Annotated in this window: 57 protein-coding genes (2 of these 57 only partly in view); 34 read left to right on the top strand and 23 right to left on the bottom strand. The window is 60.5% G+C overall.

Going from position 1 to position 55,516, the window contains the following annotated elements:
- The 3 genes from Q0792_RS09455 to Q0792_RS09445 form a co-directional block, all read left to right on the top strand.
- Nucleotides 1-144 carry the 3' portion of an FAD-linked oxidase C-terminal domain-containing protein gene (locus Q0792_RS09455; RefSeq protein WP_298839402.1) on the top strand. Its footprint begins 1,266 nt before the window's first position, so only the last 144 of its 1,410 coding nucleotides appear in the window; its start codon lies beyond the left edge, outside the window; the stop codon is at nt 142-144.
- Nucleotides 128-802 (top strand): spondin domain-containing protein, encoded by a 675-nt coding sequence (locus Q0792_RS09450; RefSeq protein WP_298839399.1) that lies wholly within the window; start codon nt 128-130, stop codon nt 800-802. The genes Q0792_RS09455 and Q0792_RS09450 overlap by 17 nt, the downstream gene beginning before the upstream one ends.
- A gap of 130 nt (nt 803-932) precedes the next feature.
- Nucleotides 933-3,434 (top strand): FAD-dependent oxidoreductase, encoded by a 2,502-nt coding sequence (locus Q0792_RS09445; protein ID WP_298839397.1) that lies wholly within the window; start codon nt 933-935, stop codon nt 3,432-3,434.
- Here the strand turns inward: Q0792_RS09445 and Q0792_RS09440 are convergent.
- Genes Q0792_RS09440 through Q0792_RS09430 form a run of 3 tightly spaced genes read right to left on the bottom strand, consistent with a single transcriptional unit; the run spans nt 3,431 to nt 6,089 of the window.
- Entirely contained in the window at nt 3,431-4,081 is a 651-nt protein-coding gene (locus Q0792_RS09440; protein ID WP_298839394.1) for a DUF938 domain-containing protein, read from the bottom strand. The genes Q0792_RS09445 and Q0792_RS09440 overlap by 4 nt on opposite strands.
- A complete protein-coding gene (locus Q0792_RS09435) occupies nt 4,078-5,154 on the bottom strand; it encodes an FAD-binding oxidoreductase (protein ID WP_298839391.1) in 1,077 nt (358 codons plus the stop codon). The genes Q0792_RS09440 and Q0792_RS09435 overlap by 4 nt, the downstream gene beginning before the upstream one ends.
- Nucleotides 5,151-6,089 carry an aldo/keto reductase gene (locus tag Q0792_RS09430; protein ID WP_298839389.1) on the bottom strand — a complete coding sequence of 313 codons (939 nt, stop codon included), beginning with the start codon at nt 6,087-6,089 and terminating at the stop codon, nt 5,151-5,153. Before Q0792_RS09430 ends, Q0792_RS09435 begins: the two co-directional genes overlap by 4 nt.
- 70 nt (nt 6,090-6,159) lie before the next feature.
- Here Q0792_RS09430 and Q0792_RS09425 point away from each other — a divergent pair, with 70 nt between their 5' ends.
- Entirely contained in the window at nt 6,160-6,549 is a 390-nt protein-coding gene (locus Q0792_RS09425) for an ectoine synthase (RefSeq protein ID WP_298839386.1), read from the top strand.
- Here Q0792_RS09425 and Q0792_RS09420 read toward each other — a convergent pair.
- The 5 genes from Q0792_RS09420 to Q0792_RS09400 all read right to left on the bottom strand — a co-directional run bounded on the left by Q0792_RS09420 (nt 6,531) and on the right by Q0792_RS09400 (nt 10,318).
- On the bottom strand, nt 6,531-6,812 hold the full coding sequence (locus Q0792_RS09420; RefSeq protein WP_298839383.1) for a hypothetical protein: 282 nt from the start codon (nt 6,810-6,812) through the stop codon (nt 6,531-6,533). The genes Q0792_RS09425 and Q0792_RS09420 overlap by 19 nt on opposite strands.
- On the bottom strand, nt 6,812-7,420 hold the full coding sequence (gene plsY / locus Q0792_RS09415) for a glycerol-3-phosphate 1-O-acyltransferase PlsY (RefSeq protein ID WP_298841818.1): 609 nt from the start codon (nt 7,418-7,420) through the stop codon (nt 6,812-6,814). The genes Q0792_RS09420 and plsY overlap by 1 nt, the downstream gene beginning before the upstream one ends.
- Entirely contained in the window at nt 7,420-8,703 is a 1,284-nt protein-coding gene (gene pyrC, locus Q0792_RS09410) for a dihydroorotase (protein WP_298839380.1), read from the bottom strand. The genes plsY and pyrC overlap by 1 nt, the downstream gene beginning before the upstream one ends.
- 125 nt (nt 8,704-8,828) lie before the next feature.
- Nucleotides 8,829-9,374, bottom strand: coding sequence for a hypothetical protein (locus Q0792_RS09405; RefSeq protein WP_298839378.1), 546 nt, complete (start codon nt 9,372-9,374; stop codon nt 8,829-8,831).
- A complete protein-coding gene (locus Q0792_RS09400; protein WP_298839375.1) occupies nt 9,371-10,318 on the bottom strand; it encodes an aspartate carbamoyltransferase catalytic subunit in 948 nt (315 codons plus the stop codon). Before Q0792_RS09400 ends, Q0792_RS09405 begins: the two co-directional genes overlap by 4 nt.
- A gap of 115 nt (nt 10,319-10,433) precedes the next feature.
- On the opposite strand from Q0792_RS09400, the gene Q0792_RS09395 reads away from it, so the two are divergent.
- From Q0792_RS09395 to Q0792_RS09380, 4 genes are all read left to right on the top strand, one after another.
- Nucleotides 10,434-11,228 carry a uracil-DNA glycosylase gene (locus Q0792_RS09395; protein ID WP_298839370.1) on the top strand — a complete coding sequence of 265 codons (795 nt, stop codon included), beginning with the start codon at nt 10,434-10,436 and terminating at the stop codon, nt 11,226-11,228.
- Nucleotides 11,229-11,258: 30 nt separating this feature from the next.
- The gene (gene moaB, locus Q0792_RS09390) at nt 11,259-11,801 is read left to right on the top strand and encodes a molybdenum cofactor biosynthesis protein B (protein WP_298839367.1); all 543 of its coding nucleotides are present in this window, start codon (nt 11,259-11,261) and stop codon (nt 11,799-11,801) included.
- A gap of 93 nt (nt 11,802-11,894) precedes the next feature.
- Nucleotides 11,895-13,361 (top strand): efflux RND transporter periplasmic adaptor subunit, encoded by a 1,467-nt coding sequence (locus Q0792_RS09385; RefSeq protein ID WP_298841816.1) that lies wholly within the window; start codon nt 11,895-11,897, stop codon nt 13,359-13,361.
- A gap of 2 nt (nt 13,362-13,363) precedes the next feature.
- Nucleotides 13,364-16,777 (top strand): efflux RND transporter permease subunit, encoded by a 3,414-nt coding sequence (locus Q0792_RS09380; RefSeq protein WP_298839364.1) that lies wholly within the window; start codon nt 13,364-13,366, stop codon nt 16,775-16,777.
- Here the strand turns inward: Q0792_RS09380 and Q0792_RS09375 are convergent.
- A complete protein-coding gene (locus tag Q0792_RS09375; RefSeq protein ID WP_298839361.1) occupies nt 16,756-17,562 on the bottom strand; it encodes a protein-disulfide reductase DsbD domain-containing protein in 807 nt (268 codons plus the stop codon). The genes Q0792_RS09380 and Q0792_RS09375 overlap by 22 nt on opposite strands.
- A gap of 118 nt (nt 17,563-17,680) precedes the next feature.
- Here Q0792_RS09375 and Q0792_RS09370 point away from each other — a divergent pair, with 118 nt between their 5' ends.
- A complete protein-coding gene (locus Q0792_RS09370) occupies nt 17,681-18,265 on the top strand; it encodes a YqgE/AlgH family protein (protein ID WP_298841814.1) in 585 nt (194 codons plus the stop codon).
- Between the two features lie 5 nt (nt 18,266-18,270).
- Here Q0792_RS09370 and Q0792_RS09365 read toward each other — a convergent pair whose 3' ends face one another.
- Nucleotides 18,271-19,212 (bottom strand): L-threonylcarbamoyladenylate synthase, encoded by a 942-nt coding sequence (locus tag Q0792_RS09365; RefSeq protein ID WP_298841812.1) that lies wholly within the window; start codon nt 19,210-19,212, stop codon nt 18,271-18,273.
- A 124-nt stretch (nt 19,213-19,336) separates the two neighbouring features.
- On the opposite strand from Q0792_RS09365, the gene Q0792_RS09360 reads away from it, so the two are divergent.
- The 5 genes from Q0792_RS09360 (at nt 19,337) to Q0792_RS09340 (ending at nt 23,482) form a co-directional block, all read left to right on the top strand.
- Complete coding sequence (locus tag Q0792_RS09360) at nt 19,337-21,052, top strand: acyl-CoA dehydrogenase (RefSeq protein WP_298839358.1); 1,716 nt, start codon at nt 19,337-19,339, stop codon at nt 21,050-21,052.
- Nucleotides 21,052-22,098, top strand: a complete 1,047-nt coding sequence (locus Q0792_RS09355) for an MBL fold metallo-hydrolase (protein WP_298839355.1) — start codon at nt 21,052-21,054, stop codon at nt 22,096-22,098. Before Q0792_RS09360 ends, Q0792_RS09355 begins: the two co-directional genes overlap by 1 nt.
- 3 nt (nt 22,099-22,101) lie before the next feature.
- A complete protein-coding gene (locus Q0792_RS09350) occupies nt 22,102-22,587 on the top strand; it encodes a hypothetical protein (protein WP_298839350.1) in 486 nt (161 codons plus the stop codon).
- Nucleotides 22,588-22,700: 113 nt separating this feature from the next.
- On the top strand, nt 22,701-22,835 hold the full coding sequence (locus tag Q0792_RS09345) for an aa3-type cytochrome c oxidase subunit IV (protein WP_298839347.1): 135 nt from the start codon (nt 22,701-22,703) through the stop codon (nt 22,833-22,835).
- Nucleotides 22,836-22,861: 26 nt separating this feature from the next.
- Complete coding sequence (locus Q0792_RS09340; protein WP_298841810.1) at nt 22,862-23,482, top strand: hypothetical protein; 621 nt, start codon at nt 22,862-22,864, stop codon at nt 23,480-23,482.
- Here the strand turns inward: Q0792_RS09340 and Q0792_RS09335 are convergent.
- Together Q0792_RS09335 and Q0792_RS09330 are read right to left on the bottom strand one after the other, a co-directional pair.
- Entirely contained in the window at nt 23,468-23,794 is a 327-nt protein-coding gene (locus tag Q0792_RS09335; protein ID WP_298839344.1) for an AzlD domain-containing protein, read from the bottom strand. The genes Q0792_RS09340 and Q0792_RS09335 overlap by 15 nt on opposite strands.
- Nucleotides 23,791-24,522 carry an AzlC family ABC transporter permease gene (locus Q0792_RS09330; protein WP_298839341.1) on the bottom strand — a complete coding sequence of 244 codons (732 nt, stop codon included), beginning with the start codon at nt 24,520-24,522 and terminating at the stop codon, nt 23,791-23,793. The genes Q0792_RS09335 and Q0792_RS09330 overlap by 4 nt, the downstream gene beginning before the upstream one ends.
- Before the next feature lie 49 nt (nt 24,523-24,571).
- Here Q0792_RS09330 and Q0792_RS09325 point away from each other — a divergent pair, with 49 nt between their 5' ends.
- Genes Q0792_RS09325 through glp form a run of 4 tightly spaced genes read left to right on the top strand, consistent with a single transcriptional unit; the run spans nt 24,572 to nt 28,621 of the window.
- On the top strand, nt 24,572-25,459 hold the full coding sequence (locus Q0792_RS09325) for a formate dehydrogenase accessory sulfurtransferase FdhD (RefSeq protein WP_298839339.1): 888 nt from the start codon (nt 24,572-24,574) through the stop codon (nt 25,457-25,459).
- On the top strand, nt 25,456-26,064 hold the full coding sequence (gene mobA, locus Q0792_RS09320; protein ID WP_298839338.1) for a molybdenum cofactor guanylyltransferase MobA: 609 nt from the start codon (nt 25,456-25,458) through the stop codon (nt 26,062-26,064). Before Q0792_RS09325 ends, mobA begins: the two co-directional genes overlap by 4 nt.
- Complete coding sequence (gene mobB / locus Q0792_RS09315; protein ID WP_298839337.1) at nt 26,061-26,552, top strand: molybdopterin-guanine dinucleotide biosynthesis protein B; 492 nt, start codon at nt 26,061-26,063, stop codon at nt 26,550-26,552. Before mobA ends, mobB begins: the two co-directional genes overlap by 4 nt.
- 20 nt (nt 26,553-26,572) lie before the next feature.
- Nucleotides 26,573-28,621, top strand: a complete 2,049-nt coding sequence (gene glp / locus Q0792_RS09310) for a gephyrin-like molybdotransferase Glp (RefSeq protein WP_298841808.1) — start codon at nt 26,573-26,575, stop codon at nt 28,619-28,621.
- Between the two features lie 7 nt (nt 28,622-28,628).
- On the opposite strand, the gene Q0792_RS09305 is transcribed toward glp, so the two are convergent.
- From Q0792_RS09305 to Q0792_RS09295, 3 genes are all read right to left on the bottom strand, one after another.
- Nucleotides 28,629-29,678, bottom strand: coding sequence for a hypothetical protein (locus tag Q0792_RS09305; protein WP_298839336.1), 1,050 nt, complete (start codon nt 29,676-29,678; stop codon nt 28,629-28,631).
- Between the two features lie 14 nt (nt 29,679-29,692).
- Nucleotides 29,693-30,163, bottom strand: a complete 471-nt coding sequence (greA, locus tag Q0792_RS09300) for a transcription elongation factor GreA (RefSeq protein ID WP_298839334.1) — start codon at nt 30,161-30,163, stop codon at nt 29,693-29,695.
- A 153-nt stretch (nt 30,164-30,316) separates the two neighbouring features.
- A complete protein-coding gene (locus tag Q0792_RS09295; RefSeq protein WP_298839332.1) occupies nt 30,317-30,697 on the bottom strand; it encodes a VOC family protein in 381 nt (126 codons plus the stop codon).
- Nucleotides 30,698-30,773: 76 nt separating this feature from the next.
- Here Q0792_RS09295 and soxR point away from each other — a divergent pair, with 76 nt between their 5' ends.
- From soxR to Q0792_RS09275, 4 genes are all read left to right on the top strand, one after another.
- A complete protein-coding gene (gene soxR / locus Q0792_RS09290; protein WP_298839331.1) occupies nt 30,774-31,226 on the top strand; it encodes a redox-sensitive transcriptional activator SoxR in 453 nt (150 codons plus the stop codon).
- A 166-nt stretch (nt 31,227-31,392) separates the two neighbouring features.
- A complete protein-coding gene (locus Q0792_RS09285) occupies nt 31,393-33,042 on the top strand; it encodes an electron transfer flavoprotein-ubiquinone oxidoreductase (protein ID WP_298839329.1) in 1,650 nt (549 codons plus the stop codon).
- 103 nt (nt 33,043-33,145) lie between these two features.
- Nucleotides 33,146-34,855, top strand: a complete 1,710-nt coding sequence (locus Q0792_RS09280) for a tetratricopeptide repeat protein (RefSeq protein ID WP_298839327.1) — start codon at nt 33,146-33,148, stop codon at nt 34,853-34,855.
- Nucleotides 34,852-35,766: a 4-(cytidine 5'-diphospho)-2-C-methyl-D-erythritol kinase gene (locus Q0792_RS09275; RefSeq protein WP_298839325.1), complete on the top strand. Its 915-nt coding sequence runs from the start codon at nt 34,852-34,854 to the stop codon at nt 35,764-35,766. The genes Q0792_RS09280 and Q0792_RS09275 overlap by 4 nt, the downstream gene beginning before the upstream one ends.
- On the opposite strand, the gene Q0792_RS09270 is transcribed toward Q0792_RS09275, so the two are convergent.
- Nucleotides 35,759-36,760 carry a polyprenyl synthetase family protein gene (locus Q0792_RS09270; protein ID WP_298839323.1) on the bottom strand — a complete coding sequence of 334 codons (1,002 nt, stop codon included), beginning with the start codon at nt 36,758-36,760 and terminating at the stop codon, nt 35,759-35,761. The two genes, Q0792_RS09275 and Q0792_RS09270, sit on opposite strands and share 8 nt — an antisense overlap.
- Nucleotides 36,761-36,815: 55 nt before the next feature.
- Between Q0792_RS09270 and Q0792_RS09265 the strand changes: the two genes are divergently transcribed.
- From Q0792_RS09265 to Q0792_RS09255, 3 genes are all read left to right on the top strand, one after another.
- Entirely contained in the window at nt 36,816-37,031 is a 216-nt protein-coding gene (locus Q0792_RS09265) for a DUF2007 domain-containing protein (protein WP_298839321.1), read from the top strand.
- Nucleotides 37,028-37,768, top strand: a complete 741-nt coding sequence (locus Q0792_RS09260; protein WP_298839319.1) for a methyltransferase — start codon at nt 37,028-37,030, stop codon at nt 37,766-37,768. The genes Q0792_RS09265 and Q0792_RS09260 overlap by 4 nt, the downstream gene beginning before the upstream one ends.
- A 106-nt stretch (nt 37,769-37,874) precedes the next feature.
- Entirely contained in the window at nt 37,875-38,039 is a 165-nt protein-coding gene (locus Q0792_RS09255; protein ID WP_298839317.1) for a DUF465 domain-containing protein, read from the top strand.
- 37 nt (nt 38,040-38,076) lie between these two features.
- On the opposite strand, the gene Q0792_RS09250 is transcribed toward Q0792_RS09255, so the two are convergent.
- The 4 genes from Q0792_RS09250 to Q0792_RS09235 all read right to left on the bottom strand — a co-directional run bounded on the left by Q0792_RS09250 (nt 38,077) and on the right by Q0792_RS09235 (nt 42,347).
- Nucleotides 38,077-39,015, bottom strand: a complete 939-nt coding sequence (locus Q0792_RS09250; protein ID WP_298839315.1) for a transcriptional regulator GcvA — start codon at nt 39,013-39,015, stop codon at nt 38,077-38,079.
- 315 nt (nt 39,016-39,330) lie between these two features.
- Nucleotides 39,331-40,053 (bottom strand): acetoacetyl-CoA reductase, encoded by a 723-nt coding sequence (gene phbB / locus Q0792_RS09245; RefSeq protein ID WP_298839313.1) that lies wholly within the window; start codon nt 40,051-40,053, stop codon nt 39,331-39,333.
- Between the two features lie 96 nt (nt 40,054-40,149).
- A complete protein-coding gene (locus tag Q0792_RS09240; RefSeq protein ID WP_298839312.1) occupies nt 40,150-41,325 on the bottom strand; it encodes an acetyl-CoA C-acetyltransferase in 1,176 nt (391 codons plus the stop codon).
- Between the two features lie 179 nt (nt 41,326-41,504).
- Nucleotides 41,505-42,347, bottom strand: a complete 843-nt coding sequence (locus tag Q0792_RS09235) for an EAL domain-containing protein (protein ID WP_298839308.1) — start codon at nt 42,345-42,347, stop codon at nt 41,505-41,507.
- Nucleotides 42,348-42,479: 132 nt separating this feature from the next.
- Here Q0792_RS09235 and Q0792_RS09230 point away from each other — a divergent pair, with 132 nt between their 5' ends.
- From Q0792_RS09230 to Q0792_RS09205, 6 genes are all read left to right on the top strand, one after another.
- On the top strand, nt 42,480-43,052 hold the full coding sequence (locus Q0792_RS09230) for a DNA-3-methyladenine glycosylase I (RefSeq protein WP_298839305.1): 573 nt from the start codon (nt 42,480-42,482) through the stop codon (nt 43,050-43,052).
- A gap of 131 nt (nt 43,053-43,183) precedes the next feature.
- Entirely contained in the window at nt 43,184-43,804 is a 621-nt protein-coding gene (rpsD, locus tag Q0792_RS09225; protein ID WP_298839302.1) for a 30S ribosomal protein S4, read from the top strand.
- 106 nt (nt 43,805-43,910) lie between these two features.
- Nucleotides 43,911-44,813 (top strand): DMT family transporter, encoded by a 903-nt coding sequence (locus Q0792_RS09220; protein ID WP_298839300.1) that lies wholly within the window; start codon nt 43,911-43,913, stop codon nt 44,811-44,813.
- 98 nt (nt 44,814-44,911) lie between these two features.
- Nucleotides 44,912-45,997 (top strand): histidinol-phosphate transaminase, encoded by a 1,086-nt coding sequence (hisC, locus tag Q0792_RS09215; RefSeq protein ID WP_298839298.1) that lies wholly within the window; start codon nt 44,912-44,914, stop codon nt 45,995-45,997.
- On the top strand, nt 45,994-46,914 hold the full coding sequence (locus Q0792_RS09210) for a prephenate/arogenate dehydrogenase family protein (protein WP_298839295.1): 921 nt from the start codon (nt 45,994-45,996) through the stop codon (nt 46,912-46,914). The genes hisC and Q0792_RS09210 overlap by 4 nt, the downstream gene beginning before the upstream one ends.
- Entirely contained in the window at nt 46,911-47,663 is a 753-nt protein-coding gene (locus Q0792_RS09205) for an extensin family protein (RefSeq protein ID WP_367276770.1), read from the top strand. Before Q0792_RS09210 ends, Q0792_RS09205 begins: the two co-directional genes overlap by 4 nt.
- Here the strand turns inward: Q0792_RS09205 and Q0792_RS09200 are convergent, their stop codons facing one another.
- Nucleotides 47,664-48,668 (bottom strand): DUF2125 domain-containing protein, encoded by a 1,005-nt coding sequence (locus tag Q0792_RS09200; RefSeq protein ID WP_298839292.1) that lies wholly within the window; start codon nt 48,666-48,668, stop codon nt 47,664-47,666. It abuts the gene before it with no gap.
- 64 nt (nt 48,669-48,732) lie between these two features.
- Here Q0792_RS09200 and Q0792_RS09195 point away from each other — a divergent pair, with 64 nt between their 5' ends.
- From Q0792_RS09195 to Q0792_RS09185, 3 genes are all read left to right on the top strand, one after another.
- The gene (locus Q0792_RS09195) at nt 48,733-49,263 is read left to right on the top strand and encodes a gamma-glutamylcyclotransferase (RefSeq protein ID WP_298839290.1); all 531 of its coding nucleotides are present in this window, start codon (nt 48,733-48,735) and stop codon (nt 49,261-49,263) included.
- A 76-nt stretch (nt 49,264-49,339) separates the two neighbouring features.
- Complete coding sequence (locus Q0792_RS09190) at nt 49,340-50,530, top strand: biopolymer transporter ExbB (protein WP_298839287.1); 1,191 nt, start codon at nt 49,340-49,342, stop codon at nt 50,528-50,530.
- A gap of 2 nt (nt 50,531-50,532) precedes the next feature.
- Entirely contained in the window at nt 50,533-52,503 is a 1,971-nt protein-coding gene (locus Q0792_RS09185) for a peptidoglycan -binding protein (protein ID WP_298839284.1), read from the top strand.
- Nucleotides 52,504-52,724: 221 nt separating this feature from the next.
- Here the strand turns inward: Q0792_RS09185 and clpA are convergent, their stop codons facing one another.
- Both clpA and gloB read right to left on the bottom strand, forming a co-directional pair.
- Nucleotides 52,725-55,046, bottom strand: a complete 2,322-nt coding sequence (clpA, locus tag Q0792_RS09180) for an ATP-dependent Clp protease ATP-binding subunit ClpA (protein WP_298839281.1) — start codon at nt 55,044-55,046, stop codon at nt 52,725-52,727.
- A 174-nt stretch (nt 55,047-55,220) separates the two neighbouring features.
- A protein-coding gene (gene gloB / locus Q0792_RS09175; protein WP_298839278.1) for a hydroxyacylglutathione hydrolase crosses the window boundary here: on the bottom strand, nt 55,221-55,516 show its final stretch. Its footprint extends 472 nt past the window's final position; the window shows 296 of its 768 coding nt (coding positions 473-768); its start codon lies off the right edge, out of view; it ends in the stop codon at nt 55,221-55,223.

The raw sequence follows: 55,516 nt of genomic DNA, 5'->3' as shown, positions 1-55,516 counted from the left end.
GGTGAACACGGAATCGGGCAGGGCAAACAGAAATACCTTGAGGCAGAACTGGGTGATGCGACCCTCGTGATGAGCGCGATCAAGGCGGCCCTTGATCCGGCGAATATTATGAACCCGGGAAAGATCTTTGCCCCGCAGGAATAACCGCTTCAGGCAAGCGGCGCGGCATCTTCTGGCGGCCGCCGTACTTGCTGCGACCAGCGCCGTGCCGGGCGCTGCGCAGGATGCAGCATATTCCGTAACCGTCACGCTGAACTGGTCCACAGACACCGCAGCGACCCTGCCAGAGGGCGCTCACTGGTCGCGGCTGATCGCTTTTGCCCATTCGGATCGCTACCAGTTGTTCAAAGACGGTGACACCGCATCCAGCGGGCTGGCGCTGGTCGCGACGAACGGGCGAACAGGAGTGCTGGAGGCAGAACTGACCGAAGGTGCCAGGCGTGGGCGTGTTGGCGAGCACATCGTCGTTCCGGGATCAGAGGGGGGCGTTGCAACCTTTGGGTTCACTCTTCCGGTCACCGAAAAACACCATTTTGTCTCGCTTGCAACGATGCTGGCACCAAGCCCGGACTGGTTTTCGGGCGTCTCCGGGGTCAGACTGCGCTCAGAGGATGCGTGGCGCGAACAGGTCAGCGTACCTTTGTGGGTCTGGGATGCGGGTGCTGACAGCGGACCGGAGTTCTCCAGCTCAAATGCGCCAACGCAGCCCAGGCAGTCTGTGCGGCTTCTGACGCATCCTGCGTTTCTGCAGACCGATGGATTGCGTCCGGTTGGCACAGTTGTGTTTGATCTCCTCCGCTGAGGACCTGCTGCCAGGGAAATCCTGTGCCGGAAAGGTCGTTTTTGCGCGCCGTGCGGTCGGCTCAGCAGGGCGAAAGTGCGCCGCTCTTTTCTAGAAATAGCTCAGGATTGCAGGTCGAGGGAGTCGGGCCATGAAAACGCAGGTGAAAGCACTGGTTGTTGGCGGTGGTGCCGTGGGCACATCTATCGCATATCACCTCGCCAGAGCCGGCTGGGACGATGTAATGCTGCTGGAGCGGGATGAGCTGACGTCCGGGTCGACCTGGCATGCGGCGGGTCTTCTGCCCTATTTCAATATGTCCTATGCCACGACCCACATTCACGACTATTCGATCCGTTTTTACAAAACGCTGGAAGAAGAAACCGGTCTGAATGCGGGCTTTGCGGTCGTTGGCAATCTGCGTATGGCGCAGACACAGGAGCGGATGGACGAATATATGCTCTATGCATCCACCGCCGAAACCTGCGGTGTACCCTATCAGTGGATGACGCCTGACGAGATCAAAGCGAAATGGCCGCTTATCCGCACCGAGGACCTCAAAGGCGCGCTCTACCACCATACTGACGGCTACATAAATCCTGCGGATGTCACGATGGCGATGGCCAAGGGCGCGCGCCAGCGCGGCGTGATGATCGAGCGGAAATGGCAGGCAGATGCCTTTCACTGGAATGGCACGCACTGGGAAGTGACGGCCACAAAGATGGTAGAAAGGGGCGGTAACCTGGTGCCGTCTGACGAACAGATCGTTATCACGGCAGAACACGTGGTCACGGCCTCGGGCAACCATGCTCAGCGCACCGCGCAGATGCTGGGTATCAAAATTCCGGCGATCCCCGTCGAGCACCAGTTCATTGTGATGGATCAGGACCCGGAACTGGTGAAGTTCCGCGCAGAAGGCAATGTGGAACACCCCGTTGTGCGGGACGCCGACGCTCAGTCCTATGTGCGCGAAGAGCGGGGTGGCTGGATCCTCGGCGTGTATGAGAAAAACGCGCCGGCGCGGTTTGAATATGGCGTGCCGGACAGCTTCCGTGCGGATCTCTTCCAGCTTGATCTGGAGCGGATTGAAGAACAGTACCTCGCCATGATCCACCGCATCCCGTCATGCGAGGAAAGCGGCCTCAAGGACGATTTCAACGGCCCGATCTGCTATACACCGGATGGCAACCCGCTGGTTGGACCCGCCCCGGGTATGCGCAACATGTGGCTGGCTGAGGGGTTCTCCTTCGGGATAACTGCGGCGGGCGGCACCGGCTATTATCTTGCGCAGCTGATGGTTGATGGTGAGGCCGAGATCGACATGGCCTCGCTTGATCCGAAACGCTACGGCGACTGGATGACGACTGAATTCGCGGCGCGCAAGAACGAGGAGTGCTATGAGCACGTCTATATTCTGCACCACCCCGATGAAGAGCGTCCGGCCTGCCGCCCGCTGCGCACGTCACCAGCCTATGATCGTCAGGCCGCGCGCGGCGCGCAGTTCGGCTGGGTCAACGGGTGGGAGCGGCCGAACTATTTCGGGCCCCTCGATGCTCCGGATGACTTTGATCACAATGCCCGTTCCTTCCGTCGTGGTGGCTGGTGGCAATACGCCGTCGAAGAAGCGAAAGCGATCCGCGAGGGCGTCGGTCTCATTGATGCCACAGCCTTTACCAAACACGTCGTTCGGGGGCCGGGCGCTACTCAGTTTCTCGACTGGTTCACCTGTAACAGGCTCCCATCGGTCGGACGGATCAACCTGACCTATGCGCTGACAGGTCACGGCACAACGCGGACTGAATACACCATCGTGCGGCTGGCACAGGATGAATACTATCTCGTCTCAGCAGGGGCCTGGACGGCCTATGATGCCGACTACCTGCGCAAGGCCATCGAGGATAAGGCGCCGGAGTTTGGCTATATCGAATGTCACGACGTGACGACACAATGGGGTGTCTTTGCGATTGCCGGGCCGAAATCCCGCGATGTGCTGAACGAGATTGTCAAAGAAGCCGACCCCGCGACGGTATTGTCGAACAAACGGTTCCCCTGGCTGACCATGCGCAACATCGAACTGGGTATGTGCCCGGTGCGTGCGATCCGCGTAGCCTATACAGGCGAGCTGGGCTGGGAGCTGCATCACCCGATCGAAATGCAGAATTACCTTTTTGATCAGCTGGAAAAAGCCGGCGAAAAACATGGGATGAAACTGGTCGGTGCGCGTGCGCAAAACTGGCTGCGGCAGGAGAAATCCTATCGCGCTTTCGGCACCGAGCTTGGGCGGGATGCAACACCGATTGAGGCTGACCTGCCCCGGTTTGTTGACCTGACCAAAGACTTCCATGGCCGGGAAAAGCTTGAGGAAACCGGTGTGCGCGCAAGATGCTGTACGCTGCTTATTGACGGGCCGGATGATGCCGATCCGTGGGGACGCGAGGTGCTCTATCATGGCGAAACCCGGGTTGGTCGACTGACGTCCGGTGGCTATTCGGTGCACTTCGGCAAATCTATCGGCATGGGCTATGTAACGCCTGATCTGGCCAGGCCGGGCACAAAGCTGAAGGTCAAGATACTGGATCAGCTGTGGGACGCTGAAGTTGTCGAAGACAGCCCCTATGATCCGAAAAACGCCCGGATCCGGATCGACGGCTAGGCTCGTCTGGCGACAAAGGCGAGGTTGTTCGCAGGCATTTCCAGGCGGGTGATGTCTGCAAGACCGGCCTCTTTCAGCCAGCTGTCGATATCCGCATCGTTCTTGTAGCCAATCGCCGGATCGGCGCGGCGCAGGTCCGCATCAAACCGGCTGTCACCCTCGCTGGTCAGCGTGCCATCGCGGCGGAACGGGCCGTAGATCACAAACGTACCTCCAGGGGCCAGCGCCTGTGCGGTTTCGGCGATCACGGTGCAGGTCGCCGGGGTGCTGATCAGATGCAGCAGGTTGATGACCACTGTCAGGCTGAAACCATTTCTGGTTTCTGACCATCCGGGTTTGGTGGCGTCGAGCATCTGTGCCGCGCGGATATTCTCCAGGCCGCTTTCAACCGCATAGGCGTCAATACTGGCCATTCTGTCGCGGGCGATTTCAGTCGGGTGCCAGATCAGTCCTGGCATCTGTCGCGCAAAGGAAACGATGTGCTGCCCCGTACCGCTGGCCAGCTCCAGCGCCAGGCCCGTTTCCGGCGCGTGTTGCACCAGCATTCCGGTCAGCGCCGCCGCGTTCCGCATCGCCGCAGGGGCATGCATTTTGACCCCGGTGATTGGTGTGGCCACGCTGGCGCTGGGCGGCAGGCGGCCGGTCATCGCAGCCGCTCAGGCCGCAGTGCGGCGATACTGTTTGCGGCAAGTCGGGGGGGCCTGCCGAAGACCATATCCGCCACGAGCTGCGAGGCCGCCGGAGCGGTCTGCATACCGTAGCCACCCTGGCCTGCGCACCAGACAAACGAGGGGATATCCGGATCGGGGCCCAGCACGAGCGTGCGGTCGGGAGCAAAGCTGCGCAGGCCGGCCCAGTTGGACAGCATGCGCGATACCGGCTCGGTCACAACTTCTTCGTACAAAGCAATACCCTCAGCGAGTGTCATATCCTCGGCCCATGCATCGTGCGGGTCAACGGGATCTTCGTCTGCGGGTGACACCAGCAGTGCACCGGCGTCCGGTTTTGCGTACCAGCTTTCGCTGACGCCAAAAAACATCGGCCATCCGCTGACATCGTGACCTGCCGGGGCGGCGACCCGCGCCATAGACCGCCGGTAAGGTACGATGCCCATTGGTCTGATGCCTGCCAGTCCGGCCACTTCATCCGCCCAGGCCCCCGCGGCATTGACCAGGATATCTGTGGACCATTCGTCATCAGCGCTTTGCAGCGACCAAAGCGCATCTTCGTGCGAAATAGCAGTGATCCGCTGGCTTACAACGACCCTGCCGCCATTGGCGCGTAGCGTGCGGGCAAAGCCCTGAAGCAACCGGTCGGTATCAATATCATGCGCATCTGCATGCCACGCGGCCAGGGTTACATAGCCGGGATCAAGGACAGGCACTTTCGCACAGGCGTCAGCGACGGAAATCCGGTGAACGCCCATTGCGGCCACGTCAGCATCGAAAGCCTCTTTGTCCTTGTCGTTTGCAACGATCATCAGGCCGCGGGGCGTGAGGTATCCGCCGTCGTGACCGCGCAGATAGTCCACACTGGCACGGTTCAGCGCCTGAACCGATGGCGCACCATAGTTCTGTTCAATCAGCGCCGCCGACCGTCCCGAAGCATGATACCCAAGGGAATCCTCGGCCTCGATTACGGTCACCTCTGCGTCCGCAGACAACCGGGCGGCAACGGACAGGCCAGCGATACCGCCTCCGATGACCAGGATCCGCGTCATGACTGTTCTTCGAGGCGATCCGTTGCGGGTGGCGGTGTCGGGCTGAGGGCCGCGAGGCGGGCATACAGTTCCGCGTCCATCCTGAAACTGAGCGCGTCCAGAGACGGTCGCAGCTGTTCCGCGTTCCGGGCTGAAATGATCGGCGTTGGCCCGCTGTCGTGCGCGGCCGCCCAGGCGACTGCGAGCGTTGCGACGTGCGTGCCGGTCTCGGACGCAATTTCGCCAAGGCTTACCGCGGCCTCGTGCATCCAGCCCGGCCCGTAACGCCGTGCGTATCCGTCATCCTCTGTCAGGCGCCCGGACGCACCTGCAGCGTATTTGCCCGTCAGCAAGCCGCCGCCCAGCGGGGAATAGGGCGCGCAGGCAACCTTCTGGTCGGCGCACATCGGCAGGATTTCCACCTCTGCCTGCCGTTTCACAAGGTTATACATGGGTTGCAGAATATCGATGGTCTCTCCGAGTTTTTCGGCAATACTGATCGCCTTCATCACCTGCCAGGCAGCAAAATTGGACAGGCCGATGTATCTGATCCGACCGGATTGTTTCAGCCCGGCGAGCGCTTCGATACTCTCCTGCAGGTCCGTGTCCGGGTCAAAGCGGTGCATATACAGCACGTCGATCACATCCAGCCCGAGGCGTTTCTGAGAGACTCCGAAACTGTTCAGAATGTTCTGCCGGGACCCGCCGCCGTCATAGGCGGCTTTGGTTGCGATCAGCATGGTGTCGCGCCGGTTGCCGATCATCGATCCAAGCAGCTCTTCTGATGCACCGCCGTTGTACACATAGGCAGTGTCAAAATGGTTTATGCCTGCATCAAGGCTGGCCTCAAACATCTCGCGGGAAGCGGCTTGGTCTGCGCGTCCGCCAAACTGCATTGTGCCGAAAGCAAGCCTGCTTACGGGGGTTCCGTCGGGGGTGGTCAGTCGTTTTTCCATACACTCAGAAGTGGCATGTGGCCGGCGGCCATGCAATGCTGATCTCGGATATTCACGGCAGGAGCTACGGATGATTGTTGTCGACAGCAGATCTCTCAGAGACACTCCGCGCGATGCGTCGGGACCGGGCTGGACCAGCCTGCGGTTGCTCGTCCGTTCTGATGGCATGGGGTTTTCCATGACCGAAACGGAGGTGCTGCCGGGCGCGGAGCTCGAGCTGCACTACCGGCATCACATTGAGGCCTGCTATTGTGTCTCGGGCGAGGGGCACGTCACCGATCATGCCACCGGAAAGACCCATGTCATTACATCCGGTGTTCTCTATGCGCCTGATGCGCATGATCGTCACCGCGTGGAAAACCGCGGCGACGTGCCGTTTCGGCTGATCTGCGTTTTCTCGCCGGCCCTTCAGGGTGATGAAGTGCACAATGCCGACGGCAGCTATTCTGCGTCGGACTGATCCGGCATCAGCGCACCCACGAAATCCGTCACTTTCTCGATGCTCATCTCGCAGGGATACAGTTGGTCACCGCTGGTCAGTCTGTAGAAATTGAGGCTGATATAGTCGTTTCCGCCCAGCTCTTCCGCGACCAGTTTTACAGAGCGGCCATTGCTGAACAGTGATTTCGTGACCACATAGCGGCGATCTGCGGCGACCCCGGTAAATGTGCCTTCAGGAAGGGCATGAAGTGCGCCGGCAAAACCTTTGCCTGGCGAGGGCATCAGGATTTCTGTCCGATCCGCGGCTCTTCACCGGCGATGATCCGGGCAATGTTGGCCCGGTGCCGCCAGAAAATAAGTAATGCCAGCAACAGCCCCAGCAATATGGCGGAAGACATGCCCAGAAACAGCATCAGCACCGGTGCTGATGCGGCGGATACCAGTGCACCGACCGAGGATATCCGCACCGCGAAAGCACCGATCAGCCAGGCAATACAACAGCCAGCGCCCACCGGAAAACTGAGCGCCAGAACAATGCCAAGAAAGGTCGCGACACCCTTGCCGCCCGAAAAACGCAGCCAGACCGGATAGCAGTGACCCAGCATGGCGGCCAGTGCTGCGATCTGCGCGGTATCCTCGCCACCTGCTGCACGCGCGAGCAGGACAGCAGCCAGCCCTTTGCCGCCATCCAGCAACAGTGTCAGTGCAGCGGCAGTTTTATTGCCAGTGCGCAGCACATTCGTGGCACCGATATTGCCAGAACCGATCTCACGCAGATTGCCCAGGTTCATCACACGCGCCAGCACCATGCCAAAGGGCACGGACCCGAGCAGATAGCCTGCAACGGCCCAGAAGGTCAGCAGGCCTGTGGTGCTTTCAATTGCGGGGATCATGGCTTTTCGTACACGCAGGTACCTCCGACCCAGGTGGACAGAACCCGGCCCTGCATCCGTGCGCCGTCAAAGGGGGTATTGCGGGATTTGGAACGCAGTGTCGCGCGGTCCATCAGGAAAGGTGCATCGGGATCAAATACCACCAGATCGGCAGGCGCGCCTTTTGCCAGACGGCCCGTGTCGAGGCCAAGCCTGCGCGCCGGGTTGAGCGACATGGCGCGCCACAGTGCCGGCAGGCTGACCAGCCCGCTGTGCCACAGCCGCATCGCCGCGGGCAGCAGTGTTTCGAGGGCAACGGCGCCAGAGGCGGCTTCTTCAAAAGGCAGACGTTTGCTTTCCTCGTCCTGGGGTGTGTGCATTGACGAGATCACATCAATCAGCCCGCTGTTCACCGCATCAGCAATCGCAAGCCGGTCCTGTTCGTCGCGCAGCGGTGGTTTGATCTTGAAAAAGGTCCGGTAGTCGGCCACGTCCAGAGCATTGAGGGTCAGGTGGTGGATCGATGTGCCCGCGGTTACATCGAGCCCGTTGGCCTTGGCCCGTTCAAGTGCGGGCAATGCCCGTGCGCAGGTAATCTGGTCGGCGTGATATTTTGCGCCGGTCATCTCCACCAGCGACAGATCACGGTCCAGCGCCATGCGTTCGGCCATCGGAGAGACCGCCGGCAGACCCCGCAGCGAGGCGAACTTTCCCGATGTGGCGGCAGCCCCGGCACTCAGACCGGGGTCCTGTGGGTGCGCAATGACAAGAGCCCCGAGGGACCGCGCGTATGTCAGCGCGCGCGAGAAAACCTTAGTGTCCGTGACAACACGGTCGCAGTCGGTGAAAGCGACCGCGCCGGCGTCCATCAGAAAACCGATTTCTGTCATTTCCCGGCCGGCACGTTCCTTGGTCAGGGCGGCCATCGGCAGAACATTGACTGGTGCCGCTTCGTTGGCACGACGCGTGACGAATTCAAGTGTTTCAGGGCTGTCGATAGCCGGTGTGGTATCCGGACGGGTGATCATTGTCGTGACACCGCCCGCAGCGGCGGCGAGGCCGGCGGACCGATAGCTCTCTTTGTGACGTTCTCCCGGTTCGCAGACCTTTACGCCGAGATCGACCAGACCCGGGGCCAGATACCGCAGACCGCAGTCAATGACCCGGCCTTCTGAGGGGGCAGGTATCTGGCCTGTCATAACATCCCCGATCGTTCCGTTTTCGACAAGTACAGCGCCAACGGAAACCTCGTCGCTTTCCGGATCGACGAGGCGTGCGTTCAAAAAGGCCAGTCTGCTCATGTTATCAGGCCCCGACCCACACCATCAGACCAACCAGCGCAAAGGCCACCAGCAGGGCGATCATCGCGATGCGACCTGACATCTTCGGGTCTTTGGGTTCGTTCATTATGCTGTCTTTCTCGTTGTCATGTCAGAAACCACCACAATGCCAGCAATAACAGAGCTGCCGCGATCGTCAGCACAACCATGCTCCCGACCCCGTTGCGCGACGATGTGGCAGGTACAACGCCCGGAACGCCGGTATAGGGCAGGGCACTGTCCGCCGTAAGCGATCCGGTTGCTGCGCCGGGACGGAACTCGGGATAGGTGCCGATCAGGGTCACATCCGATCCCGGTTCAAGCCGGTGTGGCTGACCTGCAAAGCTGTCGGAAAAGACCAGCAGAACGTAGCCCTCAAGAGCATCGAGCTTCGCCCTGTCCGGGCTCAGGGCCTCGTCGGTGACCGCGTACCCGTCACTGAGATATGCGGCAAGACCCACGCCCGCGAGGTCAGCCATCGGGAAAACCTCGGCGCCCGCGGTATTCAGATGCGGATCCGCGAGCAGTTCGCGCGCAACATCGGGCACCGGGGCGCTTTTCAGGAGTGTCTGCATGTCCGGGACCGGGCGATTGATGGCAAAAACCCGGATTTTGCTCGTTTCACCTGCCGGAATTTCGATGGCTTTGCTCATGCCGCACCTTCGCCGGTCATGCGCAGATTGCGGGCCAGCAGGTCCATCGCGGCCATACGCACGGCGACACCCATCTCCACCTGGTCCTGAATGACAGAGCGGTTGATGTCGTCTGCCAGTGTCCCGTCGATCTCGACCCCACGGTTCATCGGACCGGGGTGCATGACGATGGCATCAGGTGCCGCATGGGACAGCTTTTCTGCATCCAGCCCGAAGCGGTGGTAATATTCGCGCTCGGACGGGATAAAACCGCCGTCCATGCGCTCTTTCTGCAATCTGAGCATCATGACCACATCCACGTCCTGCAGACCTTCGGCCATGTTGTCATAGACTTCGACGCCGAACTCCGAAATACCTGCCGGCATAAGCGTGGGCGGACCAATCAGACGGATACGGTTCTCCATTTTCCCCAGCAGCATGATATTGGAGCGCGCCACGCGGCTGTGTGCAATATCGCCGCAAATTGCAATGGACAGCCGGTGCAGGCGGCCCTTTGCGCGTCGGATGGTCAGAGCATCCAGCAGTGCCTGCGTCGGATGCTCGTGACGTCCGTCGCCGGCGTTCAGCACCGCGCAGTTCACTTTCTGCGCCAGCAGATCGACCGCTCCCGAATGCGGATGGCGGACCACCAGAAGGTCAGGGTGCATGGCATTGAGCGTCAGCGCCGTGTCGATCAGTGTTTCGCCTTTTTTCAGAGAGCTGGCCTGCATTGCCATGTTCATAACGTCTGCGCCCAGACGTTTCCCCGCAATTTCAAAGCTGGCCTGTGTGCGGGTGGAGTTCTCGAAGAACATGTTGATCTGGGTCAGCCCGGCCAGCGCGTCTGCATGTTTGTCCGGCTGACGGTTGAGCGCGGCATACTGATCGGCGAGATCAAGAAGGGTGGTGATTTCCGCCGGGCGGAGGGCCTCGATACCAAGCAGATGTCGGTGCGGAAACGTCATGGCGGTAACCTCAGGCGATTTTCCACCTTATAGGGACGCAGGTCGGGACGGGCAAGCAGGCGAATGTGCGATTCCACAGGTTCAGTCCTGTCGTGGCACCGGGTAGAGTGCCTGAATGGAATCATCCGAATTTCATCATGCACTGGCCCTGTTGGACTGGCAGATTGAACTGGGCGCAACCGAGGCGCTCGGTGACGTCCCGGTCAACTGCTATGATCTTCCGGCCAGAACTGAAAAACCTGTGGCGCAGGCTGCTACACCCGCGGTCGCTGCCACAAACGCTGGCGTGGCATCAGCGGCGGCCCCGTCAGTGGATGCAGTTGATGCGGCCAGAACGGCGGCAGAGGCTGCCGGGACACTTGATGATCTGCGGCAGGCGATGGCCGGATTTGATCACTGTCCGCTCAAGAAAGGTGCGCGCAACCTGGTCTTCAGCGACGGGCAGGCCGGTGCGCCTGTCATGATCGTGGGCGAGGCGCCGGGCCGGGAAGAAGATCGCGAAGGCCGCCCCTTTGTTGGCGCTGCGGGGCAGCTGCTGGACCGGATGTTCGCAGCCATCGGCATGGGGCGCACGCATGAGGCAGCCCCTGTTTACATTACAAACGTCCTGCCGTGGCGGCCGCCGCAGAACCGGGATCCGTCGCCCGAAGAAATTGCCATGATGAAGCCGTTTCTGGAGCGCCATATTGCGCTCGCAAAGCCAGAGGTGCTGGTCGTGATGGGCAACATCAGTGCGCATGCCCTGTTGGGCAAGCGTGGCATCACGCGTCTGCGCGGGACGTGGACCGAGGCACACGGCCTGCCCGTGATGCCGATGTGCCATCCGGCCTACCTGCTGCGCAATCCGGCAGCAAAACGCGAGGCATGGGCCGATCTGCTGGACATTCGCGCCCGGGTGTCAGGTGCCTGAAACACGAAGAACCATAGACGAGAGATGCTGATGAGCCGAATTGACGAAACCCGGGAATTCATACCCGTGCGCATTGCGGTGCTGACAGTGTCGGACACGCGTGATCTGTCCGAAGACCGCTCGGGCGATGTGCTGGTGTCGCGCCTTCTCGAAGCCGGCCACGAGCTTGCTGACCGGCGTATTCTGAGAGATGAGCGCTCTGAAATCGCTGAGCAGCTGCGCGCCTGGTGCCGCGACAGCGGCATTGATGTGGTGATTTCGACCGGTGGCACGGGGCTGACCGGGCGGGACGTGACCGTCGAGGCGCACCGCGATGTCTACGAGAAGGAAATCGACGCTTTTGGCACCGTCTTTACGATCGTGTCGATGAAAAAGATTGGCACAAGCGCGGTTCAGAGCAGGGCGACCGGCGGCGTTGCCAAAGGCACATACCTTTTTGCGCTTCCCGGCAGCCCTGGCGCCTGCAGGGACGCGTGGGATGAAATCCTGCAGATGCAGCTCGATTATCGCCACCGTCCGTGCAATTTTGTGGAAATTCTGCCCAGGCTGACCGAAGGCCAGCGACGGAAATAGCCCTGCGTTTCGTAACACCCTTGTGGGTTGGTATTTTTTTCCCGCCCGCTAGGTTATAGTGCAGACGGTTGATGAGCTGAAATCCGGGTGCTTATGCGGTTTCTGAGGCAAAGTATGACAGGGCTTTTCCTGGCGTCGCTGACGCTGGGCCTGCTGATATCTGCCGCTGTACTGATCCGGGATGCCCTGCAGATCCGGTTCGCCGATGCACCACCACCCTCTGCACCACGCGAACGTGTTTTTGCGGTTACGCTCACGCGCGCGGAACCAGGCACAGAACAACCTGTTCTGCGTGCTTTCGGCGAAATTTCATCACGACGTACGCTGGAACTGCGTGCCGCAGTTGCCGGTCGGATCATATCCCTGTCGGAGGCCTTCGAGGACGGAGGTGCAATAACCGCCGGCACCGTGTTGCTGCAGATTGACCCGCGGGATGCGCAATCGGATCTTGACCGCCTCACCGCTGATCTTGCGGATGCGCAGGCCGAGGTTCGCGATGCTGCCCGCAGTCTCGAACTGGCCTATGAGGAGCAGAAAGCTGCTGCAGATCAGGCGGATCTGCGTGCCCGTGCTTTTGAACGACAGTCCGATCTGTCGGGACGTGGCGTTGGAACCGCCGCAGCGGTTGAAACGGCCGAACTGGCGGCAGCAGCGGCCAGGGCGGTGGTTATTTCAACCCGTCAGGCTGTAACGCAGGCCGAGGCCCGCATTGACCAGGCCGATACGCGTCTTGCCCGTGCGCAGCTGGCACTCGAAGATGCACGCCGCACGCTGGCGGATACGACCGTAACGGCACCGTTTGACGGAGTGCTCAGTGATACGGCTGTCGTTGCCGGTGGTCTGGTGAGCGTGAATGAACGGCTTGCAGATCTGGTTGACCCCGGTGATCTGGAGGTGGCGTTCCGGATATCGACGGCGCAGTATACCCGGCTGCTGGACGCGGCCGGCCAGCTGGTTCCGGCGTCGGTTACCGCAACCCTGGACGTTACAGGCGCTGATCTGAGGGCGACGGGTCGTATCACCCGGGTGAGCGCTGGCGCGGCCGAGGGACAGACAGGCAGGCTGATCTTTGCGACGCTGGAAACCCCGCGGGGGTTTCGCCCGGGCGACTTTGTGACCGTGACAGTGGACGAGCCGGCGCTGGATGGTGTTGTGCGGTTGCCTGCATCTGCTCTTGGGGCCGCGGGTGACGTGCTGGTTGTCGGCGACGATAACCGCCTGCAGTCCGTGCCTGTCAGGCTGCTGCGGCGGCAGGGCGACGAAATCATCGTATCGGGAGAAGGCATCGAAGGGCGCGATGTGGTGAACGCCCGCACGCCGCTGCTGGGTCCGGGTATCGCTGTACGGGCACTGGACGGCGCGCTTCTGACCGATGAACAGGCCGGTCTCGGTTCCGATGTGATTGAACTCAGTGACGAGCGCCGCGCACGTCTGGTGGCATTTGTGCAGAACAATAACACCATGCCGGAAGCGGCGCGGGCGCGTGTCCTGTCCCAGTTGTCCGGTCAGCGTGTATCAGGCCGTGTTGTGCGCCGCATCGAGAGCCGGATGGGCGGCTGAATATGCGCAACCTTCCGCAAGCTTCTGCATCGGGTCTGTTGTCCTACTTTACCCGGCACCGGACCGCTGCAAGCCTGCTGCTTCTGGTCCTGCTGTTGTCCGGACTGGTCTCTCTTCCGAACCTGCGCGCGCAGTTTTTTCCAGACATCGTCCGCCGGGCTGTATCGGTCGATGTTTACTGGAACGGTGCCGGTGCTGAAGAGGTCGACAGCGCAATTATAGAACTGATGACGCCGTCACTGATGGCCATAGAAGGTGTGGAGACGGTGACCTCGTCGGCCCGGGCGGGCCGGGCTTATCTCTACGTGGTTTTTGAACCTGACTGGAGCCTTGAGCGCGGCGCATCGGATATCCGTGTTGTGGTTGACGCAACCACGGATCTGCCAGAGGCGGCGGAAGATCCCGAAATCCGCGTATCTGTCTGGCGTGAGAGGGTGACGGACGTGCTCATCAGCGGGCCCGTCGATCCCTATCAGCTGGGTCTTTATGGTGATGAGCTGATCGCTTTGCTCTACTCCCGCGGTGTGACCCGTTCGACGCTGCACGGGGTCGCGGCACCACAGACTGTGGTCGAAGTGCCCTCGGTCAATCTGGTGGCGCATGACCTGTCGATGGCTGAAATTGCGGCGGCGATCGCCGCCGAGGCCGACACAGATCCGGCGGGGGATGTTGCGGGGACCAATACGCGCGTCTCAACAGGGTCAGAGAAGCGGGCGGCGGATCAGATCGCAGACATCGTCCTGCGGACCAGTGAAGACGGCTCGCAACTGACCCTGGGCGATGTAGCGATCCTGAAACGACCGGGGCCCGACAGGGACCTCAGCCTGTTTGTCGGCGCTACGCCCGCGGTATCGATACGGGTTGACCGCTCCGCGCAGGGAGATGCCATTGATATCCAGAACACTGTTGAAGAAACGGTCGCGGATCTGCAGCGAACGCTTCCCGAAGGCGTAAAGGCCGAACTGGTGAATACGCGGTCTGATGCCATTTCATCCCGTCTCAGTATGCTTATAGAAAACGGACTTACCGGGCTGGCGCTTGTTGTCGGGCTCCTGTTCCTTTTTCTGAACGCCAGAACCGCGTTCTGGGTTGCTGCGGGCATCCCCGTGGCAATGCTGGCTGCGCTGTCGATCATGTATCTGGGGGGACAGACCCTCAATATGATCACCCTCTTCGGGTTGATTATCACGCTGGGCATTGTCGTCGATGATGCGATCGTGGTGGGCGAACATGCAGATTACCGTGCCCGGCATCTTGGCGAGGCTCCGGTCGTTGCGGCTGAAAATGCTGCCAGACGGATGGCCATGCCCGTGCTTGCCGCAACACTCACGACAATCATTGCTTTCTCCGGGCTGGCCATGATCGATGGCTGGTATGGCCGGTTTGTAAGGGACATACCGCTGACCGTAGTCGCCGTGGTGGCCGCGTCGCTGATCGAGTGTTTTCTTATTCTGCCCAACCATATGTCCCATGCGCTGGCCGCGCGTGCGCGCGAGCGCTGGTATGACTGGCCCAGTCGTCAGGTCAATCGCGGATTTGTATGGTTCCGCGAGCGACTGTTCCGGCCCTTTATGGCCGGTGTGATCACCTGTCGTTACGCGGTGCTTGCAGGTGCTCTGCTGTTGCTTGCCAGCCAGGTGGCGCTGTTCATCAGAGGAGATGTCCAGTGGCGGTTCTTCAATGCGCCCGAACGCGGTGTTCTCTACGGTAATTTCGCAATGGCAGAGGGTGCGACGCGCGAGGACTCGCTGGTCATGATGCGTCAGCTGCAGCGTGCCGTCGACGAGGTTTCAGCAGAATACGAAGCGGAATACGGTGTTGCGCCGATCACGTCGGCCGTTGCACGCGTGGGTGGCAATGCAGGTCGCGGTCTGTCGGGCTCTTCAGGCAAGGACGGCGACCTGCTGGGCGGCATTGCAATAGAGATGACAGATGCTGATCTGCGGCCCTTTACCAGTGGCGCGTTTGTGACGGACCTGCAGGAACGTGTGGTGCAGCACCCGCTGGCAGAGGTCGTCAGTTTCCGACGGACACGGTCAGGTCCGGAGGCGGATGCGATTGATATCGAGCTTTTTGGCGCCGATGCCAGCGCCCTGAAAGCTGCAAGCCTCGATATCCAGGCCGCCCTTGCCAGTTTTCCGGAGGTGTCGGCGCTGGAGGATACTCTGGCCTATGACCGCGAGGAACTGATCCTCGATCTGACGGCCCGGGGTACGGCCCTGGGCTTTACCAGCGACACACTCGGACGGACTCTGCGTAACCGTATCGGCGGAATCGAGGCCGCTACTTATCCGGAAGGCCGGCGGAGCGCGGAAATCCGTGTTGAGCTGCCCGAAGAGGAGCTGACAGCCGATTTTCTTGAAAGCACCCAGTTGCGCACGCCCGACGGTCTGTATGTGCCGCTGACCGATATTGTAACCGTTCAGCAGCGCGCCGGTTTCGGCGAGATAAAACGCTACAACGGTGTACGGGTTATCTCTGTCAAAGGCGATGTGTCCGAAGACAATCCGGAGCGGGCAAACGAAATTCAGGATATCCTGGCCAATGAAATCCTGCCGGCGGTGTCCGGCGAGCATCAGGTGCGTTACCGGATCGCCGGTCTGGCAGAACAGGAAAGCGCTTTTCTGAGTGGGGCGATGAATGGTCAGATCCTGTGTCTTGCTGGCATCTACCTGGTACTGGCATGGATCTTTGGCAGCTGGTCACGTCCGGCTGTCGTGATGGTGATCATACCGTTCGGACTGATCGGCGCAATCTACGGGCACGTGGTCTGGGATGTGCCGCTGAGCATGTTTACGGTTGTCGGGCTGCTGGGCATGTCCGGCATCATCATCAACGATTCGATCGTGCTGGTGACCACAATCGACGAATATGCCGGGGAACGCGGGCTGATCCCTTCGATTATCGATGGCACAGCGGACAGGCTCAGGCCTGTGTTGCTGACAACGCTGACCACAGTACTGGGGATGGCACCGCTGCTCTACGAGAAAAGCGTTCAGGCACAGTTTCTGAAGCCTGCGATTGTCACTCTGGTTTACGGGCTGGGGTTCGGCATGGTGCTGGTTTTGCTGATCGTGCCTGCTTTGCTTGCCGTTGGCCATGATCTGTCGCGTCATGTGCAGGCCATGCGCCGGGGGCTGCGGTTACCGGTGCGCAGCGTACGGGTCAGTTTTACAGGTCTGTGGGTGCTGATCGTTGCCTGGGCCGCGGTCACAATGGGCTGGGCGGCATGGCAGGGAAGCCTGCCCGGGGCGCTGGTGACTGCAGCACCATGGGCTGCAGCTCTGCCGCCTGTCAGCGGCGCGCTGATGCTGTTTTCACTGGGGTGCGCGATGATCACGCTGCTGGCATGGCTGTCGGCGGTTCTGTGGTTCGTTTCCCGCCGCCGCAGGGCTCAGCCCGGTGTGCATCCCTGAATATCCACGGCATGACTGCTGCCCAGGACTGTGATACGGATCGCCTTGCGGTCCAGCGCAATCGCCCCGCCGTCTGTATGGATCATTTCCGATCTCGCGATAACACTGCTGCCCGCGCGCCGGGTTTCGGCTTCACTCACCCAGACACCGGGCACACCCGATTCGATCACCGCCACTTCGCGTCCACCGGCCGTCGGCATCGTCACCCGTGCCTCGAGCAGAATACCGTCTTCCGTTGGCTCAACCCGGCAGGTTGCCGCGGTCACACCTGCTTCGCCGGCAGAAAAGGGTCGTTGCGCCAGTGCCGCTGCGATTGCCGGGGTCGGCCGGGTCGTTTCACTGTCCAGCACCGCGTCAAGAGACAGCTCGTACGGAATGCAGATATCCGAACAGACACCCAGATCCATTTCGACCGCGAGCCGGACAGGCTGTCCGGGTCGGGTGGGGGTGATCGCCAGAGGGATCACCAGATTGTCCTCATAGCCAATTGAGCGCATGCCGTTCTGGTCGAACACGTCCGGTGCCGGCCACGAAACACCAACTGATCTCAGGTTTTTTGAGCCGGACCAGTCAAACGCTGGTGGAATACCTGCGTCACCTGGCGCGCGCCAGTACGTCTTCCAGCCAGCTTCCAGCGCCAGGTGCAGTGCGGCGACGCGGGTGCCATCGGCGTTTACCCAGCCTGGCAGCACCTGAGCGGTGACGGGGTCGCTGAAACTGTTCTGTGCCGCCGCGCCAGATGCGGCGCAGGCAAACAGCAGGGCGGAGATAATGGTGTTTTTCATAGCTCCGATATGCGCGCACAGGCCTGAAATGCCAAGTCACGATCCGGTCAGCGATGTTTCGGGCCTGCAGAACACCGCAGGGCTTGCACGGTCATAGTCTACAGGTCATGGTTGAATGATGACGGTCGCCCTGAACTCAGAAAACGGCCTGCACCTGACGGGCCGCCTGCTTGTTGCCATGCCGGGCATGGATGACCCGCGGTTTATGCATTCCGTTGTTCTGGTCTGCGACTATTCGGACAAGGGCGCCATGGGTCTCATCCTGAACAAGGTTGCCGAAGACGTCCGCATGAGTGACGTCCTGGATCAGCTTGAGATAGTCCCGACGGATGACGCGCGCGCCATGCCTGTTCATTTTGGTGGCCCTGTCGAGATGGGTCGTGGCTTTGTGCTGCACTCGGGCGATTACCAGTCCAATCTGCATACACTCGCAGTACCGGGTGGTTTCGGTATGACGGCCACTCTCGACATTCTGGAGGAAATAGCCCGCGGCGAGGGGCCGAAGCGCGCGCTGATGATGCTGGGGTATGCGGGCTGGGGACCAGGTCAGCTGGAAAGCGAAATCGCCCGTAACGGCTGGCTGATTGCCGAATCCTCCTCGAGGATCGTTTTCGGAACAAAGGCGTGCGATCAGTGGAGTGCGGCGCTGAAGACGATCGGCGTTGATCCGGTCCTGTTGTCGAGCGAGGCGGGCAACGCCTGACAGGTTCAGCGTGGCGCCGCCGCCCGGCGAAGGCGGTCATTGATCGCGATACCCAGTCCTGTTTCAGGAACAGGCGCGACCGCGATGGTCTGTGTGGTCCGGTCCAGACTGTGCATATGGTCGAAAAGGTTTGCCGCGGCTTCCTGCAGATCACCTGTCTCTGACAGGTTCAGGTCGCAGTCCATCGGGCCGAACCCCAGAAAGACTTCTCCGGGTCGTTTGCTGGTTGCGTTCAGGCGCATCGGGGCGCCCGGGGCATAATGTGACAGAAGCTGGCCGGGGCTTGTGATCTCGCGGCTTTCAGGCGCTTCCGGGCGCGTTCCGAGAACCCGCTCAATGTCACCGGGGGCAAGACCCCCGGCGCGCAGCAGCACGGGCCCGGGATCAGGAGCAATAATTGTGCTTTCCAGCCCGACAGAGCACGGACCATCGTCCAGAACCGCTGCAATTCTGCCGTCCAGACCGGCCAGGACGTGTTCGGCGCGGGTCGGGCTTATGCGCCCCGAAGGGTTGGCAGAGGGAGCCGCAACAGGTCCGCCAAAGGCACGTAACAGCGCACGTGCCGCCGGATGCGCAGGGACACGGATCGCGACAGTGGGCAATCCCGCTGTCACCAGCGTCGCAAGCCCGTGCCCGGCTGCCAGTGGCAGGACCAGGGTCAGGGGACCCGGCCAGAAATGCTGTGCGAGACTGTCAGCGCTGTCGTTCCACCGGACAAAAGTCTTTGCGGCGTCTGTATCCGCAACATGTACAATAAGAGGATTGAAAGACGGTCTGCCCTTGGCTGCGTAGACCGCCGCCACGGCATCGGCGTTGCGCGCATCCGCGCCCAGCCCATAGACCGTCTCTGTCGGAAAGGCGACCAGACTGCCCTGTCGCAACAGGTGAGCTGCCCTGGTCATGCCCTCTGCATCGGCCCGAAGAGTTTCTGTACCTGTTCTGGTCATGTGAAGTCGTGACGCCGCGTTCTGGTTGCTGAGAGGGCCGTGCCGCTCCATGATCTGCTGCAATGCCTTATAAGCTGCCGTGCGCATTGCCAAGCCAGCGCGCACTGACGCCGGAGAACACCCAATGCCCTATATTGCCCCGACCGAAGATCTCACCTTCCTGCTCGACCACGTTGTCGGATACGATCAGGTGGTCCAGACCGAGCGGTTCTCTGAGGCGACCCCTGACATGACGCGGGCCATTCTGACAGAGGCCGCGCGTCTGTCAGAGGAAATTATGGCGCCCCTGCAGCGGCCTGGTGATCTGCACCCTGCGCATCTTGAAAACGGTGTTGTCCGCACGTCGCCCGGGTACCCCGAAGGCTGGAAGGCGATAGCTGAAGGCGGCTGGATCGGTATTGCGGCGGACCCGGAATACGGCGGGATGGGGTTGCCGGTGACACTGGCTTCTGCCGTGAACGACATGATGAGTGGCGCCTGTCTGTCGCTGCAGCTCGCGCCGCTGATGACACAGGGTCAGATAGAGGCCCTTGAACACCACGCGAGCGACGAGATCCGCGCGCTGTACCTGCCTAAACTGATTTCCGGCGAATGGACCGGGACCATGAACCTGACCGAACCGCAGGCCGGATCGGACGTGGGCGCACTGACGACCAAAGCCACAGAAAACGGTGATGGGACCTATGCGGTGTCAGGCCAGAAAATTTATATCAGCTGGGGTGACCACGACGTTGCAGAAAACGTCTGCCATCTGGTGCTCGCACGTCTGCCCGGCGCACCGGCAGGTACCAGAGGCATCAGTCTCTTCCTTGTGCCCAAATACATTCCCGATGCATCGGGTGCTCCTGGTGCGGCCAATGGCGTCCGTGTTGTAAGCCTCGAGCACAAGCTGGGCCTGCACGGCTCTCCGACGGCTGTGATGGAATATGACAATGCGACCGGCTGGCTTGTCGGCGCGGAACAGGGTGGCATGGCCGCGATGTTCACCATGATGAACAACGCCCGGCTGGGCGTTGGTATCCAGGGCATTGGTGTCGCCGAGGCGGCATTCCAGCACGCGCTGGCCTATGCAACCGACCGGCGTCAGGGCCGCAGTCCGGTTGAGAACGGCACCGGCACAATACTCGACCACGCAGACGTACGCCGCATGCTGATGACGATGAAGGCGGATGTTTTCGCGGCCCGTGGAATCGCGCTCAGCTGTGCGGTTGCGATTGACATGGCAGGTGCCACGGACGACGCAGGCTGGAAGGCGCGTGCTGCCCTGCTGACGCCGGTCAACAAATCGTTTGGAACGGACACCGGGATCGCGGTCAGCGATATGGGGCTGCAGGTCCACGGCGGTATGGGCTTTATTGAGGAAACCGGTGCAGCGCAGTTCTGCAGGGACGTGCGCGTTACGGCGATCTACGAAGGGACCAACGGCATACAGGCGATGGATCTTGTCGGGCGCAAACTTATGGACGGCGGGGACGCCGCCTTCCGGCTCATGGATGAGATCGAAGCCTGCGCAGAAGAAGCGCGGGAGGTCTTTCCGGGTCTTGCCGAGGCCGTCTGGCAGGCCAGTGAAACACTGCGCGAAACCACCGAATGGCTTGCCGCTCAGGACGATATGAACGTTCGTTTCGGCGGGGCTGTACCTTTTCAGCGTGCGTTTGCCCGTGTTCTGGGGGCATGGATCCACCTGCGCGCAGCTCTGGTGGGGCAGGGAACGCCGCGTGAGACACTGGCGCGTTTCTACATCACCCGGCTGCTGCCGGAGCACGTCGGTCTGCTGGCGCAGGCGCGCGAAGGGTCCGGTGACCTGTACGGGCTGAGTGCTGACGAGCTGGCGGCCTGATGAAAGACAACCAAGGTGAGGTGCTGAGCTACCCCTGGCCCGATCCGCCCGCGGAGGGTGAGGCGACCAGAGTGGCCGAAGACGTCTTGTGGATGCGGCTGCCGCTGCCGATGAAGCTCGACCATGTGAACGTCTATGCGCTTGATGACGGTGATGGATGGAGCATTGTTGATACAGGTTTTGCGTCAAAACGGGCGCGCGCAATCTGGCAGAGACTGCTGGACGGCCCACTGGGTGGTCGCCCCGTAAACCGTGTGGTCGTCACGCACCATCATCCGGACCATGTTGGACTTGCCGGCTGGCTGATGGCCGAAAAAGGTGCGGAGCTGGTCACGACACGTACCGCGTGGCTGATGGCGCGGATGCTGACACTGGATGTCCAGGAGGTGCCTGCGCCTGAAGCACTGGCGTTTTACCAGCGGTCCGGTATGGACGGGGATGTTCTGGAAAAACGCAGTGGTGAGCGGCCATTCAACTTTGCAGATGTGGTCGCGCCCCTGCCGCTCGGCTATTCCAGGATCTGTCAGGGCGACACCATCCGCATGGGGGGCCGTGACTGGGACGTGCACATCGGAAACGGACACGCGCCCGAACATGCGACCTTCTGGAGCCGGGACGACAATCTGGTGCTGGCGGGTGATCAGATACTGCCCTCGATCAGCCCGAATATCGGCGTCTATCCGACCGAACCGATGGCCGATCCGGTCTCTGACTGGCTGGAAGCCTGCGAGCGCCTGTCAGGCCTGGCACGGGCGGACCATCTGGTGCTCGGGGGACACAAACTGCCATTCACCGGCCTGCCGCTGCGGATGCGCCAGCTGCTCGAAAATCATCACGGAGCGCTGAAGCGGTTGCTGGAGTTTCTGGATACGCCAAAATCAGCGGGAGAGTGTTTCCCGCCCCTTTTCAAACGGCGTATCGGCGAGGGCGAATATGGCCTGGCACTGGTAGAGGCAGTGGCGCATCTGAGCCACCTGTATCAACAGGGGCTTGCCACGCGCGACCTCCGCGCCGATGGTGCCTGGGTATATCAGCGCAAAGGATAACCCATGGGTGATGACATCAATACATCTGCCGAGGCCCGTGAGGCAGAAGTGCGCGCCGGTCTGCATGAGGTTCACACCCGTCCGGGCGCAAAAAATGCCGGCGACAAATCCGTGCCAAAGGCACTGTCGGACAAGCCTGCCACCCAGAAGTCTCCGGCGCGCTGGGCCTATGAGCGCCTGATTGTGTATCTGAAGAACTTTGAGGAAGAACTCGACAGTACGCAGGAGATGGCGATGGGATTTGCAGGCGGAGATACCGGCGTGCTGCGGATCGAAGGCATGGGGTATTTTGACCCGGATATCGTGACTTTTTATGGCAGCGACGACGGTGGCGCGCGCATGCAGCTTGTGCAGCACGTCAGCCAGCTGAACGTTATGCTGCGCGCGCTGCCTGTCCCGCAGGAGCGGCAACAGGCCGCGCGCATCGGATTCCGGCTTGTTGAGGATCTGGAAGCGGAGCCGGAAAAGGCGTCAGATCCTGACAGCTGAACAGTAGTGCTCCGGGCGGTCATAAGCGCGCAGGATTGTGCAATGCGGGTGACAGCGCCTGCCGAATCCATTAGGGCTTGTGCCGACACGATTGAATTACAGGGGCTGCGGCAATGGCAGATCACAAACACGGCGAGATGGACACCTCCGTCCAGGAAAAGACTTTTGATGGCTTCATGGCCTGGACCAAATGGGCGGTCATCGTCATCCTCGGTATCATTATCTGGATGGCGATCTTCATCACCTGATCCGGTTCGGAATGAAAGGCGTGCCGATGCGTGTCCTTGTGGCTCTCGGGCTTGTGCTGCTGATCGCCGGATGTACGGCAGTTTCCCGACCGTTTGATGCATCGCCTGAACAGGTTGCAGCTGCCGCCTACAAAGCAGACGGGCCGCCCAAAATCACCGTTTTCACCATGGTCAACAACCGGTCCATGACCGGGGGACACACGGCCATTATGGTGAGCGGCTCGCAGCGGGTCATTTACGACCCTGCCGGATCTTTCAAACATTTCGACATCCCCAAACGCGGGGATGTCCTTTATGGCGTAACGCCTGCATGGCTGCAGAGCTACAAAAGTGCTCATGCGCGCAGCACATACCATGTCGTATCCCAGGAATTTACCGTTACGCCGCAACAGGCGGAAACGGCTCTGGCGCTGGTACAGGCGCGCGGTGCTGTGCCGGGATCAATGTGTACGAATGCGACCTCGGGAGTTCTGCGGCAGGTGCCAGGCTTCGAGGATGTGAACCAGACGTGGTTTCCGATCCGACTCATGGACCAGCTCGCGCAGCGTCCTGACGTGGTCACCGACCGGTATTACGAGAACGATGAAGGCGACGTGGTTGACGGGATCGTTTCCGCGCAGAGGACCGCGGCCTCAGCCGGCGAGTGACAGCATCACTGTAAGTGTCGCCGCCCCGGCGAACAGCCCGGCGAAAACGTTTCCTGTCCGGTATCCGACCGCCAGAGTGACAACCGCCGCTGCCATGCGCGCAATGTCCGGCTCTCCGCCGGTTGCCTGTGGCCAGACCACCTGCGGCGCGACAAGGGCGGGCAGCACCGCAACGGCCGTATAGCGCAGGTGGCGCAACAGCCAGGCTGGCATCGGGCGATCCCCGACCAGCCCGATAAAGGTAAAGCGCAGCAGGTAGCTGCCCAGTCCCAGACCGATGATGACGATCCAGAGGGTGCTCTTGTCGATCATGGGGCTGGCCTTTTTGCAACAAACCACAGTTCAGCGCGCGCACCGGCCATCATCCCGCAGACCGCCGCAATGATCAGCCCCAGCGACCATGGCACACCCGCTGCAAGCAGGCTGACCACAATAGAAACAAAAGCCGCAATCATATGGGCGGGGGTCCGGAGCATCGGTGCGACCAGGGCCAGAAAGGTGATGGGCAGCGCGAAATCCAGCGCCATGCTTTCCGGAATGCGCGAGCCAAGCAGCGCGCCCGCAACGGTGCATCCATACCATGTCGGAACGACAGGCAGGACAGCTCCGGCAAAGTAGCCGATGCGTTCGCGCAGGCTCATATGCGGCTCTGCTTCATACCGGCCGATTGCGCAGGCATAGGACTGATCCAGAGTAAAATAGGCGATGAGCGCCCGTTGCCAGAGCGGCGCCGCTCCGAGCCATGGCGTAAGCGAGGCGGAATACATTGCCATGCGCAGATTCACCGCCAGAGCCGACGCCAGAACGACGACCGTTGGCGCGTTTTCTGTCATCAGCTGCAGGGCAGTGAACTGTGCGGCACCCGCGATTACAACAACGGAAAAAGCAAGTATTTCAAGAACATTCAGGCCAGCTTCGGTTGCCAGAACGCCAAAGAGAACAGCAAACGGACCGACGACCAGCACAAACGGCGCGCCGTCGCGTAAGCCCTTCCGGAAATAGCTGGCGGCTCCTGTTGTTTTCGATGTGGTGGTGGGCATGAGATGCTTTATAACGTGATGCGCGAGACCTGGCACAGACGCAGGGGGGATGCAATTGGCCCGTATCGATGACAGCACCGATTACCTGATCGCGCCGGACCCCGGCGCCGCCCGTCTGACGCGCGCTGTGACCGGAACTGATCAGAACGGGGAAGAGATATCCGCAAACGTTGTCGAGGAGCGCCCCCTGACCATCTTTCTGAACGCTCAGGAAATCGTAACGGCGATGACCATCGGGGATTATCCGGATTATCTTGCGCTGGGATTTCTGCGCAATCAGGGAATGCTGAGCGACGCCGACGAGATTACGGGCGTCGAGTATGACGAAGAGCTTGAGACGGTCATTGTCCGCACTGCCCGCAAGACGGATTACGAAGAAAAGATGCGTAAAAAGACGAGAACCAGTGGCTGTGCTGTGGGAACCGTTTTTGGCGATATGATGGAGGGCCTCGAAGGCGTGGCGCTGCCGCAGACGCCGGTACGGACGTCATGGCTCTATGCCCTCAGTGCCCGCATCAACCGGACCCCCTCTCTCTATCTCGAGGCCGGCGCAATTCATGGCACCGTGCTCTGCCAGCAGGACCGGCCGCTGGTCTATATGGAGGATGTCGGTCGCCACAACGCTGTGGACAAGATCGCGGGCTGGATGCTGTCCGAAGCCGTTGCCGCAGATGACAAGATCCTTTACACAACCGGCCGCCTCACCTCGGAAATGGTCATCAAGACCGCGATGATGGGTATTCCCGTTCTCGCCTCGCGCTCGGGCTTTACGGCCTGGGGCGTTGAGATTGCGCGCGAAACGGGCCTGACCCTGATCGGTCGTATGAAAGGCAGCCGGTTCGTCTGCCTGTCCGGCGAAGCGCGCCTTGAACGGGATGCGGATCCTGGTGCTGTGCCGCAGGAACCGCGCCGTTCCGGCCGGAAAGGTGCCGCGTGAAACAGCCGCTTGGTGTTATTCTGGCAGGTGGTCAGGCCACGCGCATGGGCGGCGGTGACAAAGGTCTGCTGGAACTTGGCGGCCAGACGCTGCTGGCGCGCGTGATCGACCGACTGGAGCCGCAGGTGGCAGCGATTGCACTGAATGCAAATGGGGATGCAGCGCGCTTTGACGGCTATGGGCTGACTGTCCTTGCCGACAGCGTTACCGGTTTTGCCGGACCGCTTGCAGGTGTTCTGGCGGGACTGGACTGGGCGGCTGAACAGGGTGCGGACACTATCGTAACGGCGGCGGCGGATACGCCGTTTTTCCCGGGCGACCTCGTTCCGCGCCTGTTGCTCGCATCGGACGGTATGGAACACCCGCTGGCACTGGCGGCGACGCCGGACCCGGAACGCGGGTCAAACCGGCACCCGACGTTTGGTCTCTGGCCCGTCGCACTCCGCAGTGATCTGCGCGCGGCGCTGGAAGGCGGTCTGCGCAAGGTTGTGCTTTGGACAGATAAACATGGTGGCCAGGAGGCAGTATTCCCGGTCGTTGGCGCAGATCCGTTCTTCAATGTGAACACGCCCGAAGACCTGCGGCAGGCCGGAGCCATGCTATGAAACTCTACGGTGTGGTGGGCTGGAAGAATGCCGGAAAAACAGGGCTGATGGAACGCCTTGTCACAGAGATAACCGGGCGCGGCTTCTCGGTGTCGACTGTAAAACATGCGCACCATGTTTTCGATGTGGATCACAAGGGCAAAGACAGCTACCGGCACCGGCAGGCGGGCGCAAAAGAGGTGCTTCTGGCGTCCCGCAAACGGTTCGCGCTGATGCACGAGTTGCGCGATGAGGACGAGCCCACTCTGGAACATCTTTTGTCAAAACTCGCACCGGTCGATCTGGTGCTGATCGAAGGATATAAACGCGACGCCCATCCAAAGGTCGAAGCGTTTCGTGCAGAGCCCGGGAACCCTCTGATCGCTGAGACGGATCCGACGGTCACGGCTATCGCAAGCGACACTGCCTTGCAGAGCGACAGGCCGGTCTTTGATCTGAATGATACTGCAGCGATTGCTGATTTCATTCTGGCCGAGGTCGGTCTGTGACCCCGTTCGATACCTTTCTGATGGTCGACTGGTCGGGAGGCAATGATCGGGGTCCGACCCCCTGTGCCGATGCGATCTGGGCGGGTGTTGCCCGCGGGGGGCGCAGCGAAGAGCCGGTTTACCTGCGTAACCGTCAGGTGGCCGAAGACTGGATCGCATCGTTTCTGCGTGAAGAGCGCGATGCCGGGCGCCGGGTATTCGCCGGATTTGACTTTCCGTTTGGCTATCCAAAAGGGTTCTGCCGTGCGCTGACCGGTGAGGACGATCCGCTCGGGCTGTGGGGCTGGTTTGAAGCGCATGTTGAGGATGCGCCGGACCGCAACAACCGGTTTGACCTTGCGGCGCGCATCAACCTTGCGCATGGGGGTAAGGGCCCTTTCTGGGCAAATGCGCTCCGACGGGACATTGATGGCCTGCCGCGCAACATGACTGGCTACGTAAACCCGTTTCCGAAAAAGCGTCTTGCCGAAGAAAAAGCCACCGGTGCCTTTACATGCTGGCAACTTGCGGGTGCTGGTGCAGTGGGCAGTCAGATTCTGATGGGATTGCCGGTGCTTGAGCGCCTGCGCCATCGGTTTGGCGCGGCGGTCTGGCCTTTTGAGCCCCTGAAAACAGATATCGCATTCGTCGAGATCTGGCCATCGCTCACGCTGGACAAGGCACCGGACAACATGATCCGGGACGCATGGCAGGTAAGCGAAACTGCGCGGATGGTTTCGCTGGTGCCGCCGGATACGCTTGCAAAGATGCTGGCGGTTGATGCGTCGGAAGAAGGATGGATTTTCGGGCTTGGGTTCGAAGACGATCTCAAGACTGCGGCCGCGCTGCCGCCCTTGCTGACCAACAGTTGTTTTGCACTGCCGCCGGGTGTGCAGTGGACACCGGTCGCCGAAGCGCTGGAACACCTGCGCAGGAACCTGGCGCCCGTTACGGCGATACGCAACGTGCCGGTTGCTCAGGCGACGGGGCTGGTGACTGCCGCGGCAGTACAGGCGGCCCGCAGCAATCCGCCGCTGCCAAATACCGCCGTCGATGGCTATGGCTTTGCGGGCGGGCGACCGGACGGCGTTCATCGCCTGCCGCTTTCGGCAAGCCGCGCTGCTGCCGGGGATGCACCGGGGCGTCTTGGCGCCGGCGAGGCCATGCGTGTTCTGACAGGCGCTGCTCTGCCCGAAGGTGTTGATACTGTCGTCCTGCAGGAGGACGTGGTTGTGGCTGACGGTCACATCTCGTTTCGCGGGCCGGTAAAGACCGGTGCCAATACCCGCAGAGCCGGAGAGGATGTGACATCGGGTGACACGGCTGTCGCAGCAGGCGTTCGGATTGGTGCGCCCGAGGCGGCGCTGCTGGCTGCGACCGGTGTGAGAACGGTACAGGTGCATGACCCGTTGCGGGTGGCGGTGGTTTCAACCGGTGAAGAACTGGTTGAGCAGGGTGACGTGGCGCGGGACGGCCAGATTTTTGATGCCAACCGGCCTATGCTTTTGGAAATGGTTGCACGTCTGGGGCACGTCCCGCTGGATATGGGGCGTGTGCCCGATGACCGGGCCGCTCTTAAACAGCGTTTCGATGAAGCGGCGTTGAGAGCGGATGTGATCCTCACCAGTGGCGGAGCCTCCGCGGGGGACGAGGATCACGTCTCGGCGCTGCTGGATGAGACTGGCACGATGACACTTTGGCGTATTGCAGTGAAACCGGGGCGCCCTCTGGCGCTGGGCCTCTGGCAGCAAAAACCGGTTTTCGGACTGCCCGGCAACCCTGTCGCCGCGCTGGTCTGTGCGCTGGTTTTCGCGCGGCCCGCCATGGCGGTCCTGGCGGGCGAAACCTGGTCTGATCCACAGGGTTTTGATGTGCCCGCGGCGTTTTCAAAGAACAAAAAGCCCGGTCGTTCAGAGTATCTGCGAGCGCGTATCCGCAATGGGGCGGCCGAAGTGTTCCCTTCGGAGGGTTCGGGCCGCATCAGCGGGCTGGCCTGGGCCGACGGTCTGGTCGAATTGCCAATGGAGGCGATGGACATCACGCCCGGAACACCGGTGCGATACATTCCGTTTGGCAGTTTTGGTCTCTGACAACGTGTCAGTCAAACGTACCGGCCACCCGCCCGAGAAGCATGAACGCCCGCGCGGTGCGCGTTTCTGCAAGTGCAGAGATCTCGGCATCCGTGGCGTCTTTCTCGAAAACGGCAAATGTCTTGTCAAACAGACGCAGGAAATGATGCGCAGCGTCGCGGAAAATAGGATCCTGCTTCATGCGTCCTGCCGTGAGGGCCAGTGATGATCTGTCCCGGATACCTCCCAGCGCCGCTATGGACCGTCCGCGCAGCCCGTGTCCGAACTGTCGCCAGACTTCCGGTCTTGCCCGGTCCGGGCGGAGGTCGTCCATATAGATGCCGTCCTGACTGAGAAGCGTCAGCACATCCTGAGCGGCCTGTATCAGCTGCGAGGATGGCCGGTCCCTCAACGCCCGGCGCAAGGCTGCAAAACCTGCTTCGTCCTCTGCGGTTTCCGGGAAGTTCAGAGCACGGATAAAATCTGCTTTTGGCAGCGGCGGGGCGATTTCAGAAACTGCAGTCCCCAGTGCGAGAGCGGGCTGATCGTCGGGCGTTGCAACTGGTGGTATATTGCGTGGCGGCGATGTGGTGCGCTCACTGTCGCGCCGTGAGGTGAATGTTGCGAGAACCGTTTCGGTGTTGCGCGTTGCAGCTGCGATTTCATCCAGACGCCGGGCCACAGACGCGGGTTCTGCACCTGTCGCGCCGGCCTGGTTCTGGGTGATATAGGCCTGACGGATGGCATCAATGGCCGTTTGCAAGCGCTGGCTCTCTTCGCGCATGACCCTGCTGGACCGCGCAGCGGTGGCCGCCACCCAGATCATGCCGATCGGCATGAAGATTCCCAGCATGACCATGATAAAACGCAGTCCACCACCGATTGCACCTGCAGAGGCGGGATCAGACGGCGCGAATACGAAAAAGACCACAGCCGCCAGCAGCCACAACCCCGACAGGGCCAGTGCTATAATCTCGATACTGGTCAGGCCCTCGGTGCCGGGACGGTCGTAAATGCCAAGCGGTGTTGGCCGGCTGTGCGCCGGTGTGTCGTGTTCGGTTTCAGATGCATCTGACATTTCAGCTGATCCTGTCAGGCGTAAACGATTTTGAGAACCTCATAGGACTTCTCACCACCGGGCGTGCGTACTTCGACGCTGTCGCCTTCGTCCTTGCCGATCAGGGCACGGGCAATCGGTGATTTGATGTTGAGAAGACCTTTCTCGATGCTGGCTTCGTGCTCGCCGACGATCTGCCAGGTTTTCTCTTCGTCAGTGTCCTCGTCCACCAGAGTAACGGTGGCTCCGAACTTGATGCTGCCCGAGAGTTTTGCGGGGTCAATGACCTCCGCCAGACCGAGAACACCTTCCAGTTCCTTGATGCGACCCTCGATAAACGACTGTTTCTCGCGCGCGGAGTGGTATTCGGCGTTTTCCGACAGGTCACCATGTTCACGGGCCTCTGCGATGGCTTTGATGATCGCCGGACGTTCGACCGACTTCAGCTGCTTGAGCTCGGCCTCAAGGTCTGAATGGCCTTGGCGGGTCATTGGTATTTTGTCCATCTGCGCGTTCCACAAGATACTGCGGCCCGCCGGCAATAACCGGGGGCCGCGTTAAAGATTCTCAATACCTGACCTTAGGGCGGGCAGAAATGCAAGAGGACTCCTCTGTGTAAACCATCTGACAGGCGGCAGTACGCTGCCCTGACACAGGTTTCAGTCGTACTGTACAACCTCGTATTCGATGCCGTCAGTGTCGTGAAAATAAAACCGCTTGCCCGGTTCATAATCCGCGTGGTTTTCAGGCACGAAACCTTCTTTTTTCACTGCAGTTTCCATCGCTTCAATGTCGGATACTGTAACTGCAAGGTGGTTCAGGCCACCTCTGATGTGATAGCTTGATGCGCCGGGTGTGGTTTCGCGGGCGGGCTGATAAAGAGCGATGTAGGACGTATCAGAGCCCACGTGGATAGAGCGACCACCGTCAAGCGAGGGCCCGTCCCAGCGGATTTTCCAGCCAAAAAGGCGCGTCATCCATGCCGCCGTTGCGACAGCATCGGAAACGGTGACGTTGGCGTGTTCCAGTTCAGTCGACATGATTTTTTCCTTTCAAAAAACACTCGTCACCAGCTACCCTAATTTCTAAACCTAACTTCAGGTCAAGGAAAAATTTATGGCGATCAGTGAAGGATTGAGCATCGGCGCTCTTGCGGACAGAACGGGGCTCGCGGTATCTGCGATCCGGTATTATGAAACACAGGGCCTGATCCGGCCCTGGCGCAACGCGGGCGGTCAGCGGCGGTTTCAGAGATCCGATCTGCGCAGGCTCAGTTTTGTGATGATTGCCCAGCAGTTCGGATTCACCCTGCCGGAAATCCGCGCGGAACTGGACAGACTGCCCGGTGGGCGGACGCCGACCCGTTCGGACTGGGCGCGCATCAGCCGGTCATTCCGCACCCGGCTGGATGAAAAAATCGGGGCTCTGGAAAAGCTGCGCGACAATCTGGATGGTTGTATTGGTTGCGGGTGTCTGAGCCTGCCGGCCTGCGCGCTCTACAACCCTGTCGACAAGGCCGCCGCCGGGGGGCAGGGGCCCCGGTATCTGATGGGGGACACGCCGGAGTGAGCGGATCGTAAACTTCCCTGTTCCAAAATGACGCAGAATTGCGAATTTCGCCTGATTGTGACGCCCGGTTGTGATTGCATTGGACTGACGCGTGGTTTAGCCAATCGCGAACGATTGTTGCGCCGGCAGAGCCAGGCCGGACATTTTAAGGACAGGGAGCTGATCGATGAGCGACACCCAACGTGAAGCAATGGAATATGACGTCGTCATCGTGGGCGCGGGGCCTGCGGGCCTTTCTGCTGCGATCCGGCTGAAACAACTGGATGCTGACTGTAATGTCGTTGTGCTGGAGAAGGGTTCTGAGGTCGGCGCCCACATCCTGTCCGGAGCTGTGCTCGACCCTGTTGGCCTTGATGCGCTGATCCCTGACTGGAAAGACCGTGGCGCGCCGCTGAATGTGCCGGTGCGCGAAGACAATTTCTATATGCTGGGCGAAGCCGGCAAGCTGCGTATTCCGAACTTTCCGATGCCGCCGCTGATGAACAATCACGGAAACTACATTGTCTCCATGGGCAATGTCTGTCGCTGGATGGCCGAACAGGCCGAAGAGATGGGCGTAGAGATCTTTCCGGGCATGTCCTGTTCCGAGCTGGTCTTTGGCGAGAATGGCGAGGTCAAAGGTGTCGTCGCAGGTGAATTCGGCAAGAACGCCGATGGCACCCACGGCGACAGCTATGAGCCCGGTATGGAGCTGCACGGCAAGTACGTTTTTCTCAGCGAAGGTGTGCGCGGCAGTCTGTCGAAACAGGTGATCGAAAAGTACGGACTGTCTGACGGGCACGAGCCGCAGAAGTTCGGTCTCGGCATGAAAGAAATCTGGGAGATTGACCCGGACAAGCACCGCGAAGGCACCGTGACCCACACCATGGGCTGGCCGCTGGGCGGCAATGCCGGCGGCGGTTCTTTCATCTATCATCTTGAGAACAATCAGGTTTACGTGGGCTTTGTGGTTCACCTGAATTACAAGAACCCGCATCTGTTTCCCTACATGGAATTCCAGCGGTTCAAGCATCACCCGATGGTGGCTGATCTGCTCAGAGGCGGCAAACGCGTGGCCTATGGCGCGCGGGCCATCAGCGAAGGCGGATATCAGTCCATGCCGAAAATGGTGGCGCCCGGCGTTGCGCTCCTGGGTTGCTCGGTCGGTATGGTCAACGTGCCGCGGATCAAGGGGAACCACAATGCCATGCTCTCGGGGAAAGCCGCGGCAGAGGCTGCGATCGCTGCCATTGCGGCCGGTCGCTCCGGTGACGAACTGGCGGAGTACGAAACCGAAGTGCGCAATGGTGAGATCGGCCGTGACCTGAAAAAGGTCCGCAACGTCAAACCGATGTGGTCAAAATACGGTCTTACCGCGAGCCTGATGCTGGGTGGTCTGGACATGTGGACAAACACTCTGGGCTTTTCGCTTTTTGGAACAGTCGGGCATGGCAAAACCGATGCCGAAGCGACGGAGGAGGCGTCTCAGCATGCGCCCATCGATTACCCCAGACCCGATGGCACACTGTCGTTTGACCGCCTCACAAACGTGGCATTCTCGTTCACAAACCACGAAGAAAGCCAGCCGGCGCACCTGCAGTTGCAGAACCCGGATGTACCGGTTTCGACGAACCTTCCCAGATATGCCGGACCGTCCGCGCGCTACTGCCCCGCAGGTGTTTACGAATTCGTCGAGGAAGAGGGCAGGGACACCCGGTTTGTAATCAACTTTCAGAACTGTGTGCACTGCAAGACCTGTGACATCAAGGATCCGGCGCAGAACATCACCTGGACCACGCCGCAGGGCGGAGATGGCCCAAACTATCCCAACATGTAAGCAGGGGGTGGTGCCCGTGGCGCCATCCACCGTACCAGGCATTGCGCCTGAACGCGAACCTGTTAGCCTGACGGGGCAGTCAAAAACAAAAAGGTTCGCTGTTATGCGTGTGCTTTTCCGTCCGCTGGCCGCCGTGGCCATTTGCTTTGCCCTTGCGGTGCCGGCCGCCGCCCAATCTGTGGCGGGCGCGTATCTGGCAGCACGTGCCGCTGCGATGGACAGTGATTTTGAACAGGCTGCCGCCTATTATACCCGGGCACTGGCCCGTGATCCGCGTAACACGCAGCTGATGGCCAGCGCCGTTGTCGCGCGGATGGCACTGGGCGAGGTCGATCGTGCTTTGCCGATTGCCCAGGCGCTTCAGAGTGCGGGCGAGAGCAACCAGGTTGCCGAGCTGGTTATCAAGGTCGATATGATCCGCAAGGGTGCCTTCAGCACTATGACCGCGCCGGTTGAAGAGGGGCGGGGCATCGGACCGCTCGTGGATGGTCTGCTCCGCGCATGGAGTTTCATGGGCCAGGGCGAAGTCAGCAATGCGCTGGCGGCTTTCGAAGAAGTCCGGAACCAGCCTGGCCTTGAAGGTTTTGCGCTGTATCATGAAGCGAACGCACTGGCGTCTGTCGGGGACTTTGAGGGCGCGGAGGCGATCTATGGTTCGGACAATGCGCGTGCGGCGTTGCAGACCCGCCGGGGCGTGATGGCGCGGGTCGAGGTTCTGTCGCAGCTCGGCCGCTTTGATGAGGCCCTGGAGCTGTTGCAGACCATGTTTGCCGGCGCCACTGATCCCGAGATAGACGTGGTAATCGAAAAGCTGCGGAGCGGAACGGTACTGCCGTTCAGCCATGTCACATCTGTGCAGGACGGTTTTGCCGAAGTGTTCTACACAGTGGCGGACGCACTGCGCGGAGAAGCGGGCGCGGAATTTACAATCCTCTATGCACAGGCTGCGCGTATCCTGCGCCCGGATCACGTGGACGCTCTGCTGGCGACGGCTCAGTTGTTCGAGAGTCTCGGGCAGTTTGGCCCGGCGATCGAAGTATATCGCGAAGTGCCTTCCGATCACCCTGCCTATCATGCCGCAGAGCTTGGTCGTGCCGCTGCATTGCGGCGCTCTGACCGGCCCGATGCATCGATTGAGGTTCTGGAACAGCTGGCCCGCAGCCACGGGACGCTGGCAACAGTGCAGTCAGCGCTCGGAGATGCCTACAGGCAACAGGACCGGTTCGCAGAGGCAGTGGGTGCATATGACGCAGCCGTGGAACTGGCACGGGACACCGGTGCCTCAAGCTGGTTCCTGCTCTATGCCCGTGCGATTTCCAATGAACGGCTGGGTAACTGGGAACTTGCTGAATCTGACTTCCGTGCGGCGCTCGACATCAATCCGGGTCAGCCACAGGTTCTGAATTATCTGGGCTATTCACTTGTGGAAAAGCAGATCAAACTCGACGAAGCGCTGGAGATGATCGAACAGGCCGTCGCGGCCAGCCCCGACAGCGGATACATCATCGACTCTCTTGGGTGGGCGCTGTACCGGTTGCGCCGTTTTGAAGAGGCCGTGCCTCATATGGAGCGCGCGGTGGAGCTGATGCCGGTCGACCCGGTCGTAAATGACCACCTCGGCGACGTTTACTGGGCCGTTGGGCGGTATCGCGAGGCGGAATTCCAGTGGGCGCGCGCCTTGTCTTTTGTTGATCTGGAAAATGTCTCTGATGACGCTGATCCTGACCGTATCCGCCGCAAGCTCGAGGTCGGTCTGGACCAGGTGCTCGAAGAAGAGGGCGCTGAGCCTCTGAAAGTGGCCAACGACGGATGACGCCTGCCCGCGCGGTCAGCGTTTTTGCCCCCGCCAAAGTAAACCTGACCCTGCACGTCACAGGTCAGCGGGACGACGGATACCATTTTCTCGACAGCCTGGTGGCCTTTGCAGATGTGGGAGACAGGTTGTTCATCCAGCAGGGAAATACTCCTTCGCTGACCACCGAAGGACCGGAAGCCCGGGACGTTCCTGCCGATATGGACAACCTGATCCTGAGAGCCGCGGGTCTTTTCGATGATGTACCGGGCGTGTCGTTTCTGCTGACCAAGAATCTTCCTGTCTCGTCGGGTATTGGTGGTGGATCGGCGGACGCTGCTGCCGCTTTCAGGGGGCTGCTTCTGTACCTGAGCAAAGGTGAAACACAACCTGACTTCAGTACATCGTCGCTGGCGCCTCTGGGCGACAGGCTGATGGCGCTGGGTGCTGACATTCCGATGTGCCTGTTGTCCGAATATGCGCGGGTGCGGGGGATCGGAGAGCAGATACAACCAATCGACAGTCTGCCGACGCTTGATGCAGTGCTCATCAACCCGCGACGCCCTGTTTCGACGCCTGCGGTGTTTCGGGCAATGCGACGCCGGGACAATCCGCCAATGCCTGACACCGCAACGTCGTTCAAAAGCAAGGATGCGTTTGTTTGCTGGCTGGCTGAACAGCGTAATGACCTCGAAGAGCCGGCAATGCGGCTCGAGCCCAGCATTTCTGACGCACTGGCGGCACTGCGTGCCGGACCTGCCTGCGCTCTTGCCCGGATGTCCGGCTCGGGCGCGACATGCTTTGGATTATATGACACCAAAGAGCAGGCGCAGACTGCGGCGCTGTCTCTTCGTAAGTCTCATCCGGACTGGTGGGTCACTGCAACACAACTGGGATCACAGACACAACTGGCACTGCCGCGCCTCAGCTGATCCTTTCGACGACGTAGTCGGCCAGATCAGACAGCATTGTTTTTATCTCGTGATCTGGCAGTGGCCCGAGTGCGTCCCGTGCACTGTTTGCCCACATACGTGCCTCTGCGGCGGTATCCTCGAGCGCGCGGTGCTTATGCAGCAACGACAGGGCAGTCTCGAGGTCGCCCTCCTCCTGCCGTCCCTTTTCGATTGTGCGGACCCAGAACGCGCGTTCTTCTGCATCGGCCTGTGCCACCGCCTTGATCAGCGGGAGCGTGAGCTTTCTCTCACGGAAATCATCTCCGACGTTTTTACCGGTCGCGCCGGTGTCACCCTGAAAATCCAGCAGATCGTCTACGATCTGGAACGCAATACCCAGGGCGTCGCCATAGCTGAACAGGGCTCTGACGTGGGCTTCCGGAGCATCTGCTATTACCCCGCCTACCTCTGTTGCCGCAGAAAAGAGTGCCGCCGTCTTGCCGCGCACCACCTGCAGGTAGATCTCTTCTGTTGTCGCCAGATCCTGGCTGGCCGTCAGCTGCAGAACCTCGCCCTCGGCAATTGTTGCAGAGGCGTTCGACAGAATGTCGAGCACGCGCAGCGATCCGGTTTCCACCATCAGCTGGAAACTGCGGGAAAACAGATAGTCCCCGACCAGAACGGATGATTTGTTGTCCCACAGCAGGTTCGCGGTTGGTCGACCCCGGCGCTGGCCGCTCTCGTCGACAACATCGTCGTGCAACAGCGTGGCAGTGTGAATGAATTCTACTGTCGCTGCCAGATTGATGTGAAACGGACCTTTGTAGCCGCACAGATGTGCCGCAGCGAGTGTCAGCATCGGGCGCAGTCTTTTACCACCCGCATCGACCAGGTGTGCGGTCACTTCGGGGATGCGCGGCGCATGTTCCGAGGCCATACGCGTGCGGATCAGTGTGTTTACACTATCCATGTCGGCGGCCAGCCATTCGGCCATCCTGTCATGCGGTTTCTGCGAATTCTCTGTCTTTTGCATCACTTCCCCGGCGGCTGGTCTCGACACGGATCGAAACTGTCCTTACATCCCTGATATGAAGGAACTTTTGCGCAGCACCGACCCGACAGTTATCGCCTTTGCTACGGCCCTTCTTCAGGGTGAGGATATAGCTTGCTTTGAAATGGACGTAAACATGAGCGTGCTCGAGGGAGGCATCGGAATCTTCCCCCGCAGGCTGATGGTGCGCACAGATGATCACGATGCTGCGATACGCGTGATGCGGGACAACGAAATCCCGCTCGGTCTGTGACTGACGATCTGACACGCGATGCGTTTCTGGGCGGCAGGCTGCACCTGTGGCAACCTGTCCGCGGCTACCGTGCCGGTATTGACCCGGTGCTGCTTGCGGCCAGCGTGCCGGCCAGACCCGGAGAAACCGTACTGGATCTTGGCTGTGGTGTCGGTGCAGCAGCCCTGTGTCTTGGTGCGCGTGTGCCGCAGCTGTCCCTGACCGGCGTCGAATTCCAGGAGAAATATGCGGAACTTGCCCGCCGCAATGGCGGCGACGCGCTGGAGGTGGTGGCCGCTGACATTGCTGATCTGCCATCTGACCTACGCCAGCGGCAGTTCAGCCATGTCGTTGCCAACCCGCCCTACTATGCCAGCGGTGCCTACCGGGCGTCACCTGACGTGGCCAGACAGAAGGCAAGGGGCGAGCAGACACCGCTGGCTGCCTGGGTCCGCGTGGCGGGCAAGCGTCTGGCGCCAGGGGGAATGGCACATTTTATCCATCGATGTGAAAGACTGCCGGACATTCTGGGCGCCTTGGAACATGACATGGGCTCTGTCGAGGTTCTGCCTCTGAGCGCACGGCAGGGACGGGCTCCGGATCGGGTAATTGTGCGCGCGCGTAAATCAGGCCGGGGTGCTTTCCGGTTGCATGCACCACTGATTCTCCATGAGGGGGCACACCATGAAAACGATGGCGAAAGCTATGTTCCACTTATACGTGCAGTGCTCAGAGAAGGCGCTTCTCTGCCATTCTGAGCGAAATTAAGACATTTTTAACTGCTTTTGTGCCCATGCTGCGACTGCGGCGTGACTTGTGTCACAGGGTGTGGTCCAATTTACGCGTAGACAAATGGAGGACTGAATGAGCGTAGCAGCACATGTTGACCAGCTGAAAAAGAAACATGAAATTCTCAGTGATGCCGTAGAGCAGGCCCAGCGGGCTCCTGGCATTGACGACCTCGAAATCGCTGACCTCAAAAAACAGAAACTCAAACTCAAAGAAGAAATCAGCCGTCTGACAAACTAGACGCATTCCGGGCGTCGGCGCACCCGCGCCGCGCCTGCTATTTACCGGCTGTATCGATGATCGTCAGAGCATCCGTAATATGCGATGTCTTATCGATCTCCGCCAGCATCCATTCACGAAAAGCTTTGACCTGTGGCCGGTTCTCGGTGCCCTCGGGGCAAAGAAATCTGAACCGGGCACCTGTTGGTATTGCGGTCCCGTAAGGCATGACAAGACGGCCCTCGTCTACGTCCTTGACGACCAGGGCCCGGCGTCCCAGCACGATGCCGACCCCGGCAAGGGCCGCGTCCACGGCGTGATCGGCCTGACTGAATCTGGGCCCGTGTGATGGTACAAAGTCGATACCCATAGCGCGGAACCATGCGGACCAGTCGCAGGACGGATTCAGAAAGCTGATCGAATCGTCGAAAATCAGTGGCGCCTCGGTCAGGCTTTGAGCGGTCGGATATCTGGCTGCGAAAGCCGGTGTCATCACCGGCGCTACCCATTCTTCGGCCAGTGGCAATGAAAAAACACCGGGGTCATCACCTGAACCAAAGCGGATCGCCACATCAATTGCGTCCCGCGCAAAATCCATCATTTTCAGCGAGGCGGAAAAGCGTAGTTCGACCTCGGGGTGGGCCTGAGCGAACTCGTAAAGACGCGGCGCAAGCCACTTGGCGGTGAAAGCAGGGCCAGCGGTTACGGTCAGGGTCTGTTCATCCTGAAGACGCTGCGCCGCGCGCCAGCCGGCAGCCAGTGTAGCAAAGCCATCGGCCACAGCGGGCGCCAGTGCAACCCCGGCGTCGGTCAGTTCCACAGCCCGGTTCAGACGACGGAAAAGCTGTGCGCCCAGATGTTCTTCAAGTGACTTTATCTGGAAGCTCAGCGCCGCCGGTGTCACGGACAGTTCTTCTGCGGCTTTTGCAAACGACATGTGCCGGGCAGCCGCATCAAAAGCGCGAAGAGCGGTCAGCGGAGGGAGGCGATCAATCATTTCAGTTAAATATATCTTATGTGAAGTGTTGAAAAGTCTCGTTTGTCGGTTTTGTTAGCGAATGCCATATTGGCTTCAGTTCAGAAACACTGATCCCAATCGGATAAGGATATCACAAATGCTCGAAGCAACGACAAACCCGACGACCCGCACAGCGATGCAACGTGCTCATGAAGAACGTGCGCAGGCGATGCGCGATGCATGGCGGTGGCTGTTTCACTCTTCTTCCCGCTGAACGTCTGCAGCGTTCTTACGGGATGAAAAAAGGGCCGGTTCCACTGGGGAACCGGCCCTTTTGCTGTCCAGTAACAGGTCTCAGACGAAGAACTGAGCGCCGTTTGCCGAGATGGTCGAGCCGTTGATAAAGCCGGCGTCGTCTGAGGCAAGGAAGGCCACGCAACGCGCGATTTCTTCCGGTTCACCCAGACGGCCTGCCGGGATCTGCGCGATAATGGACTCGCGGACTTTTTCCGGCACGGCCATCACCATGTCGGTGGCGATGTAGCCCGGGCAGATCGCGTTGGCTGTGATGCCAGCACGCGCCCCTTCCTGTGCCAGTGATTTTACGATTCCGAGATCACCAGCCTTGGTTGCGGCATAGTTCACCTGAGCGAACTGGCCCTTCTGTCCGTTGATCGAACTGATCACGATGATCCGACCGAACTTGCGCTCGCGCATACCGGGCCACACAGGGTGGATGGTGTTGAACACGCCTGTCAGATTGGTGTCGATGACGTCTTTCCACTGCTCAGGCGTCATTTTGTGGAACGGGGCATCGCGCGTGATACCTGCGTTTGCCACGACAACGTCGATTGGCCCCAGGTCTGCTTCGACGCTTTCGATACCGGCCTTGCTGGACTCATAGTCTGCAACGTTCCATTTGTAGGTTTTGATACCTGTCTCGCTGGTGAAGTTTGCAGCGGCCTCGTCGTTGCCGGCATATGTTGCAGCAACGCTGTAGCCCGCGTCTTTCAGAGCCTTCGAAATGGCGGCGCCGATACCGCGGCTGCCTCCGGTGACAAGTGCGACTCGCGACATTGATTAGTTCTCCTGTGATGGGTTTCCGATGCCGGTACAGTAACCGGCGGGCAGGTCAGCTGGGCGGCGCCGTTTTCAGGAGCCGCCCGGGCTGGTTCAGGGGCGTTCGAGGCACATGGCAACGCCCATGCCGCCACCGATGCAGAGCGTAGCAAGGCCTTTTCTGGCATTCCGGCGCTTCATTTCGAAAAGCAGCGTGTTCAGAATGCGCGCTCCGGATGCACCGATCGGGTGGCCGATGGCGATAGCGCCGCCGTTCACGTTGACGACTTCCGGGTTCCAGCCCATGTCCTTGTTCACGGCGCACGCCTGTGCAGCAAAGGCTTCGTTCGCCTCCACGAGGTCCAGATCCTCTGCCTTCCAGCCGGCTTTTTCGAGCGCCTTGCGGCTGGCATAGATCGGGCCTGCGCCCATGATCGAAGGGTCAAGGCCAACGGTCGCATAGCTTGCGATCCGTGCCAGTGGTTCGATGCCGCGCTTTTCGGCTTCGTCTGCCGACATCAGCAATGCGCCGGCGGCGCCATCGTTCAGCCCGGATGCATTCGCAGCAGTTACAGAGCCGTCTTTCGTAAATGCGGGGCGCAGTTTCTGCATTGCCTCGATCGTTGCGCCGTGACGGATATATTCGTCTTTGTCGACAACGATATCGCCTTTGCGGGTTTTGATCGTATAGGCGAAGACCTCATCGTCAAATTTGCCGGCCTTCTGAGCCGCTTCGGCCTTGTTTTGTGAAGCAACGGCAAATTCATCCTGCTGATCGCGGCTGATCTGCCATTTTTCTGCAACGTTTTCAGCTGTCTGACCCATGTGATAGCCGTTGAATGCATCCCAGAGGCCATCGCGGATCATCGTGTCGATGTATTGCATGTCGCCCATTTTGTGACCGGCGCGCAGTGATGCGGCGTGTGGCGAAAGTGTCATGTTTTCCTGTCCGCCCGCGGCTACTATGTCCGCATCGCCCAGCTGGATATGCTGAGCGGCAAGTGCAACAGAGCGCAGACCGGAGCCGCAGACCTGATTGATCGTCCAGGCAGAGCTTGCCTGTGGCAGACCGGCGTTGATATGGGCCTGCCGGGCGGGGTTCTGACCCTGAGCAGCAGTCAGCACCTGACCGAGAATTGTTTCGGATACTTCTGATGCATCTACACCGGCGCGCGCCACGATCTCCTGCAGCATGGCTGCGCCCAGATCGTGTGCGGGTGTGTTTGCGAAAGACCCGCCGAAGCTGCCCACGGCAGTTCTGGCAGCCGATGCGATTACGACATTCGTCATGGTGTTCTGGTCCTTTGCCAATTGTCTGTCGGGCCCTGTCGGACAAGACTGCACTCGCAGCAGCGGACCCTCCACTTCCATACGGTGGTGCATACAGAATGGCAAATAAGCGGACAACATGACGTCCGGTCGCACCGTCTGGTAAGCCGGTTTGCGCCAGGTGCATAGCTCTGGGGGGATCAGACCGCTTTTTTCATCCCGCGATCGGCAAGCCAGTGCGGGCGGGTGGTCGCTGCACCAAAGTGATACCCCTGCAGGCAGTCGACACCGAGGCTGACGAGCGTATCGGCGTCTTCCTGGTTTTCAACAAATTCAGCGACGGTCAGCATGTCGAAGTGATGCGCAATGGAAACAAGGGCTGCAGTCATCACCTGGTTGTCCGGATCCTGAGCGATGCCCTGGACGAACTGGCCGTCAATTTTCACAATGTCAAAGCAGAAGTCCTTGAAATACCGCAGCGCAGTGTAGCCAGCGCCAAAATCATCCATGGCAAAGCTGATGCCGCGCAACTGCAGGCGGTCCATAAAGTCGACCACAAGCTCGGGCACCATGATAGTAGAGGATTCCGTGATCTCGAGCACAAGGCGTTCGGCAATCAGCTCGTTGCGTGACAGCCATCGGTCAAGCGTCCGGTTCCAGGCGCGGTAGCCAATGGATTTCGCGGACATGTTTATGGAGAGCCGGAGGGCGGGGTTATCGTTCAGTGCCCGCAGGCCAAGCCCGAGAGCCAGCGTATCCAGCTGACGGCCGAGCTCTGTATTTTCTATGGCACCCATGAACTCGCTGGCCGGAATCACGCGACCGGTCTCGTCCAGAACCCGGATAAGCCCTTCGTACAGAGCGACTTTGCTCTGATCACGCGACTGCATGATGGGTTGATAGGCCAGCAGAACCTGCTTGTGACGGATCGCCTGTGCGACCATATCCAGAGCGTGGCGGTCCCGCCGCGAAACGGCGAAATTCAGAGGGTTGTCGGCGCCCGGTGGCAGGTCGGCAAGGGCTGTTTTGTCATCGCTGCGCATCTGTCTGCTCCCTGAAAATTGCACTGTCAGATTTGCACCACAGACCCTAATTTTGCGTAAATTTTCTCATTTTGTTCTAATTTGTTCTGTGTTCTCATAAAAACAGCAGAAGAGCGCCGGAGAGAGGGTAGCATGGAGCGATGTGGCTGGGCCGGGCCCGAACAGATCTATCTGGATTATCATGATACGGACTGGGGCGTGCCGGAATACGACAGCCGGGCACTGTGGGAGAAGCTTATCCTCGATGGGTTTCAGGCCGGGCTGAGCTGGATCACCATCCTGAAAAAGCGAGAGAATTTCCGCGAAGCCTTTGCAGGATTTGATCCGGATATCGTTGCGGCCTGGGGGCCTTCTGATGTTGACAGGCTCCTTGGAAATGCTGGCATCATCCGCCACCGGGGCAAGATTGAAGCTACCATTTCGAACGCCCGGGTATGGCAGAAGATCGAGGCCCGGGAGGGTTTCGACACGTATTTATGGAACTATGTCGGCGGCTCGCCTCTTCAGAACAGCTGGAAGACACTGGCAGAAGTGCCGGCTTTTACGCCGCTGTCAGAGCAGCTGTCAAAAGATCTGAAAAAGGAGGGGTTCCGCTTTTGTGGCCCCACCATTGTCTATGCCTTTATGCAGGCGGTGGGCATGGTCAACGATCACCTGACAACCTGCCCGCGACACACAGAGGTAAAGGCGCTGATCAGGCGTTGACTCCTGGCTGCGGCTGCGTATAAGCGCGGCTTCATTGGTGTTGGTGGCCCCCGCAAGGGGTTTCCTGTCAGTCCGGCAAAATCCGGAAAGAGGACAACGCCCTTCGAAACCTTAAACGAAGGAGATCAGCCGTGACAAAACGCACGTCTGCCAAGTACAAAATCGATCGCCGCATGGGCGAGAACATCTGGGGCCGCCCCAAATCCCCCGTGAACCGTCGCGAATATGGCCCCGGTCAGCACGGTCAGCGCCGCAAGGGCAAACTCAGCGACTTTGGTATCCAGCTGCGCGCCAAGCAAAAGCTCAAGGGCTACTACGGCGACCTGACCGAAAAACAGTTCCGCCGCATCTATGCTGAAGCTGAGCGGGTTAAAGGCGACACCGGTGAAAACCTGATTGGTCTGCTGGAGCGCCGCCTCGACGCGGTTGTGTACCGTGCCAAATTCGTGCCGACTGTTTTCGCAGCACGCCAGTTCGTGAACCACAAGCACGTGCGCGTGAACGGTCAGATTGTGAACATCCCTTCTTATCGTGTGAAAGAGGGTGACGTGATCGAAGTCCGTGACCGTTCCAAGCAGATGGCGGCGCTGATCGAAGCGACACAGCTGCCCGAGCGTGATGTGCCGGACTATATCGAAGCCGACCACTCCAAGATGGCAGCCAAGTTCGTGCGCACACCCACACTGGGCGATGTGCCTTACCCGGTGATGATGGAACCAAACCTCGTGGTCGAATTCTACGCGAAGAACTAAGCGTCTTCGCGACACTGAAGAACCCCCGAAACCGCGCAGAACCCTGCGCGGTTTTTTTAATGTGCAGGTATGCCGCACGCTGAAAAGCCCGTTCTATGGCGCTCAAATGACCGAAAACCGCAACGCCCTGACAGCTTCACTCCTCGTCGTATCCTCCGGTATCCTGTGGGGATTTTACTGGCTTCCGGTGCGCAGCCTCGAGACCATGGGTCTTTCAGGGGCCTGGGGAACCGCTGCAATCACGCTTTGTGCGGTGCTGGTCATGCTGGTCTTTACACTGTTGCGGGGGAGCCGCCTGCGCACCAGATCATACGCAGGAATTTTCTGGGTCGGCCTTGGCGGTGCGTCCTTTGCGCTCTATTCCATCGGCTTCGTGTATGGCCGGGTCGCCATCATCATCCTGCTGTTCTTCCTGACACCGGTCTGGAGCACGCTGATCGGGCGCGTTGTCCTGGGCTGGCACACCCCGCTGATGCGGGTGCTCGCGATTGTCGCGGGCCTCGCGGGGCTCGGTGTCATGCTCGGCGCTGGTGGCGAAGCGCCGGTTCCGCGTAATATTGGCGAGTGGATGGCGCTGGTCTCCGGCATCATGTGGTCAGTTGCAACGACCGGCATGCGGGTTCAGACCGATCTTGAACCGGCAGAAGCCACATTTGTCTTCGTGGTGGGTGCCTTTTGCGCGGCCCTGCCGATCGCTTTTTTGCTCGATCCTCTGCCCACCGCGATACCGTTCCGGGATGCAGCGTCCGTTGCGGGGCTTGCACTGCTTACAGGCGCTTTATGGTGGAGCCTGTTCGTCGTCGGGCTGATGTGGGCAACGGTGCGGCTCGAACCGGCGCGGGCCGGTATCCTTTTCATGTCCGAAGTGCTGGTGGGAGCGGCCTCCGCAGCTGTGATCGCCGGGGAATACCTCAGCGCCCTCGAGGTGACGGGTGGGGTGCTGGTGCTTCTGGCCGGAGTGCTCGAAATTCAACCCTGGCGTCGAACGTCCTCAGCCACCGACCTCTGAGCCTTGTTCCAGCGCGTTTTTCCGCCCGGTGCCACGCTGTTGGTGGTGGCACTCGCCCGGAACGCCCGATAATGTCCGCCCGACAGGAGACACGAGAGATGACCACAGCGCTTCGCCCCCAGCCCGGCATTATGGACATCGCCCTTTACCAGGGCGGGGCCTCAAAGATCGAGGGACAGGACAATCCGCTCAAGCTCAGCTCGAACGAAAACCCGTTCGGCTGCAGCCCCCTGGCCAGCGCTGCGGTGAGTGCGGCGGCGCTGCAGCTGCACCGTTATCCATCCACCGACCATACTCCCCTGCGTGCGGCCATCGCGGACGTACACGGTCTGCCATTGGAGCGTATTATCTGCGGTGTAGGCTCCGACGAGCTGCTGACCCTTCTGGCGATGGCCTATGCGGGTCCGGGTGACGAAGTTCTCTACCCCGAGCACGGTTTTTCGATGTATCGCATTTTTGCTCTGTCCGCCGGGGCCACACCGGTCACCGCGCCGGAGGCAAATCGCTGCGTGGACGTCGATGCGCTGATTGCGCGTATCACAGACCGGACACGTCTGATCTATATCGCCAATCCCGCCAATCCGACCGGAACCGCCCTGGCGGCTGACGAACTTGCCCGTCTTGCCGGGGCTGTGCCGGAATCCTGCCTGCTGGTGCTCGACGGCGCCTATGCCGAGTTCGCAGACGGTTATGACGGTGGCGCGGCCCTTGTCGATCAACACCCGAACGTGGTGATGACACGCACCTTTTCCAAGCTCTACGGTCTGGGGGGGCTGCGGGTCGGATGGGCTTATGCCGCGCAGGGTGTTGTCGACGTGCTCAACCGGGTGCGCGGCCCCTTCAACCTTTCGGGTGTTGCTCTGGCGGGTGCCGAAGCCGCGATGCGGGACCGCGCATTTGTCGACCGCTGCCTGACGGAAAACGCCGAACAGCGTGCGCGCCTGACCGGTGGTCTGCGACAGCTGGGCATTGGCTGTGACAACAGCGAGGCAAATTTCGTGCTCGCGCGTTTCCCGGACGAGGCAGAGGCTCTGGCGGCTGACGCGCACCTGAAATCCTGCGGCATCCTTGTGCGTCTGGTCAAAGGGTACGGATTTCCGCAAGCCCTGCGCATTACAGTTGGCAGCGCAGATGACGTCACCCGCGTACTGGAGGCCCTTGCAGGCTTCAGGGGGGCGGCATGAGCGTGATCTACAACCGTGTGGCGCTGATCGGACTGGGGCTTATCGCTTCTTCGATGTTCTGGGCGATGAAACGCAAGGGCCTGGCGGGCGAGGTCACCGGATATGCCCGCAGCCGGCAAACCCGGGATACCGCGCGGCGGATCAGTCTGTGCGACCGCGTCTGCGACAACATGGCCGAGGCGGTTGAGGACGCGGACCTGGTCATCCTCGCCGTCCCTGTGGGTGTTATGGGCGATGTCGCCGCGGAAATCGCGGGCGCGCTGAAACCGGGTGCAACGGTGACCGACGTAGGTTCGGTCAAGCGCGAAGTGATCAACGCCGTGCAGCCGCATCTGCCCGAAGGCATACATTTTGTCCCTGCGCACCCGCTCGCCGGCACAGAGCATTCAGGTCCGGAGTCCGGTTTCGCAGAACTCTTTGACGGGCGCTGGTGCCTGCTGGTCCCGCCCGAAGGCACAGACCGCGCCGCCGTCGACCGGCTGCGCCGCTACTGGGAGGATCTCGGCAGCAATGTCGAGGAGATGGAGGCGGATCACCACGATCTGGTCCTCGCCGTGACCAGCCATGCCCCGCACCTGATCGCCTACACGATGGTCGGTGTCGCAGACGATCTGCGCCGCGTGACCGACAGCGAGGTGATTAAATACTCCGCCGCGGGTTTTCGTGATTTCACCCGGATTGCTGCCAGTGATCCGACCATGTGGCGGGATGTGTTTCTGTCCAACAAAGACGCTACTCTGGAAATCCTCGGGCGCTTCACCGAAGAGCTCTTTGCGCTTCAGAGGGCCATCCGCACCGGCGACGGCGCGCATCTGCATGACTACTTCACGCGCACGCGTGCAATCCGTCGCGGTATCATCGAAGCAGGTCAGGATACTGATGCGCCGGACTTTGGCAGAGGCGTGAAGAAACCGTGAGCATTGCACGTGCGGCACTGATCTGCTGGCTAGTGCTGGTCGCTGCGGCGGTCGGGGCAGCTGGTCCTGATACGTCGCTGCGTCCGGAACCCCGTCCCGACCGAAAAGCACCTGCGGCCGTCGCGCCGCCGCAGTTATCCGGTGATGTCCGAAGTGTACTGCGGCCTGTTGAGCGACCCCGCAGTGTGATCCGCCGTGGGCGCGAGGCGGCACTCCTGCGCGAACGCGGTGCGGTCTGCGGTAATCCGGATATCCAGGGTGAGTCAATTGGCCGCGTCAGCTCGCCAACACGTGGCTGCGGTATCACTGAGGCTGTTCGTGTACGATCCGTCTCGGGCATTTCGCTCAGCCCTGCGTCGGTAATGGACTGCCGGACGGCGCAGACACTGAATTTCTGGGTGCTGGAATCGGCAGTACCACGTCTCAGTGACACCGGTGGCGGGCTGCGTGCAATGCGGGTGATCGGGCACTACGCCTGCCGCACCCGAAACAACAGATCAGGTGCGCGTATTTCGGAACACGGAAAGGGCCGGGCCATCGATATTTCGGGTTTCCGCCTGCGCGATGGTTCCGAGCTTTCGGTGCTGAAAGACTGGGATTCGAAACGCGGTTTTAAACCGCTGAAAAACATGCACCGGGATGCCTGCGGGATCTTCGGTACGGTTCTTGGGCCGGATTCTGACCGCTTTCACCAGGACCACTTCCATTTCGATACCGCTCGTCATGGCAGCGGGGCCTACTGCCGCTGATCAGCGCAGGATGAGACGCGGCGCCGGGGCCACCGGAATAAAGCCCAGCGAAATCAGACCATTCGACAGGCTGAGTTCGACATCAAGCGCGCTGGGGTTGCCGCTAAGCCCGGCAAAAGTTTCCAGGGTTCGGGTGATCTGGGGTACCAGAGCGGCGGGCAGCGAGCCGGCCCGCTCGGCCAGTGCGATGATGTCGCGCCAGTTGCGGACCTGAACGCTCAGCGTTCCTTCAGGAACGCCCCCGGCATCCACATCCAGATCAGCAGCAAACCTGACCTGCAGGTCACCCCAGACAGCCTCCGCGCGCTCCAGTTGGATGTGCCGGGGTTGCGGGCGGGCGTCCTCGAGAGCAGAGACATCCCAGGGCCGGTCAAATGCAATATCCGCATCCACCGTCAGGACATCAAACGTTACAGGCCAGTCTTCCGGAACAAAAAGCGCATCGCGCAGGACCGATCCGGGCCGCAGCGCGCTGGCGTCAAAACGCAACGTATACGCCCTGGGGTCATCCGGGTTCTGAACCAATGATGCAATGAGCGGTCCGCCTGACGCCAGATCGCCCGGATCGCTGGTTACACCCCAGCTGTCTGCGTCGGCTTCCATACTCTCAAGCTGCAGCGCAGGACCCGGCCTCAGCCGCAAACGGGCCTGTGCCCCGGCAGTGATCAGCAGCGCACTGGCCTCGGGACTGGCGAGCGTAACCCCGTCGTCCGGCAATCGCAAAGTCACGTACCCGGGCCACCATGTTGCAGCAGACAATGTCAGCGACCGGGTAAAGAACGCAGCACCTGTCTCCGGATCAGCGAGAGCAGGCTCCTCAAGTTCTGCGTTGATGGCAAGCGGCCAGCCACCCAGCTCGACATCATTCAGTTCTGCCTGCCACCCTTCGGCGCGGCGCTCTTCGAACCAGGTCAGTATGCCGGAGCGCATGCCAAATGCGGTCACGCCCCACCATGCAGACCAGGCCACGCCCGCAATCAGCAAAAACCAGACGATCCGCCGCATCCTGCCCTCTTTTCCTTTGGTGCAAATTGAGGTTTACGCAAAGCAGGCAAGGAGAACCAGCACCATGACGATGTGGGTATTCGGATACGGCAGTCTGTTGTGGAATCCGGGCTTTGAGGTGGCTGAGCAGGTGATTGCGACGCTGCCGGGCTATGCACGATCTTTTTGTATGCATTCCATTCACCATCGCGGTACCGAAGATGAGCCCGGTCTTGTGCTGGCACTCGATGAGGACCCGGCCCACGCCTGTGAGGGTGTCGCGCTGGCGGTTACTGCAGGGCGCGAGGCCGAAACACTGGCATATCTGCGCGAGCGCGAACTGATTTCGTCGGCCTATCTGGAGCGTGACCTTGAGATTGACCTGCACGACGGGCGGCGCGTTACGGCTCTTGTCTATGTCATTAACCGCGACCACGTTCAGTATTGCGGCGGCATGCCGCTCGAAGAGCAGGCTCAGATCATTGCGCAGGCGCGGGGCGGAATGGGCCCGAACGATGAGTATCTCTATAACACGGCCAGCCATCTGGCAGACATCGGCCTGCATGATCCGGACCTGGAATGGCTGAGCCACCGGGTCAGGGCGCTCACCGCATAATTCCTTGGCGCTGCCTGACATTTTCAGGTTAAACTGCGCGCAGAGCAGCACAATAACGGTCAGGAGCGAGGGGCGCATGGCGTTACCGGACCAGGAAGCAAGACCCGTATTCTCACAGCCTGTCCGTCAGATTTCTCTGATGCTGATTGTGCTGGCACTGTCAGGCTTTGGCGCGTTTCTGGCTCTGCCGCGGGTGTTGCCGGTCTTTCAGGCCAATCCGTGGCTGAACGGCTTCATTATCTTCGTGTTCCTGATTGGTGTGATTGCCTGTTTTTATCAGGTGTTTCAGCTCATCGGTTCCGTGCGGTGGATCGAACGTTTCGCCACGGACACCCTGGATTCCAGCATCAAGGCGCCACAGCTGCTGGCGCCGCTTGCCTCGTTGCTGCGCCAGCGCGGCGCGCGCATGCAGGTCAGCGCCTCTTCCAGCAGGTCCATTCTCGAATCTGTCGCCACGCGGATCGAGGAAGTGCGGGAGATCACACGATACATCGTTAACATGCTGATTTTTCTCGGCCTGCTGGGGACTTTCTACGGACTCGCAACGACGGTTCCGGCGGTTGTTGATACCATCCGCAACCTGGCGCCCGGTGAGGGCGAAGGCGGGGTGGAGGTTTTCAACCGCCTGATGTCCGGTCTTGAGGCGCAGTTGGGCGGGATGGGTGTAGCCTTTGCCTCCTCGCTGCTGGGTCTTGCCGGGTCTCTGATTGTTGGCCTGCTCGAACTTTTTGCGGGTCACGGGCAGAACCGTTTCTACCGCGAGCTTGAGGAATGGCTGAGCGGCATCACGCGCGTGGGGTTTTCCTCGGGAGACGAGGCAGCGGCAGATGGCAATACGATGGCCGTCATCGTCGACCATATGGGCGAACAGATGGAAGCGCTGCAGGCGATGTTTCTCAATGCTGACCAGCGCAACCAAGCGGTCGAACAGCGCCTCGGTGATGTTGTGGGTGCGATCGAGCATATGGCGCAGCGCATTGAGAGCCCTGACGCGGCCAGCTCGGCTCTTGAAAGGGTGGCAGCGGGTCAGGAACGGCTGATCGCCCTGATCGAGGCGCAGGGGCAGGGCGGCGACGGAATCGACGCAGAAAGCCGGATGCGTCTGCGCTCGATCGATGTGCAGATGCTGCGTATACTTGAGGAAATCTCCGCCGGACGGCAGGAAAGCATGGCCGAGTTGCGCCGGGACATCGCCGGCCTTGCCGAAGTGCTCAAGGCACGCCGGGCGCGCCCGCCTTCCACCCGGCTCCCTGACGGAGGCAGCTGACAATGGCACTGGCCCGACGCACCGGCGCACGGTTCCAGGCCTCAATCTGGCCGGGCTTCGTGGATGCGATGACGGGTCTGTTGCTGGTGCTGATGTTCGTGCTGACGATCTTTATGATTGTGCAGTTTGTGCTCACCGAACGTATCACCGGTCAGGAGACTGAACTCGACCAGCTGGCAGGCGAGGTAGCGGCTCTGGCGCAGGCGCTTGGCCTCGAAGAGCAGACGAGCGAAAACCTGCGGAACCGGGTTGGTGCGCTGGATGCCTCGCTTTCGGATGCACAGTCTCAGATCGCGGCACTGACAGCCACGCGTGACGCACAGGCCGAAGCGCTGGAAGCTGCGGAAACGCGTATCACCAGTTTTGAGGCTCAGGTCGCGGCGTTGATTTCTCAGCGGGACAGCGCGCTGGGAGATGTGGCAGCACTTGAGGATGTGCGCGCAGCACTTGAGACCGCACAGGCCGAACTGATCAGTGAACAGGACGCCCTGAACCTGGCGCTGGCCGCCGCGCGGTCAGAAGTTGATGCGCAGGAAGAGGCGGCCCGCCTTGCGGCAGCGCAACGCGAGGCACTGGACGCACTGGTGGCTGATCTGCGGGCGCAAAACGCGGCGGCGGCTGAAGAGATCGGGCAGCTGACAGGTGCTCTTGATGAGACGCGGTCGGCTTTATCTGACGAAGAAGCGGCCCGGCTGGCAGAGGTCGCCGCTGCAGAAGCGTTGCGCGCGCGTCTGGAGAATGCCGACGCAGAACTGACAGCAATGACACTGGCGCTGGAAGCACAGCGCAAGGAAGCCGAGGACACCCTGACGCTGCTGGCAGCGGCGCGGGCGGCTGAGGCGGATCTCGACACGGCTCTGGCTGCTGCACTGCTGCGGCTCGAGGGGCTGGAAACATCGGGCGCCGCAGCCGCGGAAGAAATCGCGACTGCACGCGCGCAGATCGAGGTGCTCCAGGCAGACACCCGCGATCTGAGAACGCGGTTGCAGGCTGCGGAAACACAGCTGACGGATGCACAGGCTGCTGCGGCTGAGGAAGAGGCCGCCCGTCTGGCCGCTGAAGCAGCGCTGGCGCAGAACAGAACAGAGGCAGCAGCAGATCGGGACGCACTGCGCGCCCGTCTGGCCGCAGCGCTGGCCGCAAAACTTGCCGCTGAAACTCTCGCCGAGGATACCACCACAGATGCTCAGCGACGCGCCGCATTGCTGGCCGAGGCCCGGAGAGCGCTGGCTCAGGAAGAGGCAGCGAGCGCTGAGGCGCAGCGGCAGACTGAGTTGCTGAACCAGCAGGTAGCGGCTCTTCGTACGCAGCTGGGCGGATTGCAGGCTCTGCTGGACGATGCAAAGGATCGGGATGCTGCCCAGCAGATTCAGCTACAGTCTCTGGGATCTGATCTGAACACAGCTCTGGCGAGGGTCGCTGCCGAAGAGCGCCGACGGGCAGAACTCGAAGAGGCCGAGCGGCGCAGACTTGAGCAGGAAGCGGCCCGCCTTGCTGCTGAAGCCGAGGATCTTGAGCAGTACCGCTCCGAGTTCTTCGGGAGGCTGCGCGACGTTCTGGGCACCCAGGAAGGTGTCAGGATCGAGGGAGACCGGTTTGTTTTCTCGTCCGAGGTGCTTTTCGAGCCCGCGCGCGCAGATCTGTCTGCCGAAGGTCGGGCTGAAGTTGCGAAGGTTGCAGAAATACTGGCAGCTGTGGCTGATGAGATTCCGCAGGGGATCGACTGGATCATCCGCGTGGACGGTCATACCGACAACCTTCCGCTGTCAGGATTTGGCGCCTTCGCCGATAACTGGGAGCTCAGCCAGGCCCGGGCGCTGTCTGTTGTGCGCTACATGGTCGATGCGCTGGGCATTCCGCCTGACCGTCTGGCGGCCAACGGGTTCGGCGAGTTCCAGCCCGTGGCCACAGGTGACACAGAAGAGGCGCGGGCCCAGAACCGGCGTATTGAACTGAAGTTTACAGAGCGATGAGTGTTTTGCGACGCTTGCCGTTCAGCATATGCTGGTTTCAATGCACGCAGACACCGGACCGCCACCGATGGCATTGTCGAGCGCACCTGCGCGCGGGGCATTGTGTCTTTGATGGACAGCCTTTGCGACGGCCGCTTGGCTTTTCGCGCCAGGTTTCTGCGTTCGAAGGCAGCCCGAAAAAAGAAACCCCGCCGTTCGGGCGGGGTTTCGGTTGTTTGATTTTACTCGGCTGTCAGCAGCGGTGGCTTGTCGCCTGAGATACGGGGCTTGTCCGGGCCTTCGATCTTCAGATCAATTTCACCGGCTTTCACACCGACCCGGACCACGCCGCCCTTGGCAAGCTTGCCAAACAGCAGGTCTTCGGCCAGAGGCTTTTTGATATGCTCCTGGATGACCCGGCCCAGCGGACGCGCGCCCATTTTGCTGTCGTACCCTTTGTCGGCCAGCCATTCAGCTGCCGGTTTGGTCAGCTCGATGGTGACGTTGCGGTCCATCAGCTGGGCCTCAAGCTGAAGCACGAACTTTTCGACCACCCGGAGGATGACCTCTTTGGGCAGCGGTGCAAAGCTGATGACTGCATCCAGACGGTTGCGGAATTCAGGCGTGAACGTCCGTTCGATCGCGGCTGTATCCTCGCCTTCCCGGCGGTCGCGGCCAAAGCCGATGGCTTCTTTTGCCTGCTCCGCAGCACCGGCATTTGACGTCATGATCAGCACCACATTGCGGAAATCGACAGTGCGACCGTTATGATCGGTCAGCTTGCCGTGATCCATAACCTGCAGCAGGATGTTATAGACGTCCGGATGAGCTTTTTCCATCTCGTCCAGCAGGAGCACACAGTGCGGGTGCTGGTCGACGCCATCGGTAAGCATACCACCCTGATCAAAGCCTACATAACCCGGAGGGGCGCCGATCAGGCGGGAAACCGCGTGTTTCTCCATGTATTCCGACATATCGAACCGCAGCAGTTCCACGCCCAGCGTATCGGCCAGTTGTTTTGCCACTTCGGTTTTGCCTACACCGGTGGGGCCTGCAAAGAGATAATTGCCGATGGGCTTTTCGGGTTCGCGCAGGCCGGCACGGGCCAGTTTGATCGCCGAGGACAGCGCCTCGATGGCCTTGTCCTGACCAAAGACCACACGTTTGAGCGATCCTTCGAGATCCTTGAGCACCTCTGCATCGTCCTTTGAGACGTTTTTCGGCGGGATGCGGGCGATTTTCGCCACCACGTTCTCGATCTCTTTGGTGCCGATGGTCTTGCGACGTTTGGCGGCGACCACCAGGTGCTGTGCCGCGCCTGCTTCGTCGATGACGTCGATGGCACTGTCCGGCAGCTTGCGGTCATTGATATAACGCGACGCAAGCTCGACAGAGGTTTTTATCGCGTCAGCCGTATATTTGACCGAGTGGTGATCTTCAAAGTACGGCTTGAGACCCCGCAGGATTTTCACGGCGTCCTCGACCGACGGCTCGTTGACGTCGATCTTCTGGAAGCGGCGGCTGAGCGCGCGGTCCTTCTCGAAATGCTGACGGAATTCTTTGTAGGTCGTTGAGCCCATGGTGCGCAGCTTGCCACCCGCCAGTGCAGGTTTCAGCAGATTGGACGCATCCATTGCCCCGCCTGATGTCGCACCTGCACCGATCACTGTATGGATCTCGTCGATGAACAGCACGGCGTCCCGGTGGTCTTCAAGTTCGGAAACAACAGCTTTGAGACGTTCCTCGAAATCACCGCGGTAGCGCGTGCCTGCAAGCAGTGCGCCCATGTCCAGCGAATAGATCGTGGTCTCGGCCAGAACCTCTGGCGTTTCACCGGCGACGATCTTGCGCGCGAGGCCTTCGGCGATGGCCGTTTTGCCTACGCCCGGATCACCCACCAGCAGGGGGTTGTTTTTACGGCGGCGGCACAGTACCTGGATGCAGCGCTCAACCTCGGAATCGCGACCGATCAGCGGATCAATGTCGCCCTCACGGGACTTGGCATTGAGATCCACGCAATATTTCTCGAGTGCGCTCTCTTTCTTTTCGCCGTCGGTGACGCCCTGGGCCTCTTCTTCGGCCTCCGGCGCGCCGGACACCGGGCGCTGCTCGCCATAGGCCGGATCCTTGGCAACCCCGTGAGCGATGAAGTTCACCGCGTCATAACGGGTCATATCCTGCTCCTGCAGGAAATAAGCCGCGTTGCTTTCGCGTTCCGCAAAAATTGCTACCAGTACATTGGCGCCGGTCACTTCAGTGCGGCCAGACGACTGTACGTGGATGGCAGCGCGCTGAATGACCCGCTGGAAGGCAGCAGTGGGAACGGCTTCGGAGCCGTCCACATCGGTGACAAGATTGCTCAGGTCCTCATCGACAAATTCCACCAGAGTGGCGCGCAGGTCGTCAACATCGACGCTGCAGGCCTTCATAACGCGTGTGGCGTCGGGTTCATCGATAAGGGCCAGAAGAAGATGCTCGAGGGTGGCAAACTCGTGCCGGCGCGCATTGGCCAGGGCCAGCGCCGAGTGGATTGCCTGTTCCAGTGTGGTCGAGAATGAAGGCACGGTCTGTGCTCCTTCTTATCGGGGTCGGTGGGAGGGCTGATGAATGCCAGCCCCTCAGCCAACCATGGCCTCATAGTATTAGAGTTTGGTTGATCGCGGCCCGGCTTCAAGTTTTTTCTTTGATCTGACGGTCACAAATTGTGTGAAGCCGTCATGCTGGTCACGATACAGGCGTCAGAATGCGTCCTTGCGGGCGCGGATTTCGGCAAAGACATCCACGTCCTGCGCATCGTTCATACCAAGGCGCCTGCGGATGTCCGGGTCAGCGGCTCTCAGGAACGGGTTGGTCGCCAGTTCGAGAGCCAGAGTTGAAGGGACAGTGGGGATCCCGGAGGCCCGCGCCGCCGTGATCTGTTCACTTCGTGATATAAGTTGAGGATTATCCGGATCAATAGTTAACGCGAACTTAGCATTACCGGCGGTGTATTCATGGCCTGAACAGATGAGCGTGTCGCCGGGCAGCTGCCTCA

The sequence above is a fragment of the uncultured Roseobacter sp. genome (genome assembly GCF_947495025.1).
Lineage (GTDB): Bacteria > Pseudomonadota > Alphaproteobacteria > Rhodobacterales > Rhodobacteraceae > Roseobacter.
The sequence above is the reverse complement of the archived record's forward strand: the minus strand, read 5'-3'. Positions and strand labels throughout refer to the sequence as shown.

Excerpts from the sequence above, each read along its gene's own strand:
- Q0792_RS09445 (WP_298839397.1), top strand. The coding sequence starts at position 933 with ATGAAAACGCAGGTGAAAGCACTGGTTGTTGGCGGTGGTGCCGTGGGC.
- Q0792_RS09440 (WP_298839394.1), bottom strand. The coding sequence starts at position 4,081 with ATGACCGGCCGCCTGCCGCCCAGCGCCAGCGTGGCCACACCAATCACC.
- Q0792_RS09435 (WP_298839391.1), bottom strand. The coding sequence starts at position 5,154 with ATGACGCGGATCCTGGTCATCGGAGGCGGTATCGCTGGCCTGTCCGTT.
- Q0792_RS09430 (WP_298839389.1), bottom strand. The coding sequence starts at position 6,089 with ATGGAAAAACGACTGACCACCCCCGACGGAACCCCCGTAAGCAGGCTT.
- Q0792_RS09425 (WP_298839386.1), top strand. The coding sequence starts at position 6,160 with ATGATTGTTGTCGACAGCAGATCTCTCAGAGACACTCCGCGCGATGCG.
- Q0792_RS09420 (WP_298839383.1), bottom strand. The coding sequence starts at position 6,812 with ATGCCCTCGCCAGGCAAAGGTTTTGCCGGCGCACTTCATGCCCTTCCT.
- pyrC (WP_298839380.1), bottom strand. The coding sequence starts at position 8,703 with ATGAGCAGACTGGCCTTTTTGAACGCACGCCTCGTCGATCCGGAAAGC.
- Q0792_RS09405 (WP_298839378.1), bottom strand. The coding sequence starts at position 9,374 with ATGAGCAAAGCCATCGAAATTCCGGCAGGTGAAACGAGCAAAATCCGG.
- Q0792_RS09400 (WP_298839375.1), bottom strand. The coding sequence starts at position 10,318 with ATGACGTTTCCGCACCGACATCTGCTTGGTATCGAGGCCCTCCGCCCG.
- Q0792_RS09395 (WP_298839370.1), top strand. The coding sequence starts at position 10,434 with ATGGAATCATCCGAATTTCATCATGCACTGGCCCTGTTGGACTGGCAG.
- moaB (WP_298839367.1), top strand. The coding sequence starts at position 11,259 with ATGAGCCGAATTGACGAAACCCGGGAATTCATACCCGTGCGCATTGCG.
- Q0792_RS09385 (WP_298841816.1), top strand. The coding sequence starts at position 11,895 with ATGCGGTTTCTGAGGCAAAGTATGACAGGGCTTTTCCTGGCGTCGCTG.
- Q0792_RS09380 (WP_298839364.1), top strand. The coding sequence starts at position 13,364 with ATGCGCAACCTTCCGCAAGCTTCTGCATCGGGTCTGTTGTCCTACTTT.
- Q0792_RS09375 (WP_298839361.1), bottom strand. The coding sequence starts at position 17,562 with ATGAAAAACACCATTATCTCCGCCCTGCTGTTTGCCTGCGCCGCATCT.
- Q0792_RS09370 (WP_298841814.1), top strand. The coding sequence starts at position 17,681 with ATGACGGTCGCCCTGAACTCAGAAAACGGCCTGCACCTGACGGGCCGC.
- Q0792_RS09365 (WP_298841812.1), bottom strand. The coding sequence starts at position 19,212 with ATGACCAGAACAGGTACAGAAACTCTTCGGGCCGATGCAGAGGGCATG.
- Q0792_RS09360 (WP_298839358.1), top strand. The coding sequence starts at position 19,337 with ATGCCCTATATTGCCCCGACCGAAGATCTCACCTTCCTGCTCGACCAC.
- Q0792_RS09355 (WP_298839355.1), top strand. The coding sequence starts at position 21,052 with ATGAAAGACAACCAAGGTGAGGTGCTGAGCTACCCCTGGCCCGATCCG.
- Q0792_RS09350 (WP_298839350.1), top strand. The coding sequence starts at position 22,102 with ATGGGTGATGACATCAATACATCTGCCGAGGCCCGTGAGGCAGAAGTG.
- Q0792_RS09345 (WP_298839347.1), top strand. The coding sequence starts at position 22,701 with ATGGCAGATCACAAACACGGCGAGATGGACACCTCCGTCCAGGAAAAG.
- Q0792_RS09340 (WP_298841810.1), top strand. The coding sequence starts at position 22,862 with ATGCGTGTCCTTGTGGCTCTCGGGCTTGTGCTGCTGATCGCCGGATGT.
- Q0792_RS09335 (WP_298839344.1), bottom strand. The coding sequence starts at position 23,794 with ATGATCGACAAGAGCACCCTCTGGATCGTCATCATCGGTCTGGGACTG.
- Q0792_RS09330 (WP_298839341.1), bottom strand. The coding sequence starts at position 24,522 with ATGCCCACCACCACATCGAAAACAACAGGAGCCGCCAGCTATTTCCGG.
- Q0792_RS09325 (WP_298839339.1), top strand. The coding sequence starts at position 24,572 with ATGCAATTGGCCCGTATCGATGACAGCACCGATTACCTGATCGCGCCG.
- mobB (WP_298839337.1), top strand. The coding sequence starts at position 26,061 with ATGAAACTCTACGGTGTGGTGGGCTGGAAGAATGCCGGAAAAACAGGG.
- glp (WP_298841808.1), top strand. The coding sequence starts at position 26,573 with ATGGTCGACTGGTCGGGAGGCAATGATCGGGGTCCGACCCCCTGTGCC.
- Q0792_RS09305 (WP_298839336.1), bottom strand. The coding sequence starts at position 29,678 with ATGTCAGATGCATCTGAAACCGAACACGACACACCGGCGCACAGCCGG.
- greA (WP_298839334.1), bottom strand. The coding sequence starts at position 30,163 with ATGGACAAAATACCAATGACCCGCCAAGGCCATTCAGACCTTGAGGCC.
- Q0792_RS09295 (WP_298839332.1), bottom strand. The coding sequence starts at position 30,697 with ATGTCGACTGAACTGGAACACGCCAACGTCACCGTTTCCGATGCTGTC.
- soxR (WP_298839331.1), top strand. The coding sequence starts at position 30,774 with ATGGCGATCAGTGAAGGATTGAGCATCGGCGCTCTTGCGGACAGAACG.
- Q0792_RS09285 (WP_298839329.1), top strand. The coding sequence starts at position 31,393 with ATGAGCGACACCCAACGTGAAGCAATGGAATATGACGTCGTCATCGTG.
- Q0792_RS09280 (WP_298839327.1), top strand. The coding sequence starts at position 33,146 with ATGCGTGTGCTTTTCCGTCCGCTGGCCGCCGTGGCCATTTGCTTTGCC.
- Q0792_RS09275 (WP_298839325.1), top strand. The coding sequence starts at position 34,852 with ATGACGCCTGCCCGCGCGGTCAGCGTTTTTGCCCCCGCCAAAGTAAAC.
- Q0792_RS09270 (WP_298839323.1), bottom strand. The coding sequence starts at position 36,760 with ATGCAAAAGACAGAGAATTCGCAGAAACCGCATGACAGGATGGCCGAA.
- Q0792_RS09265 (WP_298839321.1), top strand. The coding sequence starts at position 36,816 with ATGAAGGAACTTTTGCGCAGCACCGACCCGACAGTTATCGCCTTTGCT.
- Q0792_RS09255 (WP_298839317.1), top strand. The coding sequence starts at position 37,875 with ATGAGCGTAGCAGCACATGTTGACCAGCTGAAAAAGAAACATGAAATT.
- Q0792_RS09250 (WP_298839315.1), bottom strand. The coding sequence starts at position 39,015 with ATGATTGATCGCCTCCCTCCGCTGACCGCTCTTCGCGCTTTTGATGCG.
- phbB (WP_298839313.1), bottom strand. The coding sequence starts at position 40,053 with ATGTCGCGAGTCGCACTTGTCACCGGAGGCAGCCGCGGTATCGGCGCC.
- Q0792_RS09240 (WP_298839312.1), bottom strand. The coding sequence starts at position 41,325 with ATGACGAATGTCGTAATCGCATCGGCTGCCAGAACTGCCGTGGGCAGC.
- Q0792_RS09235 (WP_298839308.1), bottom strand. The coding sequence starts at position 42,347 with ATGCGCAGCGATGACAAAACAGCCCTTGCCGACCTGCCACCGGGCGCC.
- Q0792_RS09230 (WP_298839305.1), top strand. The coding sequence starts at position 42,480 with ATGGAGCGATGTGGCTGGGCCGGGCCCGAACAGATCTATCTGGATTAT.
- Q0792_RS09220 (WP_298839300.1), top strand. The coding sequence starts at position 43,911 with ATGACCGAAAACCGCAACGCCCTGACAGCTTCACTCCTCGTCGTATCC.
- hisC (WP_298839298.1), top strand. The coding sequence starts at position 44,912 with ATGACCACAGCGCTTCGCCCCCAGCCCGGCATTATGGACATCGCCCTT.
- Q0792_RS09210 (WP_298839295.1), top strand. The coding sequence starts at position 45,994 with ATGAGCGTGATCTACAACCGTGTGGCGCTGATCGGACTGGGGCTTATC.
- Q0792_RS09200 (WP_298839292.1), bottom strand. The coding sequence starts at position 48,668 with ATGCGGCGGATCGTCTGGTTTTTGCTGATTGCGGGCGTGGCCTGGTCT.
- Q0792_RS09195 (WP_298839290.1), top strand. The coding sequence starts at position 48,733 with ATGACGATGTGGGTATTCGGATACGGCAGTCTGTTGTGGAATCCGGGC.
- Q0792_RS09190 (WP_298839287.1), top strand. The coding sequence starts at position 49,340 with ATGGCGTTACCGGACCAGGAAGCAAGACCCGTATTCTCACAGCCTGTC.
- Q0792_RS09185 (WP_298839284.1), top strand. The coding sequence starts at position 50,533 with ATGGCACTGGCCCGACGCACCGGCGCACGGTTCCAGGCCTCAATCTGG.